Annotated in this window: 47 protein-coding genes, 3 pseudogenes and 1 riboswitch (1 of these 51 cut by a window edge); of the genes and pseudogenes, 25 read left to right on the forward strand and 25 right to left on the reverse strand. The window is 64.9% G+C overall.

All coding sequences use genetic code 11. The features are described 5' to 3' along the window. Positions 1 to 200: 200 nt before the first annotated feature. The 4 genes from EH240_RS27175 (at position 201) to serA (ending at position 5124) form a co-directional block, all read left to right on the forward strand. Positions 201 to 1019, forward strand: coding sequence for an outer membrane protein (locus EH240_RS27175; RefSeq protein WP_125004390.1), 819 nt, complete (start codon positions 201 to 203; stop codon positions 1017 to 1019). Between the two features lie 201 nt (positions 1020 to 1220). After that, a complete protein-coding gene (locus tag EH240_RS27180; RefSeq protein WP_125004392.1) occupies positions 1221 to 2090 on the forward strand; it encodes an outer membrane protein in 870 nt (289 codons plus the stop codon). Positions 2091 to 2283: 193 nt separating this feature from the next. Continuing rightward, a complete protein-coding gene (locus tag EH240_RS27185) occupies positions 2284 to 3459 on the forward strand; it encodes a phosphoserine transaminase (RefSeq protein WP_125004394.1) in 1176 nt (391 codons plus the stop codon). Positions 3460 to 3522: 63 nt separating this feature from the next. Beyond that, on the forward strand, positions 3523 to 5124 hold the full coding sequence (gene serA, locus EH240_RS27190; RefSeq protein WP_125004396.1) for a phosphoglycerate dehydrogenase: 1602 nt from the start codon (positions 3523 to 3525) through the stop codon (positions 5122 to 5124). Between the two features lie 204 nt (positions 5125 to 5328). Here serA and EH240_RS27195 read toward each other — a convergent pair whose 3' ends face one another. Next, complete coding sequence (locus EH240_RS27195; RefSeq protein WP_245436407.1) at positions 5329 to 6192, reverse strand: DMT family transporter; 864 nt, start codon at positions 6190 to 6192, stop codon at positions 5329 to 5331. Between the two features lie 274 nt (positions 6193 to 6466). Here EH240_RS27195 and EH240_RS27200 point away from each other — a divergent pair, with 274 nt between their 5' ends. After that, on the forward strand, positions 6467 to 7765 hold the full coding sequence (locus tag EH240_RS27200; RefSeq protein WP_125004398.1) for an adenylosuccinate synthase: 1299 nt from the start codon (positions 6467 to 6469) through the stop codon (positions 7763 to 7765). Positions 7766 to 7833: 68 nt separating this feature from the next. Further along, positions 7834 to 9606 carry a hypothetical protein gene (locus tag EH240_RS27205; protein WP_125004400.1) on the forward strand — a complete coding sequence of 591 codons (1773 nt, stop codon included), beginning with the start codon at positions 7834 to 7836 and terminating at the stop codon, positions 9604 to 9606. Positions 9607 to 9879: 273 nt separating this feature from the next. Here the strand turns inward: EH240_RS27205 and EH240_RS27215 are convergent, their stop codons facing one another. Genes EH240_RS27215 through EH240_RS27225 form a run of 3 tightly spaced genes read right to left on the reverse strand, consistent with a single transcriptional unit; the run spans position 9880 to position 12645 of the window. Continuing rightward, a complete protein-coding gene (locus EH240_RS27215) occupies positions 9880 to 10122 on the reverse strand; it encodes a type II toxin-antitoxin system CcdA family antitoxin (protein ID WP_125004402.1) in 243 nt (80 codons plus the stop codon). 53 nt (positions 10123 to 10175) lie between these two features. Beyond that, a complete protein-coding gene (locus tag EH240_RS27220) occupies positions 10176 to 11996 on the reverse strand; it encodes an ABC-F family ATP-binding cassette domain-containing protein (protein WP_125004404.1) in 1821 nt (606 codons plus the stop codon). Between the two features lies 1 nt (position 11997). Further along, positions 11998 to 12645, reverse strand: coding sequence for a thiamine diphosphokinase (locus tag EH240_RS27225; protein WP_125004406.1), 648 nt, complete (start codon positions 12643 to 12645; stop codon positions 11998 to 12000). A 100-nt stretch (positions 12646 to 12745) separates the two neighbouring features. Further along, positions 12746 to 12860: riboswitch (TPP riboswitch) on the forward strand. Positions 12861 to 12902: 42 nt separating this feature from the next. Between EH240_RS27225 and thiB the strand changes: the two genes are divergently transcribed. The 4 genes from thiB (at position 12903) to EH240_RS27250 (ending at position 18181) form a co-directional block, all read left to right on the forward strand. Beyond that, on the forward strand, positions 12903 to 13913 hold the full coding sequence (thiB, locus tag EH240_RS27230) for a thiamine ABC transporter substrate binding subunit (protein ID WP_125004408.1): 1011 nt from the start codon (positions 12903 to 12905) through the stop codon (positions 13911 to 13913). A gap of 237 nt (positions 13914 to 14150) precedes the next feature. Beyond that, entirely contained in the window at positions 14151 to 15773 is a 1623-nt protein-coding gene (thiP, locus tag EH240_RS27240) for a thiamine/thiamine pyrophosphate ABC transporter permease (RefSeq protein ID WP_125004412.1), read from the forward strand. Continuing rightward, a complete protein-coding gene (gene thiQ / locus EH240_RS27245) occupies positions 15770 to 16558 on the forward strand; it encodes a thiamine ABC transporter ATP-binding protein (RefSeq protein WP_125004414.1) in 789 nt (262 codons plus the stop codon). The genes thiP and thiQ overlap by 4 nt, the downstream gene beginning before the upstream one ends. Positions 16559 to 16738: 180 nt before the next feature. Continuing rightward, positions 16739 to 18181, forward strand: coding sequence for a M48 family metalloprotease (locus tag EH240_RS27250; protein ID WP_125004416.1), 1443 nt, complete (start codon positions 16739 to 16741; stop codon positions 18179 to 18181). A gap of 87 nt (positions 18182 to 18268) precedes the next feature. Here EH240_RS27250 and EH240_RS27255 read toward each other — a convergent pair whose 3' ends face one another. Both EH240_RS27255 and EH240_RS27260 read right to left on the reverse strand, forming a co-directional pair. Beyond that, complete coding sequence (locus EH240_RS27255; RefSeq protein WP_206075327.1) at positions 18269 to 20692, reverse strand: caspase family protein; 2424 nt, start codon at positions 20690 to 20692, stop codon at positions 18269 to 18271. 144 nt (positions 20693 to 20836) lie between these two features. Continuing rightward, positions 20837 to 21700 carry an RNA polymerase factor sigma-32 gene (locus EH240_RS27260; protein WP_125004417.1) on the reverse strand — a complete coding sequence of 288 codons (864 nt, stop codon included), beginning with the start codon at positions 21698 to 21700 and terminating at the stop codon, positions 20837 to 20839. Positions 21701 to 22005: 305 nt separating this feature from the next. Between EH240_RS27260 and EH240_RS27265 the strand changes: the two genes are divergently transcribed. The 3 genes from EH240_RS27265 (at position 22006) to EH240_RS27275 (ending at position 24347) form a co-directional block, all read left to right on the forward strand. Next, the gene (locus tag EH240_RS27265) at positions 22006 to 22779 is read left to right on the forward strand and encodes an amino acid ABC transporter substrate-binding protein (protein ID WP_125004419.1); all 774 of its coding nucleotides are present in this window, start codon (positions 22006 to 22008) and stop codon (positions 22777 to 22779) included. A 114-nt stretch (positions 22780 to 22893) separates the two neighbouring features. Further along, on the forward strand, positions 22894 to 23574 hold the full coding sequence (locus EH240_RS27270; RefSeq protein ID WP_125004421.1) for an amino acid ABC transporter permease: 681 nt from the start codon (positions 22894 to 22896) through the stop codon (positions 23572 to 23574). After that, complete coding sequence (locus EH240_RS27275; protein ID WP_125004423.1) at positions 23571 to 24347, forward strand: amino acid ABC transporter ATP-binding protein; 777 nt, start codon at positions 23571 to 23573, stop codon at positions 24345 to 24347. The genes EH240_RS27270 and EH240_RS27275 overlap by 4 nt, the downstream gene beginning before the upstream one ends. A gap of 180 nt (positions 24348 to 24527) precedes the next feature. Here EH240_RS27275 and EH240_RS27280 read toward each other — a convergent pair whose 3' ends face one another. The 7 genes from EH240_RS27280 to EH240_RS27310 form a co-directional block, all read right to left on the reverse strand. Then, on the reverse strand, positions 24528 to 25109 hold the full coding sequence (locus tag EH240_RS27280; RefSeq protein WP_040974338.1) for a CarD family transcriptional regulator: 582 nt from the start codon (positions 25107 to 25109) through the stop codon (positions 24528 to 24530). 378 nt (positions 25110 to 25487) lie between these two features. Beyond that, entirely contained in the window at positions 25488 to 25826 is a 339-nt protein-coding gene (gene fdxA / locus EH240_RS27285; RefSeq protein WP_125004425.1) for a ferredoxin FdxA, read from the reverse strand. A 251-nt stretch (positions 25827 to 26077) separates the two neighbouring features. After that, complete coding sequence (locus EH240_RS27290; RefSeq protein ID WP_125004427.1) at positions 26078 to 26464, reverse strand: RNA-binding S4 domain-containing protein; 387 nt, start codon at positions 26462 to 26464, stop codon at positions 26078 to 26080. Positions 26465 to 26479: 15 nt separating this feature from the next. Further along, on the reverse strand, positions 26480 to 29851 hold the full coding sequence (locus EH240_RS27295; protein WP_125004429.1) for a helicase-related protein: 3372 nt from the start codon (positions 29849 to 29851) through the stop codon (positions 26480 to 26482). Positions 29852 to 29964: 113 nt separating this feature from the next. Beyond that, entirely contained in the window at positions 29965 to 30276 is a 312-nt protein-coding gene (locus tag EH240_RS27300; RefSeq protein ID WP_125004431.1) for a hypothetical protein, read from the reverse strand. A 302-nt stretch (positions 30277 to 30578) separates the two neighbouring features. Beyond that, complete coding sequence (gene phbB / locus EH240_RS27305) at positions 30579 to 31304, reverse strand: acetoacetyl-CoA reductase (protein WP_125004433.1); 726 nt, start codon at positions 31302 to 31304, stop codon at positions 30579 to 30581. Between the two features lie 128 nt (positions 31305 to 31432). After that, on the reverse strand, positions 31433 to 32620 hold the full coding sequence (locus EH240_RS27310) for an acetyl-CoA C-acetyltransferase (protein WP_125004435.1): 1188 nt from the start codon (positions 32618 to 32620) through the stop codon (positions 31433 to 31435). Between the two features lie 305 nt (positions 32621 to 32925). Between EH240_RS27310 and phaR the strand changes: the two genes are divergently transcribed. Continuing rightward, positions 32926 to 33519, forward strand: a complete 594-nt coding sequence (gene phaR, locus EH240_RS27315) for a polyhydroxyalkanoate synthesis repressor PhaR (RefSeq protein ID WP_125004436.1) — start codon at positions 32926 to 32928, stop codon at positions 33517 to 33519. Positions 33520 to 33765: 246 nt separating this feature from the next. Here phaR and EH240_RS27320 read toward each other — a convergent pair whose 3' ends face one another. Further along, a complete protein-coding gene (locus EH240_RS27320) occupies positions 33766 to 34911 on the reverse strand; it encodes a citrate/2-methylcitrate synthase (protein WP_125004488.1) in 1146 nt (381 codons plus the stop codon). A 90-nt stretch (positions 34912 to 35001) separates the two neighbouring features. Here EH240_RS27320 and EH240_RS27325 point away from each other — a divergent pair, with 90 nt between their 5' ends. The 6 genes from EH240_RS27325 to EH240_RS27350 all read left to right on the forward strand — a co-directional run bounded on the left by EH240_RS27325 (position 35002) and on the right by EH240_RS27350 (position 44113). Then, the gene (locus EH240_RS27325) at positions 35002 to 36087 is read left to right on the forward strand and encodes a citrate synthase/methylcitrate synthase (protein ID WP_125004438.1); all 1086 of its coding nucleotides are present in this window, start codon (positions 35002 to 35004) and stop codon (positions 36085 to 36087) included. A gap of 200 nt (positions 36088 to 36287) precedes the next feature. Then, complete coding sequence (locus EH240_RS27330; RefSeq protein WP_125004490.1) at positions 36288 to 37418, forward strand: patatin-like phospholipase family protein; 1131 nt, start codon at positions 36288 to 36290, stop codon at positions 37416 to 37418. 225 nt (positions 37419 to 37643) lie between these two features. After that, a complete protein-coding gene (locus EH240_RS27335) occupies positions 37644 to 39065 on the forward strand; it encodes a coniferyl aldehyde dehydrogenase (protein WP_125004440.1) in 1422 nt (473 codons plus the stop codon). Positions 39066 to 39433: 368 nt separating this feature from the next. Continuing rightward, the gene (locus tag EH240_RS27340; protein WP_125004442.1) at positions 39434 to 40606 is read left to right on the forward strand and encodes an efflux RND transporter periplasmic adaptor subunit; all 1173 of its coding nucleotides are present in this window, start codon (positions 39434 to 39436) and stop codon (positions 40604 to 40606) included. A 74-nt stretch (positions 40607 to 40680) separates the two neighbouring features. Further along, on the forward strand, positions 40681 to 43854 hold the full coding sequence (locus EH240_RS27345) for an efflux RND transporter permease subunit (RefSeq protein WP_125004444.1): 3174 nt from the start codon (positions 40681 to 40683) through the stop codon (positions 43852 to 43854). Between the two features lie 100 nt (positions 43855 to 43954). Then, a complete protein-coding gene (locus EH240_RS27350) occupies positions 43955 to 44113 on the forward strand; it encodes a DUF3309 family protein (protein ID WP_125004446.1) in 159 nt (52 codons plus the stop codon). Positions 44114 to 44178: 65 nt separating this feature from the next. Here the strand turns inward: EH240_RS27350 and EH240_RS27355 are convergent. Next, positions 44179 to 45119, reverse strand: a pseudogene (locus EH240_RS27355) (SDR family oxidoreductase). Between the two features lie 96 nt (positions 45120 to 45215). Here EH240_RS27355 and EH240_RS27360 point away from each other — a divergent pair. Beyond that, on the forward strand, positions 45216 to 46130 hold the full coding sequence (locus tag EH240_RS27360; protein WP_125004448.1) for a LysR family transcriptional regulator: 915 nt from the start codon (positions 45216 to 45218) through the stop codon (positions 46128 to 46130). On the opposite strand, the gene EH240_RS27365 is transcribed toward EH240_RS27360, so the two are convergent. The 3 genes from EH240_RS27365 to EH240_RS27375 form a co-directional block, all read right to left on the reverse strand. Beyond that, complete coding sequence (locus EH240_RS27365; protein WP_125004450.1) at positions 46088 to 47269, reverse strand: MFS transporter; 1182 nt, start codon at positions 47267 to 47269, stop codon at positions 46088 to 46090. The genes EH240_RS27360 and EH240_RS27365 overlap by 43 nt on opposite strands. A 372-nt stretch (positions 47270 to 47641) precedes the next feature. Continuing rightward, positions 47642 to 47950, reverse strand: a complete 309-nt coding sequence (locus EH240_RS27370) for a DUF1244 domain-containing protein (protein WP_125004452.1) — start codon at positions 47948 to 47950, stop codon at positions 47642 to 47644. A 30-nt stretch (positions 47951 to 47980) separates the two neighbouring features. Then, positions 47981 to 48778: an N-formylglutamate amidohydrolase gene (locus EH240_RS27375; protein ID WP_125004454.1), complete on the reverse strand. Its 798-nt coding sequence runs from the start codon at positions 48776 to 48778 to the stop codon at positions 47981 to 47983. A gap of 244 nt (positions 48779 to 49022) precedes the next feature. Here EH240_RS27375 and EH240_RS27380 point away from each other — a divergent pair, with 244 nt between their 5' ends. Together EH240_RS27380 and pyk are read left to right on the forward strand one after the other, a co-directional pair. Continuing rightward, entirely contained in the window at positions 49023 to 49511 is a 489-nt protein-coding gene (locus EH240_RS27380; RefSeq protein ID WP_125004456.1) for a DUF1036 domain-containing protein, read from the forward strand. Next, positions 49508 to 50935: a pyruvate kinase gene (pyk, locus tag EH240_RS27385; RefSeq protein WP_125004458.1), complete on the forward strand. Its 1428-nt coding sequence runs from the start codon at positions 49508 to 49510 to the stop codon at positions 50933 to 50935. The genes EH240_RS27380 and pyk overlap by 4 nt, the downstream gene beginning before the upstream one ends. A 70-nt stretch (positions 50936 to 51005) precedes the next feature. Here the strand turns inward: pyk and EH240_RS27390 are convergent, their stop codons facing one another. The 3 genes from EH240_RS27390 to ykgO form a co-directional block, all read right to left on the reverse strand. Then, positions 51006 to 52073: an alpha/beta fold hydrolase gene (locus EH240_RS27390; RefSeq protein WP_125004460.1), complete on the reverse strand. Its 1068-nt coding sequence runs from the start codon at positions 52071 to 52073 to the stop codon at positions 51006 to 51008. A gap of 201 nt (positions 52074 to 52274) precedes the next feature. Continuing rightward, positions 52275 to 52895, reverse strand: a complete 621-nt coding sequence (locus EH240_RS27395) for a tetratricopeptide repeat protein (RefSeq protein ID WP_125004462.1) — start codon at positions 52893 to 52895, stop codon at positions 52275 to 52277. A 167-nt stretch (positions 52896 to 53062) separates the two neighbouring features. Continuing rightward, positions 53063 to 53188: a type B 50S ribosomal protein L36 gene (ykgO, locus tag EH240_RS27400; RefSeq protein WP_125004464.1), complete on the reverse strand. Its 126-nt coding sequence runs from the start codon at positions 53186 to 53188 to the stop codon at positions 53063 to 53065. Positions 53189 to 53430: 242 nt separating this feature from the next. Here ykgO and EH240_RS27405 point away from each other — a divergent pair, with 242 nt between their 5' ends. Next, positions 53431 to 53844 carry a lysozyme inhibitor LprI family protein gene (locus tag EH240_RS27405; protein WP_125004466.1) on the forward strand — a complete coding sequence of 138 codons (414 nt, stop codon included), beginning with the start codon at positions 53431 to 53433 and terminating at the stop codon, positions 53842 to 53844. Between the two features lie 8 nt (positions 53845 to 53852). On the opposite strand, the gene EH240_RS27410 is transcribed toward EH240_RS27405, so the two are convergent. From EH240_RS27410 to EH240_RS27420, 3 genes and pseudogenes are all read right to left on the reverse strand, one after another. Next, a complete protein-coding gene (locus EH240_RS27410) occupies positions 53853 to 54929 on the reverse strand; it encodes a 5-(carboxyamino)imidazole ribonucleotide synthase (RefSeq protein WP_125004468.1) in 1077 nt (358 codons plus the stop codon). After that, positions 54926 to 55423, reverse strand: a complete 498-nt coding sequence (gene purE / locus EH240_RS27415; protein WP_125004470.1) for a 5-(carboxyamino)imidazole ribonucleotide mutase — start codon at positions 55421 to 55423, stop codon at positions 54926 to 54928. Before purE ends, EH240_RS27410 begins: the two co-directional genes overlap by 4 nt. 99 nt (positions 55424 to 55522) lie before the next feature. Next, positions 55523 to 56229: pseudogene (locus EH240_RS27420) on the reverse strand (SDR family NAD(P)-dependent oxidoreductase). Positions 56230 to 56287: 58 nt separating this feature from the next. Here EH240_RS27420 and EH240_RS39245 point away from each other — a divergent pair. Next, positions 56288 to 57232 (forward strand): annotated as a pseudogene (locus EH240_RS39245) (LysR family transcriptional regulator). Here the strand turns inward: EH240_RS39245 and EH240_RS27430 are convergent. After that, a protein-coding gene (locus tag EH240_RS27430; RefSeq protein ID WP_125004472.1) for an aminotransferase class V-fold PLP-dependent enzyme crosses the window boundary here: on the reverse strand, positions 57152 to 57469 show its end. It continues 888 nt past the right edge of the window; 318 of the gene's 1206 nt are visible here — the last part of the coding sequence; its start codon lies off the right edge, out of view; the stop codon is at positions 57152 to 57154. The pseudogene EH240_RS39245 and the gene EH240_RS27430 sit on opposite strands and share 81 nt — an antisense overlap.

Raw genomic sequence — 57469 nt, forward strand, 5'->3', positions numbered from 1 at the left:
CCACGATTTTCGGCAAAATCAAACGCAAAACTAGAGCAGAATCCTAAATTGAATCAAAGCCTTCCGAGTTCTTCACGGACGACTGTATAGATTCGTGGTTAATCGGTACGGTTAAACGGCCTTTAACCTTTGCAATTCATTATCCACGCCGAGGTTCAACTTCGGGCGGTGTCGTCCCGAGGCTTCTTAGGGGTGACAGCATGTTCAATACAGCAAGAATGGCATTGTTTGCCGCGCTGTTCGCGGGAGTGGCCGGACCGGCCCTTGCCGCCGACTTCGCGGAACCACAACCGATCGAGGAAGCTCCGCCGCCGATCGTCGAGGCGCAGCCGGTCGACGTCGGTGGCTGGTATATCCGCGGCGACATCGACTACCACAAGTCTACCTTGCGCGGCATCGACTACATTGTTTATGGCCCACCGCCCGGCACCAACGATTTCGATTTCGGCAAGCTTAAGGGCGGCTTCTCGCTCGGCGGCGGTGTCGGCTACAAGGTCAACGATTACTTCCGCACCGACCTGACCGCCGACTACTGGTTCAAGTCGGACTTCAACGGCCAGACCTCGGATCTGACCACGGTGTCGACCGAAGTGTCGAGGATGAGCGCCCTGTTGCTGCTCGCCAATGCCTATGTCGATATAGGCACCTATCACGGCATCACGCCTTACGTCGGCGCCGGCATCGGCGGTGCGCACATCAAGTGGGACACGGTCCACGATCCGAACACCACCGAGACCAATCCCGGCTCATCCAACTGGCGCTTCGCCTACGCGCTCATGGCCGGCGCTTCCTACTGCTTAACGGATAGGCTCATCCTCGACGCAGGCTACCGCTACACCCATATCCAGGGCGGGCGCATGTTCGAGTTCGATACGACCAGCTCGGGGCCGGGCTTCGACCACGGTATCAACACCCATGAGGTGCGTGGCGGTCTGCGCTATCAGTTCGGCGGCAACAACGGGTGCGCCGCGCCGGTGGTTGCCTATCAGCCGGAGCCGGAACCGATCTACACGAAGTAATCGCTTCGATGTTCCTGAAACTTGCCAACCGCCCGGCGTCAGCCGGGCGGTTTTCGTTTGTGCGCTGCCGGTAAAATCTCATCGGAATCAATTCGGTAACCGCCTGTTATCCTTAACCGGCACTTAACCACTATGGTTAACAATGCTCTTGAAAACGGCGCTCGCGTTCGCGACTGGCGCCAACTTCAGGAGCCGGGGACCATGACATCAAAATCGCGTATCGCACTGGCGCTCGCCGCAATCGTGCTGATGCCGGCGACACAGGCGGTGTCGGCCGACTACGATCCGCCGATCTATGTCGATCAGGCGCCGGACTATCAGCCGGTCGAGGTCGGCTCCGGCTGGTACCTGCGCGGCGATGTCGGCTACGCTTTCAGCCATCCGTTCGAACATCAGATCGCGAACAGCGGATCATCCACCTTCAACAACAACAGCAGCCTGTTCACCGGCAGCGTCGGCATGGGTTATCATGTAAACGACTACTTGCGCGTCGAACTGAACGGCGGCATCCTGCCAACCAATAAGTTCAGCGATAATGCCGTCGTGCCCGATGGTTGCGCGGGCACCACGAATGTTGCCCTCCCCGACGGCAGTGGCGGTTTCATCATCTCGCCGGTCGCCGCGACCGCCGATTGCGTGGCCTCAAACTTCGGTACAAACAAGGGCTACAGCCTGATGGCCAACGGCTATGTCGACCTTGGCACTTATGTCGGGTTGACGCCTTATATCGGCGGCGGCATTGGCGTGGCCTACAACAAGTTTTTCAGAACCCTGGGGGAGCGGGACTGCATCGATGTTCCGTCCAACTCGTCTGGTGTCGGGGGCTTCGCTTGTAATGATCCGGCTGGCTACAAGGGTTCGGAGGACTCCGAAGCCAAGTTCAACCTAGCCTACTCCATCGGCGCAGGGTTTTCTTATCAGGTGACCAAAAATGTCTCCGTCGACCTCGGCTACGAGTATTTCTCGGTCCCAAGCGGCAAATATGTCGCCTATGACAATGGCGCCTTCAATATTCACAAGGGCATCGACTATCAGACGGTCAAGCTCGGGCTGCGCTACGATCTCTGGTGAGCAACGAAAGTCCGGGAATGCCGACGGCGGATCCACGATCCGCCGTTTCGTCTTGCGCCAGGCAGCGGGCGTAAGGCGAATATCCCGCCAGCGACAAAAACTTTGCTCTTGACGCCGGAAGGCTGAAAGCATATCGCCGTCCGTGGGCCACCCCTCCCCAACGAGGGGCCACTATCTGGAAGGATAGACCACGATGACGACGCTTACCAGGCCCGGACTCCGTCCGGCAAACCCCAATTTCTCCTCAGGTCCCTGCGCAAAACGCCCCGGCTGGTCGGTCGAGGCGCTGAAAGCTGCCGCGCTAGGACGCTCCCATCGCGCCAAGATCGGCAAGAGCAAGCTCGAGCAGGCAATCGAGCTGACGCGCGAAGTCCTCAAGGTTCCCGCCGACTACCGCATCGGCATCGTGCCGGCGTCCGACACCGGCGCGGTGGAGATGGCGTTGTGGTCGCTGCTCGGCGAGCGCGGCGTCGACATGGTCGCCTGGGAAAGTTTTGGTTCCGGCTGGGTGACCGATGTCGTCAAGCAGCTCAAGCTCGCCGACGTGCGCAAGCTCGAGGCTGGCTACGGCGAATTGCCGGACTTGACTGAGATCGATTTCGACCGCGACGTGGTCTTCACCTGGAACGGCACGACCTCCGGCGTGCGCGTGCCGAACGGCGATTTCATCCCGGCCGATCGCAAAGGCCTGACCATTTGCGACGCCACCTCGGCCGCCTTCGCGCAACCGCTCGACTTCGAAAAACTCGATGTCGTGACCTTCTCCTGGCAAAAAGTGCTGGGCGGCGAGGGCGCGCACGGCATGCTGATCCTCAGCCCTCGCGCCGTCGAGCGGCTGGAGACCTACAAGCCGGCCTGGCCGCTGCCGAAGATTTTTCGCCTGACCTCCGGCGGCAAGCTGATCGAAGGCATCTTCAAGGGCGAGACCATCAACACGCCGTCGATGCTGTGCGTCGAGGACTATCTCGACGCGCTTCAATGGGCAAAGTCGATCGGCGGCCTGGCAGCGCTGATTGCCCTCGCCGACGCCAATGCCGCGGTGCTCGACCGGTTCGTGGACGAGTCGCCTTGGCTTGGCCATCTGGCCGTCAATCCGGCGACACGCTCGAACACCTCCGTGTGCCTCTCCTTCACGGACGGCCAAGTCGCGGCGCTCGATACCGACGGTCAGGCGGTTTTCGCCAAGGGCATGGTCTCGGCGCTCGAGAAGGAAGGCGTCGCCTACGACATCGGCGCCTATCGCGATGCGCCACCCGGCCTTCGCATCTGGTGCGGCGCAACCGTCGAGACCTCCGATCTCGAAGCGCTGCTGCCCTGGCTCGACTGGGCCTTCGCCACGCAGAAGGCGTCGCTCAAAGCAGCGGCCTGAGTTCCATGGCGGCCAGTGGGCCACCATTTCCCGACACATTCAATTCCCATCAAGGAGGCCGCCATGGCGCCCCGCGTTCTCGTCTCGGATAAACTTTCAACCACCGCCGTGCAGATCTTCAAGAATCACGGCATCGAGGTCGACTACTTGCCCGATCTCGGCAAGGATAAGGAAAAGCTGCTCGAAGTGATCGGTCAGTATGACGGCCTTGCCATCCGCTCGGCGACCAAGGTCACCGAGAAGCTGATCAATGCCGCAACCAGGCTCAAGGTCGTCGGCCGCGCCGGCATCGGCGTCGACAATGTCGACATCCCCGCGGCAAGCCGCAGCGGCATCATCGTGATGAACACGCCCTTCGGCAATTCGATCACCACGGCCGAGCACGCCGTCGCGATGATCTTCGCGCTAGCTCGCCAGATTCCGGAAGCCAACGCCTCCACGCATGCCGGCAGGTGGGAGAAGAACCGCTTCATGGGCATCGAGATCACCGGCAAGACGCTGGGTGTCATCGGCTGCGGCAATATCGGCTCCATCGTCGCGACACGCGGCGTCGGCCTCAAGATGCATGTCGTGGCCTTCGATCCGTTCCTGTCGGACAGCCGCGCCGAAGAGCTCGGCGTCGAGAAAGTCGAGCTCGACGAGCTGTTCGCGCGCGCCGACTTCATCACCTTGCATACGCCGCTGACCGACAAGACGCGCAACATCATCGACGCGGCAGCGATCGCCAAGATGAAGGACGGCGTGCGCATCATCAATTGCGCGCGCGGCGGGCTGGTCGTCGAAGCCGACCTGGTGGCGGCGCTGAAGAGCGGCAAGGTGGCCGGCGCAGGCGTCGATGTTTTCGAGGTCGAACCGGCGGAGAACAACCCGCTGTTCGGCATGGAGAATGTCGTGGCCACCCCGCATCTCGGCGCCTCGACAACGGAGGCGCAGGAGAATGTCGCCCTGCAAGTCGCCGAGCAGATGTCGGACTATCTCATCAAGGGCGCGGTCTCGAACGCCATCAACATGCCTTCGATCACCGCCGAGGAAGCGCCGCGGCTAAAACCCTTCGTCAAGCTCGCCGAGGTGCTCGGCGCCTTTGTCGGCCAGGTCACCGAGGATCCGATCAAGGAGGTCGAGATCCTTTTCGACGGCTCGACCGCGGCGATGAACACGCGGGCGCTGGTCAGCGCCACGCTCGCCGGCCTCATCCGGCCGCAAGTCTCCGACGTCAACATGGTGTCGGCGCCCATCATGGTGAAGGAGCGCGGCATCATCGTCGCCGAGGTCAAGCGCGACAAGTCTGGCGTGTTCGACGGCTATATCAAGCTGACCGTCAAGACCGAGCACATGACGCGCTCGATCGCCGGCACCTGCTTCTCCGACCACAAGCCGCGCTTCATCCAGATCAAGGGCATCAACCTCGACGCCGAGGTCGGCCAGCACATGCTCTACACGACCAATGCCGATGCGCCCGGCATCATCGGCCTGCTCGGCACCGTCTGCGGCGAGAACGGCGTCAACATCGCCAACTTCCAGCTCGGCCGCAACCGGCCGGGCGGCGATGCCATTGCGCTGCTCTATCTCGACGCGCCGTTCCCGGAAAGCGTGCTGGATCAGCTGCGGGCGCACAAATCGATCGACTCGGCCAAGCGGCTCCACTTCGACGTCGGCGCCGCCTGAGACATTTCGAAAAGGCATGCAGAGGCGCGGGGCCGGTTCCGCGCCTTCGTCATCCTGGGGTCTGCGCCGCGTCGCTTCGCTCCTTGCTGCGCCCCGGGATGACGAAGTGAGAGGCGCTTCGGCCATTCACCAAGGCATGCGATCCGCTAACGGAAGCACTATCCCACCTGTGGCAAGCAGGTTAGCCCAAGGCGTTCCGACAACTCAGCGCCTTTGGCCGCTCGCTGTAGCCTGAACCGTGGCGGTCGTCTTTATACCGCTGTATTCGGCGAGCGCGATGCCTCCGAGCACCAGCGCGAGCGCCAGACCCTGATAGAATTGGAACTGCTCGCCGACGATCAGCACCGAGAGCAGCGTGCCGAAGATCGGCACCAGGTTGATGAACAGCCCGGCGCGGTTGGCGCCGATCAGCTCATTGCCCCTGATGTAGAAAATCTGCGAGACGACGGATGCGCCGAGCGCGGTATAGAACGCGACCGCCCATCCTCGCGCGTCCGGGACGATGACGCGGCCGGCCGCTACTTCCCAGACAAAGAAGGGCAACGAGGTCAAAAGCGCGGCGAGCGACGGAGCCAGCATGAGGCTTTGCCGGCGGATGGCCGGCTTCAGGCGCAGCCCCACCGAATAGAGGCTGTAGCAGAGAACCGCGACCAGCATGATGGCGTCGCCGAAATTGAGATCGAGCTTCAGCAGCTGGCTAAGATCGCCATGGCTCGCGGTGAGGGCGACGCCGACGACGGTCAGCGCGACGCCGACAATCTGCAGGCGGTGCACGTGCAGCCGGAACAGTGCGAAATTGGCAAGAATGATGACGATCGGTATGGCGGCCTGCTCGATCGAGACATTGATGGCGGTCGTGTAGTTCAGCGCCGTGTAGAAGATGACGTTGAAGATCGTGAAGCCGCAGGCGCCCAGGCCGGCAATCAGCAGCCAGTGCCGGCGCAATTCAGGCCAGTCCTCGCGAAACGCCCGCCAGCCGACGGGCAGCATGATAAGCACCGCCAGCACCCAGCGCAGGAAAACCAGCGTCATTGGCGATACATGGCCGACCGCTAGCTTGCCGGCCACGGAATTGCCGCCCTATAGCAGCATGGTGGAAAGAAGGAACAAATAGGCAGCTCGATGCATCGCTCAATCCGGGGCGGGAGGCGCGTTCGAAGATAGAAGCCGGCCTATGGCGACAGCCGGGCCAAGTAAATGATGCGAAAGCCGGAATTCGTTGTGCCTAGATTGTTGCGCCTTGGGTGGTTTCGGCGGCAAAGAAGGGTCGCATCGGCCTGCACATGAGGTTATAGAGGCTGTCGTTTCAAGCCGCCTGGGCGGCATCTCAAGGGAAAAGAACATGGCCAATGTGGTGGTCGTCGGCTCACAGTGGGGCGACGAAGGCAAGGGCAAGATCGTCGACTGGCTGTCGGAACGTGCCGACGTGGTCGTGCGCTTCCAGGGCGGCCACAACGCAGGTCACACGCTGGTCGTCGACGGCAAGGTCTACAAGCTGTCGCTCCTGCCGTCCGGCGTGGTCAGGCAGGGCAAGCTGTCGATCATCGGCAACGGCGTGGTCTTCGATCCGCATGCCTTCGTCGCGGAAGTCGCGAAGCTCAAGGAGCAGGGCGTGGACGTGACGCCCGAGCGCCTGAAAATCGCCGAAAACACCGCGCTTATCCTGTCGCTGCACCGGGAGCTGGACGGGTTCCGCGAAGACGCCGCCTCGAATTCCGGAACCAAGATTGGCACGACCCGCCGCGGCATCGGCCCCGCCTACGAGGACAAGGTGGGCCGGCGCGCCGTCCGGGTCATGGATTTGGCGGATTTGGAAACACTTCCCCTGAAGGTCGACAGGCTGCTCACGCACCACAATGCGCTGCGCCGCGGGCTCGGCCATGCCGAGGCGACGCATGAGGCGATCATGCAGGAGCTGACCTCGGTAGCCGGCGAGATCCTGCCTTACATGGACCGCGTCTGGAAGGTGCTCGACGACAAGCGGCGCGCCGGCGAGCGTATCCTGTTCGAGGGCGCGCAAGGCACGCTGCTCGACATCGACCACGGCACCTACCCCTTCGTCACCTCGTCCAACACGGTGGCAGGCCAGGCGGCCGCCGGCTCCGGCACCGGCCCCGGCGCCATCGGCTATGTGCTCGGCATCACCAAGGCCTATACTACGCGCGTCGGCGAAGGCCCGTTCCCGACCGAGCAGAAGAACGAGATCGGCGAGTTCCTCGGCACGCGCGGCCACGAATTCGGCGTCGTCACCGGCCGCAAGCGCCGCTGCGGCTGGTTCGACGCCGTGCTGGTGCGCCAGGCGGTAGCCGTCAACGGCATCAAGGGCATCGCGCTCACCAAGCTCGACGTGCTCGATGGACTGGACGAGATCAAGGTCTGTACCGGCTATCGCCTCGACGGCGAACTGATCGACTATCTGCCGGCCAGCCAGGGCGCCCAGGCGCGCGTCGAGCCGGTCTATGAGACGCTCGAAGGCTGGAAGGGGACGACGGCCGGCGCCAGGAGCTGGAACGATCTGCCGGCGCAAGCCGTCAAATATGTCCGCCACATTGAGGAGCTGATCGGCGCCCCGGTTGCGCTGCTTTCCACCAGCCCGGAACGGGACGACACAATACTTGTGACCGACCCGTTTCAAGACTAGTTTCACAGCCCTTCCCGGCGCTACGACTGATTTGCGGGCCCGGGGAAAGAATGCAGGTCGACTGACGCATGGCGGATTTCGTTAGTGTTCTGAAAAAGCAGCTTGACAAGCACGGCGAGCCCTCGTCCGAGCTGCGCAAGCGGATCTACGAGAATGCTCGTGAGATGCTGGCGAAGAAACTCGCGGAATATTCCCCGCCGCTTTCCGCCGACGTCATCAGCAAGCAGAAACGTTCGCTTGAAGATGCCGTTGTCAGCGTCGAGCGGGAATACACCAAGCCTGCTCCGGCGCCCAAGCTGGCTCCAGCAGAAGATCCGCTGGCGGAGCTGGAGCACATCTTCTCGTCGATCGACCGCAACAAGAACCAGCCAAGCCACGTCCGGCAGCCGCCGGTGACGAAGCCCGAGCCTGCCAAGCCCGAGCCTTTCAAGCCGGCGCCCGCACCGGTCAAGACTGAACCGAGCTGGCAAAGCGCATCAAAGGCAGAACCAAGCTGGCAAAGCGCAGCGAAGCCGGAGCCGAGCTGGCAGAAGACGCCTCCGGCACCACCGCCGATGCCCTCGCCGCGCGAGGAGGACGTCGGCCTGCCCGGCATGAATGCCGCCGAGCCGGAAGACGGCAGCGATGTCTTCGCCAATGACGAGCAGCCGGCCGACACCTTCCAGCGGCTGCGGCCGCCGCCGCGCAAACGCAGCTATGGCGGCTTGATCGCCGCCGTCGTCGTACTGCTGGTGCTGGCCGGCGGCGGTTACGGCATCTGGCTGAACAAGGATGCGTTCGGCTCCATGCTCGGCTTGACAGGCGGCGGCAGCAAGACGGTCTCGACCGAGCCCCTGGTCAAGCCTGTTCCGGTAAAACCAGCGACCGAGACGGCAGCCGCGCCGCCCGCTGGGGGCGCAGCGGGCGCCAACGAGCCGAACGAAACCGTCAAGTTCACCCAGCGCCTGACCCCTGAAGGCAAGGAGATCGATCCCGGCCCGGCCGGCGGGCAGAGCACCATTGGCGAAGGCGAATCCGTTGCCGCGCTGACCACGCCGCCGCCGGCTCAGCCTGCAACGACGACACCGCCCGCCCCCGCCGGCACGCCACCGGCCGCGCAAACTCCTAGCGCGACCCCGCCCGCCGCTGGAGCAACGCCGCCGGCGCCTGCCGGTGCCGCCGCCAATTCGACCGCGCCTGCTACCGGGACCACGCCTCCCGTCGCAGGGACCACGCCGCCTGCGGCTGGCGCGACGCCGCCCGCGTCCGGGACCACGCCCGCGCCGGCGACGGCGGAGGCAACCGTGCCGGTCGGCCAGAAGGCGATCTTCTATGAGGAGCGCACCAGCACGCAGCAGGGCACCGCAGAACCCGGCAGCATCGTCTGGTCACTGGTGCAGGAATCGCCTGGGGGCGACCTGCCGCCGGAGCCGGCGATCCGCGCCGAGGCGACGATACCCGGCAAGGACATCCAGCTGCGCATGACCATCCGGCGCAACACCGACCAGACGCTGCCGGCCAGCCACATCATCGAGATGATCTTCCTGACGCCGGAAGGGTTTGACGGCGGCGGCGTCGACAACATCCTGCGCATCGCCATGAAGAGCTCGGAACAGGACGCCGGCAGCCCGCTGATCGGCATCCCGGCCAAGATCGCCGACGGCTTCTTCCTGGTCGCGCTCAACGACACCAAGGCCGACGAGGACGCCAATCTGACGCTGCTGCGGGGACAGGACTGGATCGATGTACCGGTGGTCTACAAGACCGGACGGCGGGCGCTTCTCACCATGGAAAAGGGCATCCCCGGTGAGAAGGTCTTTGACGAGGCGCTGAAGGCTTGGGCGACGAAGACGTCGGGGTAATACCGCCAGGCTTTGACGTGTCTCCTGAACGCGGCAATCGGCTTCGGGACGGCTTTAGCCCTTGTGTTCCAGCATCGGTGCTGCCCCTCACCTGCCTGCCGGCATCCTCTCCCCGTATAGTGACGGGGAGAGGGGCGCTCTCATCGACGATTTCGCCAATCACCAATGTTGCAAGATGGTCGCTAGACCAATTCCCTTCTCCCCGTTCTACGGGGAGAAGGTGCGGGCAGGCGGATGAGGGGCAGCGCCGACGCTGACATCGATCGCGTCTGGCTAGAATAACCGATATTTAGCCAAGGGTAGCCCGTACTGCCTGACGTAGCCGTTACAGCTTTCAATGGCGTCCTTGTTCTCTTCTTGCCATTGACGGGTCTTTTCGGCAGCAATCGCATTCGCGATGCCTGTCTCGGCGGCGCGAGAAATGTCGATGCTCAACGCCTCGGCATCTTCGACCAATTGCCGGTCAATGGAAATTTTGAGTGTTTTTCGTGAAGATCGGGCAACGGATTCGGGCATATGAGCGCTCCTGTCCGTGCCCATGGATACGCGCGTGAAGGCGCATCTTCAAGCTACCCCTCCATCTCCTCCCGCAGCAGCTCCAACTCCAGCCACTCTTCTTCGAGCGCGGCCAGCGTGGTGCGCTCCTTGTCGAGCGCGGCGATCGTCTTCTGGAAGGAGACCGGATCGCGCTCGTAGAAGGACGGGTCGGCGATGTTGTTCTCCAGCCTGGAGATCGAGGCCGCGACCGCCTCGATCTTCTTCGGCAGGGATTCCAGCGCGAATTTCTGCTTGAAGGAGAGCTTCTTCGCCGGGCCCTTCGGGACGGCCTGCTCAGCCTTCGGCGCAGCGCTTGCGTCGGCGGCTTCGGCTTTCGGCCTTGCCTTGCGGTCCGCCAGCCTCGAGCCGCCGCGCTGCGCCAGCATGTCGGAATAGCCGCCGGCATATTCGATCCAGCGTCCGCCGCCGTCAGGCGCGATGACGCTGGTGACGGTGCGGTCGAGGAAGTCGCGGTCGTGGCTGACCAGGATGACGGTTCCGGCAAAGCCGGCGACGAGCTCCTGCAGCAGCTCCAGCGTCTCCATGTCGAGATCGTTGGTCGGCTCGTCGAGCACCAGGAGGTTGGCGGGGCGCGCCAGCACGCGGGCAAGCAGCAGGCGCGCCCGCTCGCCGCCCGAAAGCTCGCGCACCGGCGTGCGCGCCTGCTCCGGCTTGAACAGAAAATCCTTCATGTAGGAGACGACGTGGCGCTGCTCGCCATTGACGACGAGGTTCTCGCCGCGCCCGTCGGTCAGGTAGTGCGCCAGCGTCTCCTGCGGGTCGACGGCCTCGCGCTTCTGGTCGAGCGTCGCGATCTCCAGATTGACGCCGAGCCGCACAGGGCCGGCATCCGGCGCCAGCTCGCCGGTCAGCATCTTGAGGAGCGTCGTCTTGCCGGCGCCGTTCGGCCCGACCAGGCCGACACGGTCGCCACGCTGGATGCGGGTCGAAAAACCTTTGACCACGGTCAGATCGCCGAAACTCTTCTCGATAGCCTTGGCCTCGATCACCAGCTTGCCGGATTCGGCGGCGTCGCTCGCCACCATCGTCGCCGCGCCCTCGGCGCCGCGATGGCTGCGATGGCGCTGGCGCATGGCCTGGAGCTCGCCGAGGCGGCGCATGTTGCGCTTGCGCCTGGCGGTCACGCCATAGCGCAGCCAGTGCTCCTCGCGCACGATCTGGCGGCCGAGCTTGTGCTGCTCGCGCTCTTCCTCTTCCAGCACCTGGTCGCGCCATTCCTCGAAATGTGCGAAACCCTTGTCCAGCCGCCGCGTCTGGCCGCGGTCAAGCCAGACCGTGGCGCGCGAGACGCGTTCGAGAAAGCGGCGGTCGTGCGAGATCAGGATCACGGCGGAAGAGGTGCGGGCAAGCTCCTCTTCCAGCCATTCGATGACCGACAGGTCGAGATGGTTGGTCGGCTCGTCGAGCAGCAGGATGTCGGGCTCCGGCGCCATGGCGCGGGCAAGCGTGGCGCGGCGCGCTTCACCGCCGGAAAGGTCGTCGGGGCGTTCCTCGCCGGTAAGGCCGAGATGCTCCATCAGATAGGTGGCGCGATGCGGGTCGTCGGCTGGCCCAAGGCCCGCCTCGACATAGGCGCGCACGCTGGCGAAGCCATCCATGTCCGGCATCTGCGGCAGGTAGCGAACCGTCGCCGAAGGCTGGCGGAAGACCTCGCCGTCCTGCGGCTCGATCAGCCCGGCGGCGATCTTGAGCAGCGTCGACTTGCCGGAACCGTTGCGGCCGACAAGCGCGGTCTTCTCGCCGGCGGAGGCGCTGAGTGCTGCGCCATCGAGCAGCGGCGTGCCGCCGAAGGTCAGTTTTATGCCGTCAAGGTTGAGAAGAGGCGGAGCCATGTCAGCTTTCGGGAAGAGGATAGGGGTGGGCGAGCAACAGCGCCCGGCCACGCTCCAGCGCGATCTCGAGCCGGCCCTTGACCTCGTTTGATATGGTGAGCGAGGAGCCGAACGCCACCTCGACGCGGTCTAGCGGCCACTTGGCGCCGGAGACCGTCAGGCCGGCGAGATCGGAGAAGCCAAGCACCGAGAACAGCGTGCCGTCGGCGTAGTCGAAGTCGGCTTTTTTGCCGGGCAGGACGGGCACGCCTTCCTGCGCGCCGCTGGTCAGCAGCACCGTGGTTCCCGCATCGGCCAGCCGCACGCTTAGAGCCAGGTGCAGGAAGGCATGGTCGGCGCGCTTGCCGCCGAAGGCGCCGGCCAGCACCAGCTTGGTGGCGCCGCGCGCGAGCGCCTCCGCGATGGCGAGTTCGCCATCGGTCATGTCCTTTTCGGCCGGAAAGATCTTTTGGGGCACGGCGGCAAGATCCTCCGGCAGGTTCGGCGGCACGGAGTCGAAGTCGCCGACCCAAAGTTCCGGCATGAGGCCAAGCATGCGGGCATGGCCGATGCCGGCGTCGGCGGCGATGACGCGGGAGCCTTCGATCTGGCGATCGAGCCGAGGCGTACGGACGAGGTCGCCGCCAAGCAGGATGGTGAATGTGCCCATGGGCGTCGCCTTACCAGCCCGGCCCGTGAAACGGAAGCCGTGGCCGGGATGCCCGGCAAACTTCCGCTTGCGCAGTGCTGCGGCCCGCCCTATGTCTCGAAACGCTCTAACGGGGTGCCGGACGCTGACTTCGCGAACCGGCTGAGAGGCAACAAAGCCAACCCGCTGAACCTGATCCGGTTTGTACCGGCGGAGGGATTAGACGTTTCGGACCATCCGACGCCTCAATTCCTTTAACGCGAACGAAGGAGGCGCCGATGCGCTCATTATTGTCCCAGCTTGTTCTCGCAACGGGTCTTGTCTCGCTTCTGGCAGGCGTTGGGCCTGCCGAGGCGAAGGACAAGCTCACCGTCTATACCTATGAAAGCTTTACCGCCGACTGGGGTCCGGGACCCGCGGTGAAGAAAGAGTTCGAGGCCGAATGCGGCTGCGATCTCGAATTTGTCTCGGTGGCCGACGGCGTGGCATTGCTCAACCGCGTCAAGCTGGAGGGCGTCGGCACCAAGGCCGATGTCGTGCTCGGCCTCGACACCAACCTGACCGCCGACGCCAAGGCGAGCGGCCTGTTCGCGCCGCATGGCGCCATTGCCGATTTGAATGTGCCCGGCGGTTGGAAGGACGACACTTTCGTTCCCTTCGACTATGGCTATTTCGCCGTCGTCTACGACACCGAGAAGCTGAAGAGCCCACCGAAAAGCCTGAAGGAGCTGGTCGAGGGCAGCGGCGCCGACAAGATCGTCATCCAGGATCCGCGCACCTCGACGCCGGGCCTTGGCCTGCTCTTGTGGGTGAAGTCGGTCTATGGCGACAAGGCGCCGGAAGCCTGGGCCAAGTTGAAGTCCAAGGTTCTGACCGTGACGCCGGGCTGGAGCGAGGCCTACGGCCTGTTCACCAAGGGCGAGGCGCCGATGGTGCTGTCCTACACCACCTCGCCGGCCTACCACATGGTGGCCGAGAACACCGCACGCTACCAGGCGGCGTCATTCGAGGAGGGCGAGTATCTGCAGATCGAGGTCGCCGGCATCACCAAAACCGGCGCCAAGAACCCGCTGGCGGAAAAATTCATCGCTTTCATGAGCGGGCCGAAGTTCCAGGACGTCATCCCCGAGACCAACTGGATGTTCCCGGCCGGCAAGACCGACAAGCCGCTCAACCCGGCCTTCGACAGACTGGTGAAGCCGACCAAGACCTTGCTGTTCAGTCCGGAGGAGGTCGCGGCCAACCGCAAGGCCTGGGTGGATGAGTGGTTGGCGGCGATGAGCAAGTAGCCGGCTTTGATAACTGTCGACCACCCCCCTCTGGCCTGCCGGCCATCTCCACCGCAAGGGGGGAGATCGGCTGTTTCGCCGCCTCGCTCATTTCTGTCACAGTGGAGATTGGCGAAGGCAGCGGAGCGCCTAATCTCCCCCCTTGCGGGGGAGATGGCCGGCAGGCCAGAGGGGGGTGGGCGGGAACTCGGCATTCGTCAGCCATTTGAAACCCATTGCTGTATTGAGTGACGCGGGATGCGCACGCGTCAATCCAATGACTCCCGCACCACCGCCGGCATCGTCGCCCTCGTGGCAGTCGCCTTGCTCATAGGCGGCGCCTTCGCCGGGCTTGTCCTCGAAGGCGCGCGCGATCCATCCGGCGCTCTTGCCGCCTTCGACGGCTATCTCCTGCGCGTCGCCCGCTTCACGCTCTGGCAGGCGCTGCTGTCGACATTGCTGTCGGTCGCGCCGGCGCTGCTGGTGGCACGCGCGCTGTCCAGGCATCCGGGCTTTCCCGGGCGTCGCCTGATCCTGCAGCTCTTCACCGTGCCGCTGGCGCTGCCGGCCATCGTTGCCGCCCTTGGCGTGTTGGCGCTCTACGGCCATGCCGGCTATTTCGCCCACGTGCTCGGCAAGCTCGGCGGCGGGGAGTGGTCGGGCATATATGGCCTCTCCGGTATCCTCATCGCGCATGTCTTCTTCAACCTGCCTTTGGCCACGCGCCTGTTCCTGGAGGCGCTCGGCACGGTGCCGGCCGACCAATGGCGGCTGGCGAGCCAGCTCGGCATAGGCGCCCGGCCGGCCTTCCGGCTGATCGAGTGGCCGGCGTTGCGCTCCGCCTTGCCGGGCGTCGCAGGGCTGGTGTTCATGCTTTGCATCACCTCCTTCACCATCGTGCTGACGCTGGGCGGCGGACCGGCGGCGACGACGCTGGAGGTCGCGATCTACCATTCGCTGCGCTTCGATTTCGATCCGGCCCGGGCGGTGGTGCTGACGCTGCTGCAGATCGGCCTGACCTTTGTCGTGGTCACCGCGCTGACGCGGCTCGGCGCCAACACGGTCGGCGACGCCAATCTGCCGGTGGCGCCGCGCCGCTATCTTTCGGCCGGCAAGGTCGAGGCCGTTCTGAACGCCGGCCTGATCGTGCTTGCCCTGCTGTTCGTCGCCGGGCCGATGGTGGCAATCGTGTTGGCCGGGCGGGAGGCTGATCTTGGGCGGCTGGCCGGCGAGGACGCCGTGCGCCGCGCGACGCTCACCAGCGCCGGGCTCGCCTTCCTCTCGGCGCTGCTTGCCGTGGCGCTGTCGCTATCGCTCATCGCGGCCCGGCGGGCGCTGGCCCTGCGCCGGCGCGCGGGCAGCGCCATGTCGCTGCTCGAGCATGCCACCGACACCGGCGCCGGTTTCGTGCTGGTCGTGCCGCCGATCGTGGTCGGCGCCGGCTGGTTCCTGGCATTGCGCAACGTGACGGATGTGTTCGCCGTCGCGCCCGTCATGGTCGTCGCCGTCAATGCGGTGATGGCGATGCCTTTCGCCATCCGCGCCGTTCGCCCGGCCTACGACGCGGCAAGCGAGCGCCACGAACGGCTTTGCCTGGCGCTCGGCATTTCCGGCTGGAACCGGCTGCGCCTGGTCGACTGGCCGTCGCTTAGGCGGCCTTTAGCCACCGGCTTTGCCTTCGCCATGGCGCTGTCGCTCGGCGATCTCGGCGTGATCGCGCTGTTCGGCAGCGATTCGGTGCAGACCTTGCCCTACCTTCTGCTCGCGCGCATGGGCAGCTACCGCACCGCCGACGCCGCTGGGCTCGCCTTGCTGCTCGGCCTTGTCTGCCTGATACTGGTGGTCGCCGCCGACTGGATGGGCCGGGAAGCAAAGGCATGACAACGACGAGCGACGGCATCGGGGCACAGGAGGCGCTGGCCCTCACGCTGGACGGCGTTTCGTTCAGCTACGGCGAGGCGGCGTTCCGCTTCGATGCCGGGTTCGCCGCCGGCAGGATCACCGCCATCATGGGGCCGAGCGGGTCAGGCAAGTCGACACTGCTCAGCCTGATCGCCGGCTTCGAAACGCCCGACGCGGGCAAGGTGCTGATCGGCGGGATCGATGTCGGCGACGCCGCGCCTTCCGCGCGGCCGGTGTCGATGGTGTTCCAGGAAAACAATCTGTTCGCCCACCTCTCCGTGGAGGGCAATGTCGGACTCGGCCGCACGCCATCGCTCAGGCTTACGTCTGCCGATCGCCACGCGGTTGCGGAAGCGCTGGCGCGCGTCGGCCTTGCCGGCAAGGAGCAGCGGCTTCCGCGCGAGCTTTCCGGCGGCGAGCGGCAACGCGTCGCGCTGGCGAGGGTGCTTCTGCGCGACCGACCGGTGCTTCTGCTCGACGAGCCCTTCGCCTCGCTCGGTCCGGCGCTGCGCGACGACATGCTCGACCTTGTGGCCGGCATCCATGCCGAGCGGCACATGACCGTGCTTTTCGTGACGCACCACCCACAGGACGCGCGCCGCATCGGCCAGGAGATCGTGTTTGTGGACGAGGGCAGGGTCGCGGCAACGGGGTCGGCAGCCGATTTCTTCGACCGCTCTGGACCGGACGCCTTCCGGCGCTATATCGGCGATCGAGGCGGCAGCGTTGCCGGATCACAACATATTGCCCGGAAGCCGACATAATTTTCGGCCAAACCGGCGGCGGGTGATCCGGCGTTTGCTTGCCTTGTCCGGGGGAGTGTGGCTAGGTCCGGCCATACCGGTCCGGAGTAGCTGTGATTTGCCGAAAGACTTCGAAAGGAAGCCGATCTGACGACCGGCATCGAGAGAGTGTGGACGAGGCCGCTGGCGCGATTTTTCGCGATGGCCGGCTTTGCCGTGGCGCTGGCGAGCTGCCAGATGCTCACGCCGCCGGACGTGCAGGAGTCCGGCTTCCAGCCCTCGGACAAGCCGATCACGGTCGACAATGTCGTCGCCAACGCCAGGCTCGCCGAGATGGCGAAAGCGCAGCATCCGCGGATTCTCGCCACCTACGGCGGCGAATATTCCGATCCGAAGCTCGAACGCATGGTGGCCAAGGTCGTCGGCAACCTGACGGTGGTGTCGGCCAACCCGACGCAGACCTATCGCATCACCATCCTCAATTCGCCCAACGTCAACGCCTTCGCGCTGCCCGGCGGCTATCTCTACGTCACGCGCGGGCTGCTCGCGCTGGCCAATGATTCCTCGGAACTCGCGGCCGTCATCGCGCATGAGATGGGCCATGTCACCGCCAATCACGGCCTGCAGCGACAGCAGCTCGAGGCCGAGGAGGGCCTGGCGACCAAGGTCGTCTCCGACGTGCTCGGCGACAGCCCGACCGCCAAGGCCGCGCTCATCCGCGGCAAGCTGAAGCTTGCGCAGTTCTCGCGCAACCAGGAACTTCAGGCCGACGCCATCGGCATCAAGTCGATCGGCGAGGCCGGCTACGATCCCTATGCCGCCGGCCGCTTCCTGCAATCGATGTCGGCCTATACAGATTTCCGCTCGGTCAGCGGCGCCACCGATGCCAGCCTCGACTTCCTGGCCACGCACCCCAACACACCGCAGCGCATCGATCTGGCGCAGCGGCTGGCCCGTAACTTCGGGCCGCCGGGCGTCGGCACGCGCGACCGCGATGCCTTCCTCGCCGGCATAGACGGCCTGCTTTACGGCGACACGCCGGAAGAGGGCTATGTGCGCGGCCAGACCTTCCTGCATCCAGGCCTCGGCGTCTCGTTCTCGGTGCCGGACGGCTTCGTCATCGACAATTCGGCGGCGGCCGTGACCGCGACCGGGCCTGGCGACATCGCCATCCGCTTCGACGGCGTGGCGATCGACAAGTCGGTGTCGCTGGCCGACTACATCCGCAGCGGCTGGGTCGCCGGACTGGACGGTGCCAGCGTGCGCCAGGAGACGATCAACGGCAACGAGGCGGCGACGGCGCATGCCAGCGCGCAAGGGTGGCAATTCGATATCGCGGTGATCCGCGCCGGCGGGCAGGTCTACCGGCTGCTGACCGCCGCACCTTCGGCCAGCACGGCGCTGGAGCCGGTCGCGCGCTCGGTCAGCGGTTCCTTCCGCACGCTGAGCGCAGCCGAGAAGGCGGCGCTCAAGCCCCTGCATATCCGGGTGGTCACCGTCCAGGCCGGCCAGAACATGGGCACGCTTGCCGCCCAGATGGTCGGTGTCGACCGCAAGCTCGACCTGTTCCGGGTGCTCAACGCCATGTCGCCCGGCGCGACCGTGTCGGCCGGCGACAAGGTCAAGATCGTCACCGACAAATAGGGCAGGCGCCCCGTGTTCAGGCGGCTTCCGCCAGGAAACGGCTCGGCACTGTCTATTCGGTTGGCCCCGCGCACGCCAGCGCTGCTGCTATCCGTCAGAGCCGAGGCTGACGCCGTCAAAGCCGCCGGTGCTGCCGGTGTCAGTGGTGCCAGTGCTACCACCGTCAGTGGTGCCAGTGCTACCACCGTCAGTCGTGCCGGTGCTACCACCGTCAGCGGCGCCGGTGCTGCCGCCGTCAGTGCCGCCGCTGTCAGAGCCGCCGCCGCTGCCGCCGCGGGGCTCTGGATGATCACCGCTATTGCCGCGCCAGGGCGCCGGTCCGGTATCGTTCTGTACTGGCTTGACCGGTGTCTCGACGACCTTTGGCGTGGGTATGCGGACCACCTTTATCTTCGTGATTATTTTCCGCACGACCTTGGGCTTGCACACTGCGACAGTTAAGGCGCTGCGCGCGGGAAGGCCGAGAATGCTCATCGAATACATTTCCTGCCGTTCGATCCCGGCTCTGAGGAAAGCCAAGGCCCGGTCGGGATCGGCCGGCACACCATTGCGGCCTTCCTTGAAGATAACCGCGAGATCGTTGATGGCATTCACATGCCCCATCGCCGCTGCCTTCAGCAGCAGGTCCAACCCCTTGGCGGTATCGCGCTGGACGCCGAGACCATTGAACAAGGCGCGTCCCCAAGCAGCCATGGCGTAGGGGTCGCCTCTGTCGGACGCTTGCGAATAGAGGCCGTTCGCTTTCGTGGGATCCGTGCCTGTTCCGGAAGCGATGTTGCCGAGCTCGAAGACAGCCCGGACATGCCCTTTGTCGGCAGCATCCTGAATGGCCTTCCCGGCCTCGTCGATCTTGCCGGACGCCAGCAGCGCCCGCCCGAGCTCGTAGTGGAAGCGCGCGACGTCCGGGTAGGCCCTCACCGCCGCCTCGCAGGCCTCCACCGCCCCGCCGCCGATCTCATTCGTCAGCCGGCCGGGGGCGACGCCTTGCAGGTCGAGCGGTTCGCCCGCGGCCTGGTCGCAGGGGTCGACACTTGGCGACAGCTTCATCGTCGCCGGCTTGGACAAGTTACCGGAACGGATTTCGAAGCCGACCTCGACGGGAGCTGCCGAGCCGATCTGCGGCTCGTAGCGCAAATCGTTGATCTCCTCGGCCATCAGGCTCGATTGAGGCGACAGGATGCGATCCGGGAGCGACAGCGTTCCGGTTGCCGGATAGCTCGCGAGCTTAAGGCCGACGTCGGGGTCCTTGGTTGGGAAATCCAGCTTCAACGGCACCGGCCCGACGCCGACAGGGATGCTGACGTCACGGTTCTCGATCGCCTCGACGGCGCCGGTGACGTGGAGGCCGCGCTCTAACACTTCCTGCTTCTGCTCGGCCTTGAGCGAGGCCATGATCTGCTTGCCCTCGGCGCCCTCGCCGTTCTTGACCCGCAACAACAGGATGCCTTGGGATTCGCCGCCCCAATCGTTACGGGTAATGTAGGCCAGCGTGTCCACTTGCTCCGGCGCGCCAACCAGCTTGGGCGCGTCCATCTTCAGGCGCGGCAGATCCTTGCCCTGTATCGCCTTGCCAGTCGCAACCGGCTTGCCGTCCAGCATCAGGCGTCCGAACGCCGGCGCCTTCTCGATGCTGACAGTCACTGCGGCGCCATCGACATCCACCGGTTCCGGCAGGCCCAGCGCGACGGGGCCGACGCCTGACGGCACGACTTTCTCCAGCACCGGCGGCAGTGCTGGGCGATTGGCGCGGCGCATCAGCACCACCTCGTCGATCAGCGAGGAGTTCTCCCAAGGAACCTGCTTGCCGTCGGTGGCTTTAACCACGTCGCGGCGAACGGCAGCCATGACCGTGCGGATTTCCTGGTTCGGTGCCAGCGCGCGGCGGGAAAAGGCGGATGAAAACGGGCTAAGTTTGCCCGTGCCGTCATAGGCGATCGCACCAGGCCCAGTGGCGAAGGCAATGAGCGTGTTTTGCGAGCTTTTCACCTCAGCGAGCCCTGTGCCACTGGCAGTGATCAGCTGGTCCCTGAGCCAGTAGTCCTTGCGCGGAAACGGATTGTTGCGGCAGGCATCGAGGATGATCACCTGGATCTTCGATTTCGAGCGCAATTGCTGCAGCACATCGTCGAGCTTGATCGCCTGGACTTCGATGTCCGCGGCATCCTTGAGCGACGCATCGACCGGGATCAGAAAATTTTCGCCGCCGATCTGCAAGCCGTGGCCGGAATAATAGACGACAGCCAAATCGGCGCCGTCCGCCGCGGCGAGATAGTTGCGGAACCGCTCCTCGAACTGAAGCTTGGTGACGTCCTTGGCGACGAACACCTGGAAACCAGCCAGACGGAACGTCTTCGAGACATCCTCGGCCTCCGTGTCCGGATTCCTGAGAGCCGGAATGTTTCGGTATTCGGAATTGCCGATCACAAGGGCAACCCTGCCATCGGCGTGAGCTTCGAACGCCGTGAAGCACACGAGGATCAAGGCTGCAAGAAGCACGCGGCATCGCAGCATGGCTAATCCTCCCTGCTATGATCTTGTGACTTCAATAGACCCTTTGCCGCGCACGGGGTCTGTTAACGAATTCACAATCCGCAGATAGGGAGAGAAGGAAAGCGCCGCGATGGCTTTTATTGTTTAATCAGTATTGTATTTCCTTCAGGCGGCTTCCGCGAGGAATTCGGGGTTCTGCTTGACCAGGGCCACCTTCAGCTTTTCCATGGCGCGCGCTTCGATCTGGCGAACGCGTTCCTTGGAGATGCCGAGCGCCTCGCCTAGCGATTCAAGGGTGGCGCCGTCGTCGCTCAGCCGGCGCTCCTCGATGATCCGGAGCTCGCGGGCATTGAGCGCGCCGAGCGCGCTCTTCAGCCAGACCGCGCGGCGCTCGACGTCGATCGTTTCGCCGACGACCTCGTCGGGGAGCGGATCCTCCGAGACCAGGAAATCCATCCGCTCGGCGGCGCCGTTCTCGTCGGCAAGCGGGGTGTTGAGGGAGCTGTCGGGGGCCGAAAGACGCGAATCCATCATCGCCACATCGGCTTCCGGCACGCCGAGCGCAGCCGAGACCTCGCGGTAGAGCGAGGCATTGGAGATCGGCTCGGCGCCGTTGGCGAGCCGCGCGCGCAATCTTCTCAGATTGAAGAATAGCGCCTTCTGCGCCGAACTGGTGCCGCCGCGCACGATCGACCAGTTGCGCAGGATGTAGTCCTGCATCGAGGCGCGGATCCACCACGTGGCGTAGGTCGAGAAGCGCACCTCGCGGGCGGGCTCGAAGCGGGCCGCGGCTTCCAGCAGGCCGACATGGCCTTCCTGGATCAGGTCGCCGAGCGGCAGGCCGTAGTGGCGGAATTTCGAAGCCATGGAGATCACCAGCCGCATATGGGCGACGGTGATCAGGTGGAGCGCGTCCTGGTCGTTCTTTTCTCTCCAGCGTATGGCCAGGAGATGTTCCTCGTCGCGCTCGAGATAGGGGGCCTTCATTGCCGCCCGGACCAGTGTCCGTCCTGCCACATCCTCGATCATGCCGGCTCCTCTTGGAGATCGTTGCGCTGACGACGGTTGAAAAGACGCTGCCGCGCCCTACAACAGCCTGCAACGTGTCAGGCGCATGGATGGTTCCGTTGCGGCGGAGGCGCTTATGCAGCGCGCCAGCACGGTCCTGTTATCGATCCGGGACGTCTGCCTGCCGTGATCTGCATTGATTTTGAGGATCAGATTTCTGGCTGAGCCAATTTTTGAAATCTGGTTCCTTATTTCGCGAACATCTATCTGTCAGTTTGCGGCTCTCACAACGCGCCGGGCACCGGTCAAAACGGGATCACAGAAAAATGAAATGGCTCAAATCGCTCCTCGTCGCCGGAACGCTGCAGGTTCTGGCAGTCACCGCCGGTCACGCCGGCGCCAATCTGGACCAGATCAAGCAGGCAGGCATCATAAAGGTCGGCACGGAGGGCACCTACGCACCTTTCACCTATCATGACGAAACCGGCGCGCTGGTCGGCTTCGACGTCGAGATCGCCAAGGCCATCGCCGAGAAGATCGGCGTGAAGGTCGAGTTCCTCGAAGGCAAGTGGGACGGGCTGATCGCCGGCCTCGACGCCAACCGCTACGACGCCGTCATCAACGAGGTCGGCATCACCGACGCGCGCAAGGCCAAGTATGACTTCTCCGATCCCTACATCGCCTCCAAGGCGGTGCTGATCGTGCGCGGCGACGACACCGAGATAAAGACCTTCGCCGATCTCAAGGGCAAGAAGGCGGCGCAGTCGCTGACCTCCAATTTCGGCAAGCTCGCCGAGAAGAACGGCGCCGAGCTGGTCGGCACCGACGGCTTCGACCAGTCGATCCAGCTGCTGCTCACCGGCCGCGCCGACGCCACCATCAACGACAGCCTGTCCTTCCTCGACTTCAAGAAGCACAAGCCCGACGCCAATGTGAAGATCGCCGCGCAGGAAGAGAACGCCGACTATTCCGGCGTCATCGTGCGCAAGGGCGATCCGGAACTGGTCGCGGTGATCAACAAGGCGCTGGCCGACATCAAGACCGACGGCATCTACAAGAAGATCGCCGACACCTATTTCGGCCGGGACGTCTCGCAGTAAGGCGCAGCTTGGTCCTTTTTGATACCGGCGGGCCGTCTTTGACGGCCCGCCGGTTTTTGCATGATAGTCGTTCGGCCAGAGATGGCCGCAGCATCCGGAAAGGAGAAGGGCTCAGTGCCGCACTGGTTGCAATTGATGCTGGAGTCGCTGCCGACGCTGTTGTGGGCGGCGCTGATCTTCACCGTGCCGCTGACGCTGCTGTCCTTCGCTCTCGGGCTTATAGCCGGGCTGGTGACGGCGCTGATCAGGCTGTTCGGCCCGAAGCCGCTGGCCGCCGTCGCCCGTTTCTATGTCTGGATCTTCCGCGGCACGCCGCTCCTGGTGCAGCTGTTCCTGATCTTCTACGGCCTGCCGTCGGTGGGCGTCCTGCTCGATGCCTTTCCCGCCGCGCTGATTGGCTTCACGCTCAACATCGGCGCCTACACGTCGGAGATCATCCGCGCCGTCATCGGCTCGGTGCCGAAAGGCCAGTGGGAGGCCTCCTACTCGATCGGCATGACCTGGAGCCAGGCGATGCGGCGCACGATCCTCCCACAAGCAGGCCGCGTCGCAGTGCCGCCGCTCTCCAATACCTTCATCTCGCTGGTCAAGGACACCTCGCTCGCGGCGGCGATAACGGTGCCGGAAATGTTCCAGGCCGCGCAGCGCGTCGTCGCCACCACCTATGAGCCGCTGATCCTCTATGTCGAGGCGGCGGCGCTCTACCTGGCGATGAGCTCGGTGCTGTCGGCGCTGCAGGCGCGGCTGGAGGTGCGGCTTAACCGCTATGGCGGCTTCCTGGAGGCCAATCCATGATCGGCCTCACCGACATCGAGAAGCGCTTCGGCGACAACCTTGTGCTGAGGGGCGTCAGCGTCAGCATCGACGAAGGCAGCGTCACCGCGCTTGTCGGCCCTTCGGGCGGCGGAAAGAGCACGCTTTTGCGTTGCATCAACCTCTTGGAGATCCCGACTTCGGGCACTTTGCGCATCGGCGATGAGACGCTTGCGTTCCGGCCGGGCGGCAAGGTGCCGGCAATGGACATCCAGCGGGTGCGCCTGCAGACCGGCATGGTGTTCCAGAACTTCCAGCTCTTTCCGCATCGCACCGCGATCGAGAATGTCATGGAGGGGCTGGTCACGGTGCTGAAATGGCCGCAGCCGAGGGCACGCGAGCGGGCGATGGCGCTGCTAGAAAAGGTCGGCATGGCGCACAAGGCCGACGCCTGGCCGGCAACGTTGTCCGGCGGCCAGCAGCAGCGCGTGGCAATAGCGCGCGCGCTGGCGCCGTCGCCGCGCGTGCTGCTTTGTGACGAGCCGACCTCGGCACTCGACCCGGAACTGGCGCAGGAAGTGGTCGACGTGCTGGGCCAGCTGGCCCGCGAGGGCACGACCATGGTGATGGCCACGCACGATCTGAGGCTCGCCTCCAAGATCGCGCAGGAGGTGGTGTTCCTCGATGCCGGTGTCGTCGTCGAGAAAGGTCCGGCCTCGGTCGTGTTCGACAGGCCAGAGCGCGAGCGGACCAAGCGCTTCATCGCCTCGCTGCGGCAGGAGGAGGCGCAGAAGGAAACCGGCGACGGACCGTAATCCCGACGTCAGGTTTTAAAGCGCGTCGCGCTGAAACGGTTTCAGGCGACGCGCTTTAGGTCTTTGTTTTTTATGCATGTCGTTTTCGCAAAACCGCTGCACACTTTTGCGCGGCATGCATTAGAAACGAAAAAACCCGGCGCAAGGCCGGGTTTTCCTGAATTCGTTAGCGGGAAAAGCTCAGGCAGCTTCTTCCTGCTCGGCTTCCTCGTTGTCGGCCTTGGCGCCACGCTTCGGGCCCTTGTTGAGGTTGACCTCGATAAGACGCACCGCCTCGGTCTCCGACATGCGGTTGACGGCGGCGATCTCGCGGGCCATGCGGTCGAGCGCGGCTTCATAGAGCTGGCGCTCGGAATAGGACTGCTCCGGCTGGTTGTCGGCGCGGTAGAGGTCGCGCACGACTTCCGAGATCGAGATCAGGTCGCCGGAATTGATCTTGGCGTCATATTCCTGCGCGCGACGCGACCACATGGTGCGCTTGATGCGGGCGCGGCCCTGCACGACCTTCAGCGCGCGGTCAACATAGTCCTCTTCCGACAGCTTGCGCATGCCGATCGAGGTCGCCTTGGCGACCGGCACCTTCAGACGCATCTTGTCCTTCTGAAAGTCGATGACGAACAGCTCCAGCTTGTGACCGGCAACTTCCTGCTCGTCGATGGCCACGATCTGGCCGACGCCATGCGCCGGATAGACGATGAACTCACCGGTCTTGAACCCGTGACGGGCCGCGGTGGACTTCTTCTGCGGGGTGATCGTTGCCATTACGCCCTGAACTCCTTAGTTGTAGCGCCGGCATGGCGGCGCCGGCTGAACTCGTGCGATCGGCAGAAGCCGACCTTTAGCCGCACAAACAAGTGAACCCACCGGGATAAGCCGGGACCGGCAAATCGCACGAATGCGACCCGCCTGCCCCAGATCACTCTGGTCCCGGATTTGAAAAGCTCACCTTTCAGTGATTTGGGGCGTTAGCGCCATAAATCGACGTTGTGTCACCGGCATGTTTAGTTCGTGTAACACAAAAAGTCGGAAGAATCAAGGTTTTGCTGCGTTCGCTAACGCCGCATGCCATCGCTGCCTGTCAAGACAGTTGTTGTATCGGTCGCGTTACCCAGCGTCATGTCGACGAGGTCGGCCCTTGCATCAATCGCCTTCGCCGGGTTCGGGCGAGAAATATTTCTCGAACTTTCCAGCCTCACCGTCGAAGGTCTTGGCGTCCGCCGGCGGCTCTTTCTTGGCGGTGATGTTGGGCCATTTCTCGGCGTATTCGGAGTTGACCTGCAACCATTTGTCGAGGCCCGGCTCGGTATCCGGCTTGATCGCGTCGGCCGGGCATTCCGGCTCGCAGACGCCGCAGTCGATGCACTCGTCGGGATGGATGACGAGCATGTTCTCGCCTTCGTAGAAGCAGTCGACTGGACAGACCTCGATGCAGTCCATGTATTTGCATTTTATGCAATTGTCGGTCACGACATAGGTCATCGCAGGCTCCGGGACGTCCCGATTTATTAGAGCGACGTGCGTCCTTTCGGACGCACAAAGTACGCTCTAACACGTTGAATCTGCGCATCGTGCTTTCCGAAAAGCGAGTCCGATTTTCGCGCCGATGCGGCAGCCTTTTCAGGTGAGGTAACGCCTTTGCCCGCCGCATGCAAGGGCGGGGCTTGCGGCCATGGCCGGCGTCGGGAAATGGAATTCCAGCCCTTTGCCGCCTGAGGTCCCGTTGGACCTGTTCAGTCGTCGCCGAGCAGCCGATCGGTTTGCCGGCGCTCGCGCTTGGTCGGGCGGCCACTGCCGGTCTCGCGCAGCGCCGGAATGGCGTCGGGAACCGTCTCGCCCCTCGGTGCCGGCGGCGGCGACATGTCCTCATAGAGCGTGCGCGCCTCTTCGGCCGGGCCGCGCCGGGTTCCTGCCCCAAGCACCTTCCAGACCAGGATGCGCCGCTCGAGCGTGATGGTCAGAACGTCGCCGGCCTTGACCAGATCGGAGGCCTGCGCTGCTTTGTCGCGATTGATGCGGACGCGTCCGGCAACCACGAGTTTTGCCGCCAGCGACCGCGATTTCACCGCGCGCGAGAAGAACAGCCATTTGTCGATGCGCTGGCGCCCTTCTCCAACCATCGCAACCGGCCGAGGCTACTTCTTCAGCTGGTCGCGCAAGGCGGCGAGCTTGGCGAAGGGCGAATCCGGGTCGAAGCGCTGCGGGCGCTCCTCGCGCGGCTTGCCCTGGAAGGCCGGCTTGTCGGCGGAGGCGTTGCCCTTGCCGTCCTGCCTGTTGCCTTTCCAGTCCGGGCGGCCCTCGCGGCGGTCGGGGCGCTCGCCCTGCGGCCTGCCTTCACGGCGTTCGCCGCCTTCGCGTTCCGGTCTCGGCTTGAACTTCGAGCGATCGAAGCGCGGCTTGCCGGCGCCGTCGCGCTGGTCGCGGCGGCCTTCATGGGCGGGCCGATCGCCGGCCTGGCTGCCCTCGGCGACTGCCTGGCCTTCGGGTGCCACCTGGCCGTTGCGGGGACGATTGTCGCGGCGGTTGTCATGGTGGCGGTGGCGCGGGCGCTGATGGTCGAAACGGGCCTGCCGCCACAAAAGGATCGGCTTCGGCTCTTCCTGCTCGGCGGGCGGTTCGCCAGCGTTACCCTCCCCCTCGTGGGGAGAGTCGGCGCGCAGCGCCGGGGCGGGGGACGCGTCGGCGCTGTTAGCATTACCTGCATCGTCGGCGCCGTCACCCGCGTCGCTTCGCGCCGCGACCTCCCCCATCGAGGGGGAGGTGGGCGCTTCGGCGATTCCTTGCGTCGTGGAGGCAGCTTCCGCCTCGGTGGCAGGCTCCGCAGCCTCGCCGGCAGCGGGTTCGATCGCGTTTTCGGCCGTAGCGTCCGCCGCCTCACGCGCTTCGGCTACGGTCTCCGAGCTCTCGGCAGACGCTTCGGCGGCAGCTTCAGCTGCCGGCACCTCGGCCGCCTGCGCAGCGCGCGCGGCCTCTTCCGCAGCGAGCTTCGCGGCGGCGGCTTCGCGGGCGGCATTGTCCAGCGCGTCGAGCTTGGCCTTCACCTCGGCGGTCGGCTTCGGCTCGGAGCGATAGCCCAGGCCTTTGAGGATCTCTTCCATGTCGTCGGCGGTGGCGCCGAGGATCGACATCATCGGCGGCGTCACCATGAAGGCGTGGCCGTCATAGGCGCCGTCGGGGCGCTGGCCGAGGCCGGGCTTCCAGTTGGTCGCCGGACGGATGAAGTCGGCCAGCCGTTCCAGGATGTCGACGCGCACGGCGCGACGACCGAGATTGCGGTAGCCGGCGAGCTTGTAGAAGGTCTTGTCGAAGGCCGGGTCGATGACCACCGAGGTGCGGCCCGACGCCAGCGCATGCACCACGTCGCCGAAGCCGGGCTTGTCCTTGCCGTCGTTCTGCAGCGCCCAGAGGAGCGTGACCAGCCCGGCCGGCGCCGGCTTGATCAGCGCCGGCACGAAGACGTGGTAGGCGCCGAAGCGCACGCCCAGCCGGCGCAGCGCGGCGCGGCCTTCCTGGTCGAGCGACTTCATTTCGTCGGCGATGTCGCGGCGGTTGATGAGGCCGAAATGCTCGACGAGCTGGAAGGCGATGCCGCGGGCGATGCCGGCCAGCTGCTCGGCATTCTTCAAATCGACCAGCGGCTTCAGCAGCGATTCGATCTGGAAATTGACGAAACGCTCGGCGCGCGCCGCGACCTTGTCGCGGGCGGGCCCGGTGAGCTGCTCGTCGGCAAGCAGCACAAGGCGCGGCTTCAGCGCTTCGTCGCCGGCAACCAGCGTGCCGATCGGCGCGCCGATCCAGCGCAATATGCCGTCCGAGCCCAATGCCAGATCGCCGTTGGCGCAGGCGGCGAAGCGCTCGGCACGCGCCTCGAACTCCGTGCTGAGCGCCTTCTGGGCAGCGGTGCGCACCGCCTTGGCGTCCTCGCCGCCGGCGCTCTGGTCGGCGGTGAAGCGGAACCCCTGCAGCTCGCCGACGTGATGGCCTTCGACGAGGACGGTTCCGGTTGGGCTGATTTCGGCTTCAGGCATAGTATTTTCTCTAAGGCGCCGCATGAGGACGGAAGTCCTGCGGTCTACGAAGCGTTTCGTCAACCGCTCATGCAGCGCATCCGACAATCTGTCTTCGATTTCGCGCGTCTTTTCCTGCCAGTGTAGCTGATCGGCCAGCCAGCCCGGCCGATTGGAGACGAAGGTCCAGGTGCGGATCTGGGCGATCCGGTGCGACAGCGTGTCGATATCGCCGTCCGTCGTGTCGGCCCGCCGCACCTGCTCGGCCATGTAATTCCCATCGACATGGCCATGGCGTGCAAGGTCCATGTAGATCGAGGCGATAAGGTCGGCATGCTGAGCCGGCGCGATCTTGCGGTAGTCGGGCAGCGCGCAGGCTTCCCAAAGCAGCGCCACGCGCTCCCTGCCGGTGGCGAGCGCCCTGATGTCCGCGTCGCGCGACAGGTGTTCCAGCGCCTGGGCATCGACCGCCGGCAAGGCCCGGGTCAGCCCTTCGACCGGCGCGTTGGTCTCGATCGAACGCTTCAACGCGTCCAGGCTGGTGAAATCGAAATCGGCGGTGCGCCACTGCAGCACCTTCACGGGGTCGAAATCGTGCCCCTCGATCTTCTTGACCAGATCCTCGTCGAACGGATCGACCTGGCCTGTCACACCGAACGTGCCGTCACGCAGGTGGCGGCCGGCACGGCCGGCGATCTGGCCGAGCTCGGCTGCGGTCAGGTTGCGGTACTGGTAGCCGTCGAACTTGCGGTTCTGGGCGAAGGCGACGTGCTCGAGGTCGAGGTTCAGCCCCATGCCGATGGCGTCGGTGGCGACCAGATAGTCGACATCGCCCGACTGGAACAGCGCCACCTGGGCGTTGCGGGTGCGGGGACTGAGCGCGCCGAGAACGACGGCAGCACCTCCCTGCTGGCGGCGGATCAGCTCGGCAATCGCATAGACCTCGTCGGCGGAGAAGGCGACGATCGCCGTGCGCCGCGGCAGGCGGGTGAGCTTCTTCGAGCCGGCATAGGCAAGGTGCGACAGCCGCGGCCGCGTCACCACCGAGACGCCCTTCAGCAGGCGCTGCAGGATGCCGTGCATGGTGGCGGCGCCCAGAAGCAGCGTCTCCTGGCGGCCGCGCAGATGCAGGATGCGGTCGGTGAAGATGTGGCCGCGTTCGAAGTCGCCGGCAAGCTGCACCTCGTCGATGGCGACAAACGCCGCATCGGTCTCGTGCGGCATCGCCTCGACGGTGCAGACAGAATATTTCGCGCTCGCCGGAACGATCTTCTCTTCGCCGGTGACCAGCGCCACCTTGTGGGCGCCGACCTTCTCGCAGACGCGGGTATAGACCTCTCGGGCAAGCAGCCTCAGCGGCAGGCCGATGACGCCGGTTTCGTGCGCCACCATGCGCTCGATGGCGAGATGGGTCTTGCCGGTGTTGGTGGGGCCGAGCACGGCCGTCACGTCGCGGCCCGAAAGGATCAGCGGCTGGGTGTGTTTCGGCTGGATGTTCATCGGCTCGGAAATAAGGCTTTCTGCCGCTTGTTGTCGGGAACGCGACGGGGCCGCCGCGTGTGACAGGCGACACATAAGGATTTCAGACGCGAAGCGAAAGCGGAATGTTCCCATCAAGAGATGGCGCGACGACAGGCAAGGTCAAATCCGCCGTCGATTAACGGATGGAACGAGTCTGGAACGAATCGGCGACGAATCACTGACTCGTTCTGATTCAGGTTTTGTTCACGGCTATATGTGGATTTTTTGACGATGAGTCTCACCACATGCTGAATCCGGGAACTGGCCCGTTTCATGCTTGGCCAGGCAAGCTCCGAGGCGCCGTTAACCTTTGCCGGTGAACGATCGTCTCCTGCTCGAGCGTAGCCGCCAAGATTATGAAATGGTTGATCTTTCCTAACCGCCGTTAATCTTTTCGGCGGCATTTCCGGCTCTCGGCGTTAACTTTTCGGCCAAAGCCGGAACGAATCGGCGACGAATCAGCGCTCGACGCGTTTTCCCGGTTTGTTCACCCCTAGATATGGTGTTGTCCACAGCTTGCGCACCGATAACTCACAGCTTGTGAACCGGATTTCCCACAAGGCGCGCGGAGACCGTTAACCTTTGCGTGCCGAATTGAGGCAGGCGCGATGCAGCCGGCTTAGAGACGCAGACGAAAAAACAGGCGGCCCGGTTTGCTCCGGACCGCCTGCCATCGATGTCGCCAGACTTCAGGCGAAATAAGATCTCAGGTGAAATATTGGCCGCCATTGGCGCTGATCGTCGAGCCGGTGATGAAGCCGGCCTCGTCCGACGCCAGGAAGACGACGCAGCGCGCCACCTCTTCCGGCTCGCCGAGACGGCCGACCGGAATCTGCGGGATGATGCGCTCGGCGAGCACCTTCTCGTCGATCGCCTTGACCATCTCGGTGGCGATGTAGCCGGGGCAGATGACGTTGACAGTGATGCCGGCGCGGGCGCCTTCCTGGGCTAGCGCCTTCGAGAAGCCGATGTCGCCGGCCTTGGCGGCGGAGTAGTTGACCTGGCCGGCCTGGCCCTTCTGGCCGTTGATCGAGGAGATGGTGATGACGCGGCCGAACTTGCGGTCGCGCATGCCGCTCCACAGCGGATGCGTCATGTTGAAGACGCCGGAGAGGTTGGTGTCGACGACCTCCTTCCACTGCTCGCGGGTCATCTTGTGGAACATGGCGTCGCGGGTGATGCCGGCATTGTTGACCAGCACCGAGACCGGGCCGAGATCGGCCTCGACCTGCTTGATGCCGGCGGCGCAGGCGTCATAGTCGGCGACCGACCATTTGTAGACGGGAATGCTAGTCTCGGCCTTGAATTTTGCGGCCGCTTCGTCGTTGCCGGCATAGTTCGCGGCGACCGAATAACCGGCCTTCTTCAGGGCGACCGATATCGCCGCGCCGATGCCGCGCGATCCACCGGTGACGATTGCGACTTTGGTCATGCTGTTCTCCTCCCTTTGGTCGGAGGAGCGAGTAGGGAGTAGCGAGTAGCGAGTAGGAATCTAATGTCCCCTCGCGCGAACGCCATTCTTCCCTATTCGCTACTCCCTATTCGCTATTCGCTATTCGCTCAGTTCAACGCTTCCACGCACATCGCCACGCCCATGCCGCCGCCGATGCAAAGCGTCGCAATCCCCTTCCTGGCGCCGCGGCGGCGCATCTCATAGACCAGCGTGTTGAGAACGCGGGCGCCGGAGGCGCCGATCGGATGGCCGATGGCGATGGCGCCGCCATTGACGTTGACGATCGAGGGATCCCAGCCCATGCCCTTGTTGACGGCGCAGGCCTGCGCGGCGAAGGCCTCGTTGGCCTCGACGAGATCGAGATCCTTGACCGACCAGCCGGCCTTCTCCAGCGCCCTCTTCGAGGCCGGGATCGGGCCGGTGCCCATGATCGCCGGATCGACACCGGCGGTCGCCCAGGAGGCGATGCGGACCAGCGGGGTGATGCCGCGCCTGGCAGCCTCGGCCTCGGTCATCAGCAGCGCGCCGGCGGCGCCGTCATTGAGGCCTGAAGCATTGGCGGCGGTGACGGTGCCGTCCTTGTCGAAAGCCGGCTTCAGCTTGGTCATGGCATCCAGCGTCGCGCCGTGACGGATATACTCGTCCTGGTCGACGATGGTGTCGCCCTTCCTGCCCTTGATGGTGACGGCGACGATCTCGTCCTTGAACTTGCCGGCTTTCTGCGCCGCTTCGGCCTTGTTCTGGGAGGCGAGCGCGAACTCGTCCTGGTCGTCGCGGGTGATCTGGAACTGCCGGGCGACGTTCTCGGCGGTGTTGCCCATGTGGTAGCCGTTGAAGGCATCCCACAGGCCATCCTTGATCATGGTGTCGATCATCTTGTAGTCGCCCATCTTGACGCCGGCGCGCAGGTGCTGGGCGTGCGGCGACAGCGACATCGATTCCTGGCCACCGGCGACGATCACCCTGGCGTCGCCGGTGGCGATCTGCTGCATGCCGAGCGCGATGGCCCGTAAGCCCGAGCCGCAAACCTGGTTGAGGCCCCAGGCGGTCGTCTCCTTGGGCAGGCCGGCATTGATGGAAGCCTGGCGGGCCGGGTTCTGGCCTTGAGCGGCGGTCAGCACCTGGCCGAGGATGACTTCGTCCACCTCTCCCGCCTCGACGCCGGCGCGCGCAAGCAATTCCTTGATGACCACGGCGCCGAGTTCATGCGCCGGCGTGGCGGCGAAACTACCATTGAAGGAGCCGACCGCTGTGCGGGCGGCGCTGGCGACGACGATTGAGTTGGAAGCGGCCATTTTCTTCTCCAGACTTCGAGGTGTCGTGTTTTCGGCTATCGTTGAGGGCTTTTCTTGCCCGTTCAAGCACCTGAGTCAAACCGGAAATGGGCATGGCCGCCATGCGCGGCAAGCAGGTCGGGCGCTTATCGTGACAGCGCAGCCGTCGCCATGCAGCACAATTTGCTCCGCCCATTCCGCATTAAATGATGCCGCACTGCACAAACCACTTGGAATTGTGAGGCTTTTGCGCATATCCTCGACAAATGGCGCAATCGTTACCGGCCGCTTACTCTGAACGCGCCGGTATCCTGGGGAGGATACGGATGGCCGCAAAAGACGACCCAATCGTCATCAAGAAATATGCCAACCGCCGGCTCTACAACACCGGCACCAGCACCTATGTGACGCTCGAGGATCTGGCCGACATGGTCAAGAAGGGCGAGGAGTTCACGGTGCAGGACGCCAAGACCGGCGATGACATCACGCATCCGGTGCTGACCCAGATCATCTTCGAGCTGGAGAACAAGGACGGGCAGAACATGCTGCCGATCCCGTTCCTGCGCCAGCTGATCGCCTTCTACGGCGACCAGATGCAGATGATCGTGCCGAGCTTCCTCGAACAGTCGATGATCGCCTTCTCCAAGGAGCAGGAGCGCTTCCGCGAGCAGCTCAAAGGCGCCTTCGGCAAGACGCCGATCGACATGATGAAGACGCCGATCAAGGCGCTGGAGGAGCAGACGCGGCGGAACGTCGAGATGTTCCAGAACGCCATGCGCATGTTCACGCCGTTCCCGCCGGCCGGCTCCAATTCCACGGCGCCCGCCGAGCCGCCGAAGAAGGACGAGAAATCCGACGACCTGCAGGAACTCAAAGCGCAGATCGCCGCCATGCAGCGCAAGCTCGACACCATGTCGTGACGGGCTTGTGTGGCGCTAGCAAACGTTTGAGATTAGCCGAAAAGGCCAATCCCTTCGTCATCCTCGGGCTTGACCCGAGGATCAATGCCGTAACCGACGCCGTAAGGCGCACCGGCGCAGAATTCTGAACGGTAACAACGCCTTAATGGAACGGCATGGATCCTAGGGTCTGCGCGCGTCGCTCCCCTCCTTGCTTCGCCCTAGGATTGACGACTTCAGACGCGTTCCGGCTAATCTTAGAAGCCATCATCCCATCCCGACCGGTCCGTCATAACGGGCGCGGGGCCTAATCGGCCTGTTGCTCGTCACCTGCTCGACGGCATGCGCCGTCCAGCCGACGCTGCGGCCGAGCGCGAACAGGCGGAAGGGCGCATCGGCGGGCAGCCGCAGGTTCAGCGTCAGCGCGGCAAGCGCGAAATCGACATTCGGATGCATGCCGGTCGCGGCAAGGACGGCGTCGCGCAGACGCAGGAGTCCGTCATCGATATCGAGGTCGGGCAGCAGAGCCCCGGCCCGCGGATCGCCTTCGGGATAGAGCGGGTGACCGAAGGCGGGCAGGGGGCGGTCGTGGGCCAGCCAGCGCGCGACCGCCTCGTCCGGACCCATCCGCTCGGCATCCTCGACCAGCGCGATCACCGCGGCGCCGGCGCCGCCATGGCGCGGGCCAGTAAGGGTGGCGAGGCCGGCAAGCAGGCAGGCCGCAATCGGCGAGCCGGTCGATGCCGCGACACGGGCCGCGAAGGCCGAGGCGTTGAGCTCATGATCGGCCATCAGCACCAGCGCCCTGCGGATGAGATCGGCGCCGGCGGCTTCGACCGACCAGCCGCGCGCCAGCCTTTCATGCACCGGCTCCGCCCCGGGGCTGGCGCCGAAGGATGTCGCCAAGACGCTTGTGGCGCTGGCGCCGTCCTGCTGCAGCATGGCCGGCCTGCGGCCGAGCGAGGGCCGGCCCGCCGCCGCAAGCGCCGATAGTCTTGCGAAGGCTGTTGGAGTGCCGCTCTCCCGAACGGTCGAAGGGGTCAGCGAGGCGAAGGACACCGGGGTGCCGGATGCCCAAAGCAGACCTGCCGTCTCCTCCAGCGTTGCCGTCGCCGCAAGCGCCACGGCATCCTTGGCGCGATAGACGAGGCGGCCATGCAGCACCTTCGAGATGGCGGTGGTGATCGCAGGCTCGCCCCAGGCAATGGCGCTTTCGGCGATCGCCTGGGGGCTGCGCCCGCGCGCCCGGCGGGTGGCGAGCGCCGCAATGTCGTCGGCGCGATACTGGCTGCGGCGCGGGTCGGCCCCGTCCGGCCGCATGCCGATGCGACCGCGGCTGACATAGGCATAGAGCGTCTGCGGCCGGACGTTGAGCCGCGCCAGGGCTTCCTCCCGCGTCAGCCATTCCGTCATTTGCAGCCGTACATTGATTATGTTGATCAAGATTGATGCATTGATTGCGCAGCATTAATTTCGTTGCGCAAAAGGTCAAGGAGACAAGTCATGGCAAACGGGCTCGATGATGTTGTGGCGGCGGATACGGTGCTTTCCGATGTCGATGGGGCGGGCGGACATCTCACCATCCGAGGCTACTCATTGACGGAACTCGCCGGCCATTGGCGCTACGGCCAGGTGGTCCGCTTGTTGTTCGACGGTTTTTTCGACGAGCTTCCCGGCGACAGCGAGCTGGAAAAAGCCATCGGCAATGCGCGAGCCGATGTCTTCGACCGGCTGCAGCCAATGCTTGCCCAACTCGCGCCGCTCGATATCTACAGCGCCATGCGCGCCGGCATGGCCTTGCTGCCGGATGGCGACGGGCTCGCCGACGCGTTGAGGCTGGTCGCGGCGCCGGCGGTGCTGACGCCGGCCCTGCTGCGGCTCGGGCGCGGCGAGAAGCCCATCGCGCCGGACGCTCGCGCCGATCATGCCGCCGATATGCTGCGGATGCTCTCCGGCACCTCATCGCCGGCGCTTGCCAAGGCGCTCGACACTTATCTGGTGACGGTCTGCGACCACGGGCTCAACGCCTCGACCTTCGCGACACGCGTTGTGGCGTCGACGCATGCAGGGCTCACCTCGGCGATCCTGGCCGGGCTCGGCGCGCTGAAAGGTCCGCTGCATGGCGGCGCGCCTGGGCCGGTGATCGAGATGCTCGACGCGATCGAGGCCAGCGGCAACGCCGCCGCCTGGCTGCGCGCCGAGATCGCCCGCGGCGAGCGCATCATGGGCTTCGGCCATCGCATCTACCGCGTGCGCGATCCGCGCGCCGACGTCCTGAAGGCGGTCGTGGGGCGACTTGGTTCTCGTAAAGTGACCGGAAGCCGGCTGGGCTTTGCCGAAACTGTAGAGCAGGCGGCGCTCGATGTGCTCAAGGCCGCCAAGCCGCAGCGCTCGATCCAGACCAATGTCGAATTCTATACCGCGCTGCTGCTCGAGGCCGCCGGCTTCCCAAAGGAAGCGTTCTCCAACGTCTTTGCCGCCGGCCGCGTCGCCGGCTGGATCGCGCATGCACGCGAGCAGCAGGCGACCGGGCGCCTGATCCGGCCGCAGTCGCGTTACGTCGGGCCGGTGCCCGATCTCGTCGCCTGACATTACGACAAGGCACTGATGCAATCTCTCCGCTCGGCGGGCGGAGAGTTTTTCATAACCGTAAATTCAACAGATCACGCGACAGTGTTCGTGTTCTTGCCTTGGTTCGCCCTTATATGCTGCACTGCAACATAAGCTGATTGGCAGCTGCTTCGCCCTATGACGTAGGGGCAGGCCGGCGCATCGAGACAAGGAACGCCATGGCGAAGAACGGCAAGGCGGACGAAAAGAAGAAGATCAACATCGCGCTCCAGGGCGGCGGCTCGCACGGCGCCTTCTCCTGGGGCGTGCTCGACCGCCTGCTCGAGGACGGGCGGCTGGAGATCGCGGCCGTATCCGGCACCAGTGCCGGAGCCATGAACGCGGTGGCGCTGGCCGACGGGTTCGTGCGCGGCGGTGTCGAAGGCGCGCGCAAGAAGCTCGACGATTTTTGGCGCGCCGTGGCCTCGAAGGGCCGCTTCAGCCCGGTGCAGCGCATGCCGTGGGACGTCGTGTGGGGCAACTGGTCGATCGAGAACACGCCCGGCTATCTCTTCTTCGACACCATGTCGCGGGTGTTTTCGCCCTATGTCGCCAACCCGCTCGGCCTCAACCCGCTGCGCGACGTGGTCGAGAAGGAGATCGACTTCCGCAACGTGCGCGCCTGCAGGTCGATGGAGCTGTTCATCTCGGCGACCAATGTCGAGACCGGGCAGCTGCGCGTCTTCTCCGACGGCGAGATTGACCTTGACACGGTGATGGCGTCGGCCTGCCTGCCGCAATTGTTCCGCGCCGTCGAGATCAAGGGCGTGCCCTACTGGGACGGCGGCTATGGCGGCAACCCGGCGCTCTATCCGTTTTTCAAGACGGCGGCGACCGAGGACGTGCTGCTGGTGCAGATCAACCCGGTGGTGCGCGAGGGCACGCCGAAGAGCGCCAACGAGATCCAGAACCGCATCGACGAGATCACCTTCAACGCCGGGCTTTTGCGCGAATTCCGCTCGATCGCCTTCGTCAAGGAGCTGATCGCCGCCGGCCGGCTGCCGCATGGCGAATACCGCGACATCCGCATGCACCGGATCGACGCCGACGAGGCGTTCAAGGACCTCTCGGCCTCGTCCAAGGTCAATGCCGAGTGGGCCTTCCTCGCCTATCTGCGCGACCTCGGCCGGAATGCCGCCAGCGACTGGCTGGAGGAGAATTACGACGCGGTCGGCAGCCAAGCGACGCTCGACCTGTCGGGCGAACTCGACGACGGCTTCAAGCCGGTGCGCGGGCCCGCGCCCGGGCGACGGGTCAAGGAATTCCTTGCAGCGCGTATCAAGCCGGAGTCGGCGCGCCGGCGAGCCTAAAACAGGTCGCGTGAAAAGGATTCACGCGACCTGCTTTAGGTCTTTGATTTTAAGCATGTCTTTGTCCCGAAACCGCTGCACACTTTCGGGAGACATGCTTTAGATTGCCTTCAGGCCCTCGCGCACGTTCAGTCCGCGGCGAAGCTTACCTAGCGGAACCGCGGAGGTGCTGGATTCGTCCCCACCCGGCGATGTAGCTTACCTCGACGTAAACGGGAGGTCGCGATGCTGCAGGCCGGACAGAACGCTCTCGGGGTCAGGTTTGAAGCGCAGTGCAGGGCCTTCGAGAAGGAGCCCTTTCCCGGCCTCGATCTGCGCAAGGACCGGCTGAAGCGGCTGCTGGCGCTGACCGAAAAACATGAGGCCGAGATCTGCGCGGCGATCGACAGCGATTTCAGTGGACGGGCGGCGCAGGAAACGCGGCTTGCGGAACTGTTCGTCGTTCGCGCCGGCATCAGGCATGCGCTCTCCCATCTGCGGGGCTGGATGTGCGAGCGCCGCGTCGCCACCAGCCTGCCGTTCCTGCCGGGGCGCAACCGCTTGCTGCCCCAGCCGCTCGGCGTCGTCGGCATCGTGTCGCCATGGAATTATCCGTTCCAGCTCGCCATCGCGCCGGCGACCGCCGCGCTCGCCGCCGGCAACCGCGTGCTGCTCAAGCCGTCCGAGCTGACGCCGGCGTTCTCGGACCTGCTTGCCCGGTTGGTGGAAGAGCATTTTTCTCCCGACGAGATGAGCGTGGCGGTCGGCGACGCCGAGGTCGGCAAGGCATTCGTGTCGCTGCCATTCGATCATCTGCTGTTCACCGGCTCGACCGCCGTCGGTCGCCAGGTGGCACTGGCGGCGGCCGCCAATCTGACCCCGGTCACGCTCGAGCTCGGCGGCAAGTCCCCGGCAATCTTCGATGCGTCCTGCGATCTCGATGCCGCGGTCTCGAGTGTCGCCTACGGCAAGCTCTTGAACGCGGGCCAGACTTGCATCGCGCCGGACTATCTGATGGTCCCGCAAGGGCAGGGCGCGGCGATCGCCGCAAAACTCGCCGCCGCGATGGCGCGGCTCTATCCGCGCCTGCGCGACAATCCCGACTACACGGCGATCGTCAGCGAACGGCACCATCGGCGCCTCAGCGACATGATCGCCGAGGCGCGGGAAAGCGCCGCCGATGTCACCGAGGTCAACCCGGCAAACGAAAAGCTTGGCGTGAGCGACCGCAAGATGGCGCCCGTGCTTGTCAGGAATGCCGGCGAAACCCTGCGGCTGATGCGCGAGGAGATTTTTGGGCCGGTGCTGCCGATCCTCGAATACGGCACGGTCGACGACGCGATCGAGCATGTGAACCGGGGCGAGCGGCCGCTCGCCCTCTACTGGTTCGGCAAGGACAGCGCCAATCGCCAAAGAGTGATGCGGGAGACCATGGCCGGCGGCGTGACTGTCAATGACTGCATGATGCATTTGGTGCAGGAGAGGCAGCCATTCGGCGGCGTCGGCGAGAGCGGCATGGGCGCCTATCACGGCGAATGGGGTTTTCGCACCTTCAGCAAGGAAAAGCCGATCTTCGTCCAGTCCAGGCTGAGCGCCGGCAGTCTGCTCAGACCGCCCTATGGCAGGACATTCGAGCGGCTGTTCCGCTTGCTGAACCTGATCACTTGACGGGATTTATTTTCGGAGTGGGCGCGTCCTCTGCATTGTCGCGTACCAATGCGGCAAGTCATCGCGCGAAAAAATTCCGCATCATACTGACGCCTGCTGCCATCGAATGTTGGCTATGGCGAAAAATCTGACCGGACCGGGCAAACCCAGGCAGTTGAGCATCGAAAAAGCAGAAAAAGCCTGCTCGCCATGGCTGTAGGCGCAATGATGCTGCAATTTTTCTCACTATATTGCGCCGCAACTTTGAGGTAGAAGCGCGCTTCGCCGATCACGGCAAATTGAATACGGCTTTGCGCGCACCCATATCGGCCGCGCGCCCGGGGATCGAAAGCGCCGACCTCGCCAGGCCTGCAACGGAAAAAATGACGATGCCGAAAATCAGGTTTCACAAGCTTGCAGCCATTGCTGTGCTCATCGGGTTCGCTGCCTGGATGGCAACGGGCGAGTTCTCGTCCGTGGGCAGCGCCGCCAATCACCAGAAGGCAGGAGAAGCAGGCAAAGCCACGCAATCCGGGGCCGACAAGCCAAAGACGGCAGACGCCGAGCCGAAGGCAGCGCCGCGCACCGTCGCGGTGGTGACGCCGCCGCGCAAGACCTATGCGCGCGCCATCCGCATTTCCGGGCTGACCGAAGCCGACAAGCGCGCCATGCTCGCCACCCGCGTCGCCGGCGTCATCGACAAGCTGCCGGTCAAGCAGGGCCAGCACGTCAAGACCGGCGACCTGGTGCTGATGCTTGCCGCCGAGGAGAAGATCTCCAACGTCGACAATGCCAGGCAGCTGCTGGTGCAGCGCAAGGCCGAGCTTGAGGCCGCCGAGCGGCTGGCCAAGACCGGCAACCTGCCCAAGCTGCAGCTCGACACCGCGCGCTCGAACCTGACGGCGGCGCAGTCGATGCTGGAGACGGCGCAGGCGGAACTCGACCGCAACGAAGTGAAGGCGCCGTTCGACGGCGTCATCGACCGCGTGCCGGTCGAGCTCGGCAGCTCGGTGATGCAGGGCGGCGAGGTCGCCACCATCCTCAAGCTCGATCCGGTGATCGCGCGCGGCGAGATCAGCGAGCGCGACCTGCGCTACATCAAGATCGGCGACGAGGCCAATGTGCGCCTGGTCAACGACCAGAAGGTCACCGGCACGGTGCGCTATATCAGCCGCGATGCCTCCTCGCAGACCCGCACCTTCCGTGTCGAGGTGGCGATTCCCAATGCGGACGGCTCCATCCCCGCCGGCATGACGGCCGAGATCACGCTCAGCGCCGAGCCGACCGATGCGGTCATGCTGCCGCGCTCGGTGGTGACGCTGGGCGACAAGGGCGACCTCGGCATCCGCGCCGTCGGCGCGGACGACAAGGTGGCGTTCTTCCCGATCGATCTGGTCGACGACACGCCGCATGGCCTGGTGCTGGGCGGCATCCCGCAGGACGCGCGCATCATCGTCGCCGGCCAGGAGCTGGTGAAGGAAGGCGATCTGGTGAAGCCCGTCGAGGCCGACCAGGCGACCATCAACAAGCTGATCAGCGAAGCCGCCGCCGGCACGCAGTAGCGCGGCCGCCGGCGCCGGGTCGCCCGGCGCCGCTGCCAATGTCGCGGCTTCCGGGGAAACAGCAGGCATAAGTCATGGACATCGTCAGACTCGCCATCCACAACGCCCGCCTCACAATATCGGCGCTGATGTTCCTGCTCGTCGCGGGCTGGGTCGCCTATCAGTCGACGCCGAAGGAAGCGGAACCGGACGTTCCGATTCCGATGATGTATGTCAGCCTGATCTACCAGGGCATCTCGCCGGAGGACTCCGAACGGCTGCTGCTCAGGCCGATGGAAAGCAAGCTCAAGAGCCTCAAGGGGCTCAAGGAGATGCGCTCGGCCGCCTTCCAGGGCGGCGGCTACGTGCTGGTCGAATTCCAGCCGCAGACAAATCTGGCCACCGCGCTGCAGGATACGCGCAGCAAGGTGCAGGACGCCAAGGCCGATCTGCCGCAGGCCGCCGAAGAGCCGACCGTCAGCGAAGTCAACGTTTCCGAGTTCCCGGTTCTCGTCGTGACGCTTTCCGGCGACGTGCCGGAGCGCGTGCTGACGTCGGCGGCGCGCGAATTGCGCGACCGCATCGAAGAGGTGCCGGGCGTGCTGGAAGGCTCGCTGCAGGGCGCGCGCGACGATCTGGTCGAAGTCGTCATCGACCCGGTGAAGCTCTCTTCCTACGGGCTGCAGCTCGACCAGGTGATCCAGGGCGTCGGCGCCTCCAACAGCCTGGTCGCGGCCGGCAATCTCGAAGGCTCCGAGGGCAAATACGCGGTCAAGGTGCCGTCGCTGATCGAGACGCCGGAGGATGTCGCCAGCCTGCCGGTCGTCGCCACACCCAACGCCGTGGTGCAGGCCAAGGATGTCGCCACGGTACGCTCGACCTTCAAGGACGCCGAGACGGTGACCCGCCTTGACGGCAAGCCGGCGATCGCCATCGAGGTGAAGAAGCGCATCGGCGCCAACCTGATCGACACGCTGAACCATGTCAGGGAAGTGTCGGACAACTTCATCAAGTCGATGCCGGAGGGCATGCACGTCACCTACACGCAGGACAAGTCGGTCTTCGTCAACCAGTTGCTCGGCGACCTGCAGAACCATGTGATGATCGCCGTCATCCTGGTGTTCATCGTCATCCTCTATGCGCTGTCGGGCCGCGCCTCGCTGCTGATCGGCCTCGCCATCCCGTCATCCTTCCTGATCGGCATCCTGCTGCTTGCCATGATGGGCTACACGATCAACATGATCGTGCTGTTCAGCCTGATCCTGGCGGTCGGCATGCTGGTCGACGACGCCATCATCGTCACCGAATTCGCGGAGCGGCGCATGAGCGAGGGCATGCCGAAGGCGGACGCCTTCGCTTTAGCCGCCAAGCGCATGGCGGGCCCGGTGATCGCGGCGACGATGACGCGCATCGCCGCGTTTTCGCCGCTGTTGTTCTGGCCCGGCATCATCGGCGACTTCATGAAATACATGCCGATCACGCTGATCGTGACGCTGTCGGCCTCGATGCTCTACGCGCTGGTCTTCGCGCCGACGCTGGGCGCCCTCTTCGCCAAGGCGCCGGCGCATCATGAGGACGACAATCGCGACGGCTGGTACATGGCCTTGGTCAAGCAGGCGGTGCGCTTCCCGATCACCGTCATACTGCTCACCGTCGGCCTGCTGGTCGGCGTTGGCTTCGCCTATTCGAAATACGGCGCCGGCGTCGAGTTCTTCCCGAATGTCGAGCCGGACTACGGCCTGCTCTACGTGCATGCCCGCGGCAACCTTTCATTGGCCGAAATGGACGCGGCCACGAAGACGGCGGAAAACCGGCTGCTCGGCTGGCCGGGCGTAAAGTCGGTCTATACGCGCGTCGGCAAGACGCAAGGCGGCGGCCAGGACATTCCGGAAGACGTGGTCGGCGTGATCCAGTACGAATTCGTCGACTGGCGCGAGCGCAAGTCCGCCAACCAGATCCTCAGCGATCTACGCGGCGTCATGGCCGGCATCCCCGGCGTCGATATCGAGGTGCGCGTGCCGGAGGCCGGTCCGCCGACCGGAAAGCCGATCCAGATCAGGCTTTCGGCGGCCGACCCGGCCGGGCTCGACGACAAGGCGCGCGCGGTGGCGGCGCGGATCGCCAAGATCCCCAACGTCATCGACATTTCGGACGGCCTGCCGCCACCGGGCGTCGACTGGGCGCTCGATGTCGACCGCGCCAAGGCCGCGCAATACGGCATCAGCCCGACATCGGTGGGCACGGTGGTGCAACTGGTGACGAACGGCCTCAAGCTGTCGGAATACCGGCCGGCCGGCGCCGACGACGCCGTCGACATCCGCCTGCGCCTGCCGGAAGACCGGCGCACGCTGTCGACGCTCGACGAGCTCAGGGTGCAGACCTCGCAAGGGTCGGTGCCGATCTCGAACTTCGTCGTCAGGAAGCCCGAGCCGACGGTCGGCATCCTCAACCGCATCGACGGCGCTCGCACCGTTGTCGTCCAGGCCAATGTCAGCGCCGGCGCACAGGTGGCGGCGGTGCAGGCGGAAGTCACCAAGGCGGTCGCCGACATGGATCTCGGCAGCGGCATCCGCTGGAAGCTCGCCGGCTCCAACGAGGACAGCGCGGAAGCCAGCGCCTTCCTCGGCAAGGCCTTCGGCGCCGCGATCTTCCTGATCTTCCTGGTGCTGCTTGCGCAGTTCAACAAGTTCACCAGCGTGTGGCTTGTGCTGTCCTGCGTGGTCATGGCGACGATCGGCGTGTTCCTGGGGCTGCTTCTGACAGGCGAGGCCTTCGGCATCGTGATGTCGGGCATCGGCGTCATCGCGCTCGCCGGCGTGGTGGTGAACAACAACATCGTGCTCATCGACACCTACGACCGGTTGCGCGAGGAGGGCTGGGACAAGATGGACGCGGTGCTGCAGACCTGCCGCGAACGCGCCCGGCCGGTCGTGCTGACGGCAGTCTCGGCCATCCTCGGCGTGCTGCCGATCGCCTTCGGCCTCGGCCTCGAGATCTTCCATCACGAGACGACGATCAACGCGCCGTCGACGCAATGGTGGATTTCGCTGTCCTCGGCGATCGTCTTCGGCCTGTCCTTCGCCACCTTGCTGACGCTGGTGGTGACGCCCTCGATGCTGATGGTGTTCACCCGCGCCAAGGTGAAGCCCGGCGCGCGCCGCCACTGGTTGAGCCGCGTGTTCCGTCGCGGCAAGGGCAAGGTATCGACTGAAGAGCCGACGCCCGATACCGCCGAACCGGAGATCGCCTTCCCGAAAGCCGCGGAATAGCGCCGGCTTCAACCAGCAAGGTAAGGCCGCCTTGGGGGAACAACCAGGCGGCCTTGCGCATTGTTGATCATGAGGGCATCTCAAGGCGGAGGGCTTCCTCATGACGCTCAGCACCATTCTCGTCATCATTCTGATCCTCATCCTGATCGGCGCCGTGCCGGCCTGGCCGCATTCGCGGTCCTGGGGCTATGGTCCCTCGGGGATCGTCGGCGTCATCCTGGTGGTGCTGCTGATCTTGTTGCTGATGGGCAGGATCTGACCCAAGACGATTTACGGCCGACCTTTTTTGAGACCTCGGCCGTTTCCATCGTCACGTCCCGGCAATCACGCGGCCTGCTGCGAGGCGTTCGCGGCGGCAATGTTGATATTCTGCATGGCCTCCTTCACCGCCCGATCGAGCGGCGTGTGCGGTATTTCGCCAATGACCTTTTCGAGCCGCGCCGAGACCAGACGATGCGCCTGGAAACGGAGGTAGGACATGGAGACGATCTCGCGCCACATGGCCACGAACGGGCCGCCGGCGCGCAGCACCCACCAGGGCATGAAGCTGAGCTTCAGCTTGCGCCCCAACGCCTTCTCGGCCGAGGCCTTGATCTCGAGGTCGGTGACGGCATGGCCCGGGAAGTTCAGCGCCTCGTAGAAGCCTAGCTTGCCCAGATTGCGCGCCAGCCCGACGAAGCCGACGGCGAAGTCCGGCAGGTAAGCCCATTCGTGCACGAGGTCGGCCGGGCCGGGCGCGGTGTAGACGCCCGTCTCCATCTTGGCGGCGACGACGAGGTCGAACCAGGAACCGCTGCCGGTGCCGCCGAAGAAGTCGCCGGCCCTCAACAGAATGGTGCGCACGCGGCCGGCAGCTCTTCCATGGCGCAGCGGATGCGGCCCTTGTCGGTGGTCGGATGGAACGGCGTCTCCTCGGTGATCACCTCAGGCATCGGCGAGCCGTAATTATAGACGGTGCCGGGGAAGAGATGCAGCGCGCCGTTCGCGCGGCAGGCTGCCATGACGTTCTCGGCCATCGGCAGGCATTTGCCCCAGTCGGTGTAGATCGGGTTCAGGCCGTTGAAGATGATGTCGACCCCTTCCGTCGCACGGATCAGCGACTGGCGGTCCAGCGCGTCGCCGGCGACCGCCGTGGCGACCTTCAGCTCGGCCGGCACCTTGCCGGTGCGGGTGACGGTGCGGACGTCGAAACCGGCGTCGATGAAGGCCTTGGCGACCACGCGGCCGAGCCGGCCATTGGCGCCCAGAATTGCGATCTTGGTCATTTGTCGTCTCCGTTGCTTGCGTTTGCCCACCCAATTTGGCCTCTCCGTAAACGAATGGAAATTGACTTGTGTTGGCGATCTGATAGTCAAAAATGAATGAAGGAATTCGACTGGAACCTGATCAAGAGCTTCGTCTCGGTGGCCGAGACCGGCAGCCTGTCGGCTGCGGCGCGCAGGCTGGCGGCCAGCCAGCCGACGCTCGGCCGCCATATCGCCGAGCTGGAGCAGGCGTTGGGCGTCACACTGTTCCGGCGTGGGCGGCGCGGCTATGAGCTGACGGAAGCGGGCAGCACGCTTTATGAGCGCGGAAAGGCAGTCAGCGAGCAGGCCAATGCCTTTTCGCTTCTGGCGCTCGGCTCGGTCGAGGCCATCGAGGGTACGGTGCGCATCGCCGCCAGCGAAGTGGTCGCGGCCTGCGTGCTTCCAGAAATGACGGCGCGCCTTGGCGAGGAGGAACCGGGCTTCGAGGTCGAGATCGTCGCCTCGAACCAGGTCGAGAACCTGCTGCGCCGCGACGCCGACATCGCCATCCGCATGGTCAGGCCGGCGCAGAACGAGCTGGTGGCGCGCAAGGTCACCGACATCGCGCTCTGCATATGTGCTGCAAAATCTTATCTCGACCGGGGCGGTCGCCCGAGTCGGCCGAGCGACCTTGCCGACCACCCTTTGGTTGGTTTCGACCGCAGCGACGAGATCATTCGTGGTTTCACCGCCTTCGGCATTCCGGTCAGTCGAAGCAACTTCCGGTTCAGAACCGACAACCAGATCGTGCTGTGGGAAGCGGTGCGGGCCGGCAACGGCATCGGTATCGGCCAGGAGCCGCTCGCCGATCGCGATCCTCAACTGGAGAAGCTTTTGCCGGAGGTTCCCTTGCCCGTGCTACCGGTATGGCTTGCGATGCATCGCGACGTGCGCACCAGCATGCGCATCCGCCGCGTGGCGGATTTCCTGCATGAGGAATTGAAGCGCTATTCCGCCGGCGCCGGCTCGGCACCGAATTCGGCGCGCTGAGCAAGGCCGGCCATCAAAAGAACGATGACCAGCAGGCCGGAGAGCGCGATGAAGATCGGGCCGAAGCTGGAATGCTCGGCGACGAAGCCAATTGCCGAGGGCGCCACCAGGATGCCGGAATAGCCCATGGTGGTGACCACGCTCATGCCAGTGCCCGAGGACATGCCTTCCTGGTTGCCACCGGCCGAGAACAGGATCGGCACCATATTGGCGATGCCGAAGCCGCAGAAGGCGAAAGCGGCGATCGCGAGCCAGGGGGAGGGCGAGAGGCCCGCAACCAGCATGCCGGCGGCGGCAACAAGCGCCGAGCCGCGCAGCGTCGCCACCGCGCCGAAGCGGTTGCGCACGCCGTCACCCAGGAAGCGCATCAGCGCCATCACGCCGGAGAAAGCGGCATAGGCGAGGCCGGCAACGGCAAGGTCGGCGCCGAGCTCCTGGTTGAGGTAGAGAGCCGCCCAGTCGAGCACCGCGCCCTCGGAGACCATAGTGAGCAGCGCCATCAGGCCGACCAGGTAGACCACCGTGTGCCGGGGCAGCGCGAATTTCTGATGCCCGGCGGTCTGCGGCTTGCCCTCCGCGACGAGGTAGCTGACGGCGAAGGCGATGACCGCGAAAGCGATTGCCGTCACCACGATCGCATGCGCGAGGTATCCGTAATTCTGGATAGAATAGCCGCCAAGCGCGCCGCCGGCGAAGCCGCCGAGACTCCAGAAGCCATGCGAGGACGACATGATCGCGCGGGAGAGCCTTCTTTCCACAACAACGGCATTGGAATTCATGGCGACGTCCATGCCGCCGATTGAGCCGCCGAAGATGAGCATGGCAATGGCCGCGAGCGGCACGTTGGGCGCCAGCGCCACCACCAGCAGGCCGAAGCTGCCGCAGAGGCCGAACCAGCGCAGCACGGTGCGCGAGCCGTGTCTGGAAATGAGATGGCCGCACCAGGTCATCGCCAGCACCGCGCCGACACCGAACAAAAGGATCAGCAGGCCCAGCGTGAATTTCGAGATGTCCAGCCGGGTGAGGAACACCGGGATCTGCGGCGCCCAACTGCCGGTGAGGAAGCCGTTGGCAAGGAAAATGCCGGCAACGGCCCAGCGGCCGCGGATCGCGGCTTGCATTGTGGTTTGCGCGCTCATTGTCTGAAGTCCGCTACGCCGATCGTTTTGCGCGGCAAATTAGATCGATTCAATCAGCAGTCAAGAACCGCCTTGTGGAAGCGCTTGGACCGAGAGGCGAGCGACCTGTGAGGAACAGACCCGCTTTAGAGATTCACGGAGACACCCCTCCTATCGTCATCCAAAGGCGGAGCAAGGAGCGAAGCGACGCGGCGCAGACCCGAGGATCCATGCCGTGACTTCGAGGTGTCGCAGCGGTGCAGAATTCTTCTCTGTTGCACCTCCCGGCCGATGTAACGGCATGGATTCTAGGGTCTCCGCGTCGTCGCCGCTGCGCGACTGCTTCGCCCTAGAATGACGAAGCCGCAGGGCCGGCCACATAAGGCAGTTCGCTCAGTGCTCCTTCGGCCGCTTCGCCTCGAACTCGGCCTTCTTGGCATCCGACGCTTCGGTCTGGTTGAGCGCCTGCCACTCGGCATAGGGCATGCCGTAGATGATCTCGCGCGACTCTTCCTTGGAGAGCCTGACGCCATCGGCCTCGGCGGCCTCGCGATACCAATTCGACAGGCAGTTGCGGCAGAAGCCGACGAGGTTCATCAGGTCGATGTTCTGGACGTCGCCGCGCTCGCGCAGATGCTCGACCAGCCGGCGGAAGGCGGCAGCCTCGAAATCGCGTTTCTGTTCGTCGCTGAGTTCGGTCATTGCATGGAGCTCCGTGGGGCTCGGGGCCCGTCACACTGGTCCGGTGCGCGAGCCGAACATCTTCACCTCGTGTATATCGGCACGGCGGTCGATGGCGTCAACGATCGGGGCCAGCCGCTCCACCCACGCCAAAGCGCCGGCGCGGTCGGCGATCAGGTCCTGACGGATCTCGAGCAGCGCATGGGCATAGCCGTTGACGATGGCGTGGCGGAACATGGTGTCACCGCGCAGCGCGCCGTCATAGGGCTCGTTGTCGCCGACGACGAGCGCCTTGTCCTCGGCCAGCATGTCGATCAGCGGCCGCGCCACGCGGTCGTCGCGGTCCCACAGGATGCCGACATGCCAGGGGCGGATGAAGCCTTGCATCGTCGGGGTGAAGGAATGCACCGAGAAGATGAACGGCGCTTTCCCCGAGGCGTGGGCCACTGAAGAAATCATCGCGCCGACGGCGTCGTGGTAGGGCCGGTAGAAGCGGTCGAGCCGTTTCTCCCGCTCCTCGGCGGCCATAGGATAGTTTCCAGGCACGATGGTGCCGTCATAGAGCTGGCGGATCAGCGTCGGGTCATCCTCGCCCCGGTTCGGGTCGATCAAAAGCCGCGAGAAGCCGGCAAGCAAGGCCGGCGCATCGAGCGCCGCCGCCAGCTCGCGCGTGACCGTCTCGACGCCGATGTCATACGCTATGTGGCGCTCGAATTCCGCCGCAGGCAGGCCGAGGCTGCCATAATCTTCCGGCAGGTCGCGGCGGGCGTGATCGGCCAGAAGCACGATGCCTTTCTTGCGGTCGCCCTCGACGATGTCGAAGGGTGCGAAAGCTGTGGATCGGGTCATCGGCTGAAAATGGTCTGTTCGCTGGCGTCCGGGCGGGATGGTATCGTCATTCCACGAAGAGGACTGAGGCGCAATGCCGTTGTTTGGCCACGGTTTCTGCAAAAAATCCCGGACGGAACGACAACTCGTGCACCGGGGCCTTCTAAATCGATTGGAATTGAACAAAACGGCGCGTTGACATGCGCCCGGAGTTTGCTGAAAAGGGCTTCGAGAGATGCAGATGTGGTTTGCGAAGGGATTTAGGATGGGTTTCGCCGGCAGGCTGCGCAAGCGCCTGACCCTGCCGCTCCTGATCTTTGGCGCAGGGCTCAGCTCAATCGCCGCGACCTCGCCCGCCCGCGCCGACTTCCGCGTCTGCAACGCGACGCAAAATCTGGTCGGCGTCGGCATCGGCTATCGCGCCAAGGCCGGCTGGATCACCGAAGGCTGGTGGCATATCGAAGGGTCGACCTGCAAAACGCTGATCGAGGGTCCGCTGTCATCGAGGTTTTACTATCTTTATGCAGAAGACGCCGAGCGCGGCGGGCGTTGGGATGGCCCGATCAACATGTGCGTGGCCGAGAAAGAGTTCAAGATCGCCGGCGTGAATGATTGCGTCGCCCGGGGCTTCCAGCGCGCCGGATTTCAGGAATATGACACGGGCGAGCAGGCAAGCTGGATGGTCCAGCTGACCGACGAGCCCGCAACGGGCGGCGCGCCAGCGACCGCCGCTCCGGGAACAAACAGTCAATGAGACGTAACCGCAAGGTCAAGATCCTCGCCACCATCGGTCCGGCTTCCTCGTCCGAGGAGATGCTGAAGAAGCTTTTCGAGGCTGGGGCCGATGTCTTCCGCATCAACATGAGCCATACCGACCACGAGCTGATGCGCACGCTCGTCGGCCGCATCCGCGCCGTCGAGGCCGCCGTCGGCCGGCCGATCGGCATCCTCGCCGACCTGCAGGGGCCGAAGCTCAGGGTCGGCAAGTTCGCCAACGGCAAGGAAGCGCTGACCGCGGGACAGACCTTCACGCTCGACGACAACCCGGAACCCGGCACATCGAAGCGGGTCTACCTGCCTCATCCGGAAATCCTGAGCTCGGTCGAGCCCGGTCACCGTCTTTTGATCGACGACGGCAAGCTGGAGCTCAAGGCTGTCAAGAGCGACGGCAAGTCGATCACCTGCACGGTCGTCGCCGGCACCACCATTTCCGACAAGAAGGGCGTCAGCCTGCCCGACACCGACCTGCCCGTCGGCGCGCTGACCGAGAAGGATCGCAGCGACCTCGACGCGGTGCTGGCGGCAAGCGTCGATTGGGTGGCGCTGTCCTTCGTGCAGCGGCCGGAGGATCTCGCCGAGGCCCGCAAGATCGCGCGCGGCCGGGCCCTGATCATGGCCAAGATCGAGAAGCCGCAGGCGGTCGCTCGCCTGGCCGAGATCATCGAGCTTTCCGACGCGCTGATGGTCGCCCGCGGCGATCTCGGTGTCGAAATGCCGCTGGAGGCGGTGCCCGGCATCCAGAAACAGATCACGCGCGCCGCGCGCCGCGCCGGCAAGCCGGTGGTGGTCGCGACGCAGATGCTGGAGTCGATGATCACAGCACCCGTGCCGACCCGCGCCGAGGTCTCCGACGTGTCGATCGCCGTCTTCGAGGGCGCGGACGCGATCATGCTTTCGGCCGAATCCGCCGCCGGCGCCTATCCGGTCGAGGCGGTCGCCATGATGAACCGCATCGCCACCAAGGTGGAAACCGACCCGACCTATGCCGGCATCATCAATGCGCAGCGCTCCGAGCCGGAGGCGACAGGGGCGGACGCGATCTCGCTCGCCGCACGCGAGATCGCCGAGACGCTGAAATTGTCGGCGATCATCACCTACACCGCCTCCGGCACCACCGGCCTGCGCGCCGCGCGCGAGCGCCCGCAGGTGCCGATCGTGGCGCTGTCGCCGATCGTCAACACGGCGCGGCGGCTGTCGCTGTTGTGGGGCACGCATTGCGTGGTCTCGGAGGACGCCACCGACCTCGACGACATGGTCGACCGCGCCTGCCGCATCGCGCTCGATGAAGGTTTCGGCAAGCCCGGCGATCGGGTGATCATCACCGCCGGCGTGCCGCTGCGGACGCCAGGCTCGACCAACATGCTGCGCATTGCGTATGTCGGGTCGGAGACGCACTGAGGGTATGCCGAGATTCAGGTGAGGCCGGCCTGACCTGAATTTCAGCCCACCCTAAGGTGCGTTTTTGAACTCATCCCGGCGCCAGCTCAGCATCCGGCACTTTGAGCTCGGGACATCTGCCGGCGCCTTGCGTGTCGCCAACGATGCGGCTCTCCACGGTCCTTGCGAGCGCCTGCAGATCGACCGGCGCGCCGGCGACCTTCTCGATGGCTCCGACGACGAGGTCGGGCGCGACCCAGTCGGGCTTGTGGCCGAGATTGCGGACCCAAATGAGTTCGGCGCCGGGAATGTCGCGCTCCAGCCCCACGGAATGGATGGTAGCGTAGACCACCTTGTCGCGGTCGCCTGAGATGGCCACTGTCGGCGCCTTGATCTCGCGATAGCCGGGCGAGGCATCGCGCACATAGTCGTAGAGCTGAGCTACATCGATGGCATTGGCGCGAAAGGCACGCGGCCTCAGCACCAGCGGGATCGAGGCGTTGCCCACATAGCCGTCCGGCACTTTGTTCGGCGAGAAGACGCAAGCCGTCGGGTCGCCGATCTGCAGCATGCCGGTGGGATAGGCCAGTGTCTCGGAAAACAGCCGCCCGACGATGGGAGCGGCCGTCAGCTTGTAATACCAGGCGGTCGCGCCGCCTGGCCAGGGATGGCTGACGGGCGCCAGGAAGACGAGGCCGCGCGTCTTATCGGGATGCCGGCGGGCAAAGGCGGCGGTGATCGCGCCGCCGAAGGAATGGCCGACGATGACGGCTTTCTCGATGCCGACGCGGTCCATCAGCGCGGCGATCGTATCCGCCTGCGCTGCCAGTGTTTCGTTGTTGCCCGGTCCGCGTTCCGACCAGCCGAAGCCCGGCCGGTCGAGGAACAGCATTTCGGCACGGCCTTCGAGCAAGGGCTTCAGCGGCAGCATCTGATCCCTGAGGTTGGCGCTGGCGCCATGGATGAAGACGACCGGCGGCAGATCGGCCTGTTCGGATGCTGGGATATGGACGTAGTGGATACGGGCGCCGGCGATGTCGGCGAATTCGCCGACCGGCGGGTTGCGGCGCTCGATCAGCCAAGCTCCGGCGCGGGTGACGCCGGCGAGGGCAAAGACGAGCGCGATGAGGAAATAGAGCGCGGCGCAGATGAGGTTCATGCGGATGAATACGGAAGCGGAGGGAACTTAGTTTAGGGCAGTAGGGCAGTAGGGCAGTAGGGCAGTAGGGCAGTAGGGCAGTAGGGCAGTAGGGCAGTAGGGCAGTAGGGCAGTAGGGCAGTAGGGCAGTAGGGCAGTAGGGCAGTAGGGCAGGTGTTTCCCAGCCAATCTCTACCCTACCGCCTTACTCCCTTAAAGGAATCAAATGCCTTCGCCGGCGAGTTCTTCCGACAGCGTCGAGACCTGGTCCTGGGCGCTGCGCATCATCGGATAGATGGCGAGCACCTTTTGCCAGGCTTCCAGCGCCGACTGCTTGTGGCCGGTCTCGGCCATGATCTGCGCCAGGCCGGAGAGCGCGCCGAAATGGCGCGGTTCGAGATGCAGCGTGTGGTCGATGTCCGACATCGACTTTCCATAATTCTTCATCAGGAAATGCACGGTGGCGCGGCGGTTCCAGCCTTCGGCATAATCGGGCTGCAAGGTCACCACCTGGTCGAGGAAATCGAGCGCGACGTCGAATTTCTGGTCTTCCGTCGCCTTCTGCACCCATTGCATCATCAGGTCGATCGAGGCGCTGCCCGACTGGTTCCACTCGTTCCAGATGCGGCCGGCGATGCGTTCGGCGGCCTTTTCATTGCGCTCGCGTCTGAGATCGGCAAAGAGCTGGTCGAGGCGCCCCTGCCTGGTCGAGGCGACCGGCGGCTGCGTGATGGCCGGCGGCGGCGTGGCGGCAGGCGGCCGCGTGACCTGGTCCTCGGCCGATGCAGGCGAGGCAGCGCAGGCGAGGAGGATGGCGGCGAAAGAAGCAAAAAGAATCCGCATCGCCGGAATCTAACGCCGGACGGCGGATCGTCAAAATGATTTTAGCGTGAGAGGGCCGGCGGACCGGCAATCGACATCAGCGCGGCGCGGCCTCTTTGTTTTTACGCATATCGTTCTCCCAAAACCGCTACGCGCTTTTGGGCAACATGCATCAAGCCGCGCAAGGCTCAGCCCTGGCGCGCCTTGTAGCGCGGGGCGGTCTTGTTGATGATGTAGACGCGTCCCTTGCGGCGAACCAGCCGGTTGTCGCGGTGACGCGCCTTGAGCGCCTTGAGCGAATTCTTGATCTTCATGGTCTAGCCTGTTCGGTCGGGGCCCGGTCCCGGGCCGAATTTTAAAGGCGCGCCCAGAAAAGCGCGCCTTTGAACTTGCGTGGCTCATAAACGAGGAGCCTCGCCCGTGTCAACCGCAAGCGCGCAACTCGGATGCCGCAACTGGCGCGCTCATCAAATATTCGCCATCCGGATCGCGCCGCATTGCGCGACTCGGGAGCGGCTGGAATGCTGGGCCGACGCAAAGCGATTGGAGATCCAGCATGCGCCGCCTCTTCTTGTCAGCCTGCATCGCCCTTCTGGCAACCGCCCCGGCTGCCTGGGCGCAGGAATGCGACCGCAGCGACGACAGCCAGTCGATGATGACCATTTGCGCCGATACCGGCTATCAGGCCGCCGATGCCAAGCTCAACGCCTACAAGGACCTCGTGGGCAGCAATGATGAGAAGGCCAACAAGCTGCTGCAGACGGCGCAGCGCGCCTGGATCGCCTTTCGCGATGCCGAATGCGCCTATTCGACCGTCGACAGCGAGGGCGGCTCCATCCATCCGATGGAGGTCTCGGAGTGCCTGACGCAGTTGACCAATGAGCGCACCAAGCAGCTCACCTCCGGCACCAATTGCCAGGAAGGCGATCCGAGCTGCGCCAGCCCGGACGAGGACGAGGATATGCAGTAGTCGCGGAATTAACTGCGACGCCGGATTCGGGTGAAATGGCCCATCTTGCGGCCAGGGCGGGACTCCGACTTGCCGTAGAGATGCAGCATCAGGTCGGGCTCGGCGAGCAGCGCCGGCACGTTCAGCATATCGTTGCCGATCAGGTTTTGCATGACGCAGTCGGAATGCCGGGCCGGCGAGCCAAGCGGCAGCCCGGCGACGGCGCGGATATGCTGATCGAACTGCGAGACGATGCAGGCGGCCTCCGTCCAGTGACCGGAATTGTGGACGCGCGGCGCCAGCTCGTTGGCCAGAAGCGAGCCGTCGGCAAGCACGAAGAACTCGACGCCGACGACGCCGACATAGTCGAGCGCCGCCAGTATCTTGGCGGCCGCCAATTGCGCTGCCGCAGCGGTCTCCGGCCTTATCCCTGCCGGCAGGGTCGAGCTGCGCAGTATGCCGTCGCGATGGACGTTCTCGGCCGGATCGTAAGCGGCGACCGAGCCGTCCTGTCCGCGCGCGGCGATCACCGAAATCTCGCGTTCGAAGTCGACGAGCGATTCGAGGATCAGCGGTACATTGCCCATCGCCTCGCAGGTGCCGGCAAAGCCGCCGGTTTCCATATTGCGGAAGACGCGCTGGCCCTTGCCGTCATAACCCAGGCGCCGCGTCTTCAGCACGCCGCTGCCGCTGAACTTCTTCAGCGCCTCGGTCAGCTGATCGTCATTGTCGACCGGGCAGAATTGGGCCGTGGGAATGCCGACGCCGTTCAGGAAATTCTTCTCGGCCACGCGATCCTGCGCGACTTCGAGCGCGCGCGCCGGCGGATGAACCGGAACGCGCGCGGCCAGCGTCTCCGCCGCCGCAACCGGGACGTTCTCGAACTCGTAGGTGACGACGGCGCTGGCGGCGGCCAGCTCGGCAAGTGCCGCGGGATCGTCATAGGCGGCGACGATCTGCCGGTTGGCGACCTGGGCCGCCGGGCAATCGGCCTGCGGCTCCAGCACGATGGTGCGATAGCCGAGGCGAGCGGCCGCCATCGCCAGCATGCGGCCGAGCTGGCCGCCGCCGATGATGCCGATCGTCGATCCCGGGGCGAGGCTCACGGCGTATCCGCCGGCTCGTTGGCGACCTTGGCGGTCTGGGCGGCGCGCCAAGCGTCGAGCCGGGTGGCGAGTTTTTCATCGCTCAACGCCAGCACCGCGGCGGCCAGAAGCGCCGCGTTGGCGGCGCCCGCCTTGCCGATCGCCAGCGTGCCGACCGGGACGCCGGCCGGCATCTGCACGATGGAGAGCAGCGAATCCTGGCCGGACAGCGCCTTGGATTCGATCGGAACGCCGAAGACGGGCAGCGGCGTCATCGCCGCCGTCATGCCAGGCAGGTGCGCCGCGCCGCCGGCGCCGGCGATGATCACCTTGTAGCCGGCGGCCTTGGCGCCCTTGGCGAATTCATAGAGGCGGTCGGGGGTGCGGTGCGCCGAGACGATCAGCCGCTTGTGCGGGATGCCCAGCACATCCAGCGTTTCCGCCGCCTGGCGCATCGTCGCCCAGTCGGACTGGCTGCCCATGATGATGGCGACGTCGGCACGCTGATCGGTCAAGGTATCGCTCCCCGGCGGCAAAGGCGCGCCTTAGCGGAATTCGCCGGGAGCCGCAAGGATTCGGACGCGTTTGGGCACGATCGATGCTCCCGGCGACGCCTATCGCCAGCCGCCAGAGGCGGCAATGCGCTCGCCGGTCAGCCAGGACGCATCGTCGGAAGCGAGAAAGACCGCGACTCGGGCATTTCCTTCTCGAACTCGCTGCCCACGACGCCAACCCGCTTCAGCCTCTCGGTGTCGACGCCGCCCGGAGCGATGGCGTTGACGCGGATGTTGCGAACCCCGAGCTCCCTGGACATCGACAGCGTGATCGAATCCACCGCGCTCTTGGTTGCGGCATAGATGAGCGAATTGGGTTGCGGGTTCAGGCTGGCGATCGAGCTGATGTTGATGACACTGCCGCCAGCCGGGCCGAAATGTTTCGCCGCTTCCTGGATGGTCAGGATCGTGCCCAGCACATTGGTGTCAAACTGGCGGTGGAACTCGGACTCGGTCACGGCTTCCAGCGGCTCGAACTCGAACACGCCGGCATTGTTGACCAGTATGTCGATGGTGCCGAAGGATGACTTCGCCGCCTCAAACAGACGGCGCACGTCGTCGCCCAGCGAGACGTCGCCCTGGACGGCTATCGCCCGGCCGCCGTTTTCCTTGATCCCGGCAACGATGCGGTCGGCGCCTTCCTTGGAAGTGGCGTAGTTGACGACCACGGCGGCGCCGGCTGCCGCCAGCCCCTTGGCGATGGCGGCGCCTATGCCTTTCGAAGCGCCGGTGACGATAGCGACCTTTTCAGCCAGTCTGCTCGTCAAATCTCTCCTTGTGTCCGTGATGAGTGGTATCTGGTGATGATCGGAAGGCGTATTAGGAGTGCGCACCGTCGATGCCGGTTCGTTTCACGCAGCCAGCCGTCTGCTCGGCTCCAGCCCGTCGGCGGTATCGAAAAGCGTGGCGCGGCTGGAACGGCGGCTGGGCGTACGATTGATCCAGCGCTCGACCCGCCGCCTTGGGCTGACCAGCGAAGGCATCGCCTATTACGAGCGGGTCGCGCCGCTGCTGAGGGCGCTCGACGACGCCGAAGATATCGTCCAGATGGCCGATACGGCGCGGGGTCTGCTGCGCGTCACCGCACCCGTCGAGCTCGGCCGCGGCCTGATCGCCTCATGGGCGCAGCTCTTTCTATCGCAACATGGCGAGCTGAAACTGGAGCTCTGCGTTACCGACCGCCATGCCGACCTGATCCGTGAGGGCTACGACATGGCGGTGCGCATAGGCGACCTGTCCGACACCGGTCTCGTCTCCCGCAAGATCGCCAATCTGGCGATCGTACTGGTCGCCGCGCCCATCTATATCGAGCGGCGGGGCCAGCCGGCCTAGATCGATGCGCTGCAGGACCACGACTTCATCCGCCACCAGATGGCAGGGCGGCCGTATCCCGTCACTTTCGCGGATGGCACGCAGATCGTGCCGAACGGGCGCTTCGACACCGACGACGGTGGCGCCATCCGGCAGGCGGCGCTTGCCGGTGCCGGCATCGCTCATCTGATGCAGTTTGCGGTGCAGGACGATCTCGATGCCGGTCGCCTGGTTCGCATCCTGCCCGGGTGGCGATGCCGACCATGCCGGTCCACATCGTGCATGCGTTCGGGCGGCAGCTGCCGGTCCGGGCCCGCCTGTTCGTCGATTTCCTCGCAGGCCGAATGGCGGCACTGTCGAGGTAGTTGCAGGACGGCGCTAATCCGGCCAGCGCAGCGTGCCAGCCGAATCCTTGCGCGCCGCTTTCATCGCATCCGCCGGTCGTTCCTTCGCCGTTAGCACGGCGCGCAAGCACTCCGCCACAATCTCGGCCTCGCCGGGATGGAGGTTGCAGGGGTCGAGGAAGAAATGGCCGCGCTCGACCTCGTGGTTGCGCACGATGACGGGCGGCGAGCCGGCGGCTAAAGCCGAGGCGAGGCCGGCGGCGGTGAAGCGGCTTTCGGGCCGCACGAAAACCTGCAGGCGATCGAGCGGGTTGGCGGTCGGGTCAGGGATGATCTGCGCGCCGATGCCCGC

This window comes from Mesorhizobium tamadayense, assembly GCF_003863365.1.
Classification (GTDB): Bacteria; Pseudomonadota; Alphaproteobacteria; order Rhizobiales; family Rhizobiaceae; genus Mesorhizobium; species Mesorhizobium tamadayense.

Coding starts and splice junctions, on each gene's coding strand:
- EH240_RS27175 (WP_125004390.1), top strand. CDS start 201: ATGTTCAATACAGCAAGAATGGCATTGTTTGCCGCGCTGTTCGCGGGA.
- EH240_RS27180 (WP_125004392.1), top strand. CDS start 1,221: ATGACATCAAAATCGCGTATCGCACTGGCGCTCGCCGCAATCGTGCTG.
- EH240_RS27185 (WP_125004394.1), top strand. CDS start 2,284: ATGACGACGCTTACCAGGCCCGGACTCCGTCCGGCAAACCCCAATTTC.
- serA (WP_125004396.1), top strand. CDS start 3,523: ATGGCGCCCCGCGTTCTCGTCTCGGATAAACTTTCAACCACCGCCGTG.
- EH240_RS27200 (WP_125004398.1), top strand. CDS start 6,467: ATGGCCAATGTGGTGGTCGTCGGCTCACAGTGGGGCGACGAAGGCAAG.
- EH240_RS27205 (WP_125004400.1), top strand. CDS start 7,834: ATGGCGGATTTCGTTAGTGTTCTGAAAAAGCAGCTTGACAAGCACGGC.
- EH240_RS27215 (WP_125004402.1), bottom strand. CDS start 10,122: ATGCCCGAATCCGTTGCCCGATCTTCACGAAAAACACTCAAAATTTCC.
- EH240_RS27220 (WP_125004404.1), bottom strand. CDS start 11,996: ATGGCTCCGCCTCTTCTCAACCTTGACGGCATAAAACTGACCTTCGGC.
- EH240_RS27225 (WP_125004406.1), bottom strand. CDS start 12,645: ATGGGCACATTCACCATCCTGCTTGGCGGCGACCTCGTCCGTACGCCT.
- thiB (WP_125004408.1), top strand. CDS start 12,903: ATGCGCTCATTATTGTCCCAGCTTGTTCTCGCAACGGGTCTTGTCTCG.
- thiP (WP_125004412.1), top strand. CDS start 14,151: ATGCGCACGCGTCAATCCAATGACTCCCGCACCACCGCCGGCATCGTC.
- thiQ (WP_125004414.1), top strand. CDS start 15,770: ATGACAACGACGAGCGACGGCATCGGGGCACAGGAGGCGCTGGCCCTC.
- EH240_RS27250 (WP_125004416.1), top strand. CDS start 16,739: ATGGCCGGCTTTGCCGTGGCGCTGGCGAGCTGCCAGATGCTCACGCCG.
- EH240_RS27255 (WP_206075327.1), bottom strand. CDS start 20,692: ATGCTGCGATGCCGCGTGCTTCTTGCAGCCTTGATCCTCGTGTGCTTC.
- EH240_RS27260 (WP_125004417.1), bottom strand. CDS start 21,700: ATGATCGAGGATGTGGCAGGACGGACACTGGTCCGGGCGGCAATGAAG.
- EH240_RS27265 (WP_125004419.1), top strand. CDS start 22,006: ATGAAATGGCTCAAATCGCTCCTCGTCGCCGGAACGCTGCAGGTTCTG.
- EH240_RS27275 (WP_125004423.1), top strand. CDS start 23,571: ATGATCGGCCTCACCGACATCGAGAAGCGCTTCGGCGACAACCTTGTG.
- EH240_RS27280 (WP_040974338.1), bottom strand. CDS start 25,109: ATGGCAACGATCACCCCGCAGAAGAAGTCCACCGCGGCCCGTCACGGG.
- fdxA (WP_125004425.1), bottom strand. CDS start 25,826: ATGACCTATGTCGTGACCGACAATTGCATAAAATGCAAATACATGGAC.
- EH240_RS27290 (WP_125004427.1), bottom strand. CDS start 26,464: ATGGTTGGAGAAGGGCGCCAGCGCATCGACAAATGGCTGTTCTTCTCG.
- EH240_RS27295 (WP_125004429.1), bottom strand. CDS start 29,851: ATGAACATCCAGCCGAAACACACCCAGCCGCTGATCCTTTCGGGCCGC.
- EH240_RS27300 (WP_125004431.1), bottom strand. CDS start 30,276: ATGCCGCCGAAAAGATTAACGGCGGTTAGGAAAGATCAACCATTTCAT.
- phbB (WP_125004433.1), bottom strand. CDS start 31,304: ATGACCAAAGTCGCAATCGTCACCGGTGGATCGCGCGGCATCGGCGCG.
- EH240_RS27310 (WP_125004435.1), bottom strand. CDS start 32,620: ATGGCCGCTTCCAACTCAATCGTCGTCGCCAGCGCCGCCCGCACAGCG.
- phaR (WP_125004436.1), top strand. CDS start 32,926: ATGGCCGCAAAAGACGACCCAATCGTCATCAAGAAATATGCCAACCGC.
- EH240_RS27320 (WP_125004488.1), bottom strand. CDS start 34,911: ATGACGGAATGGCTGACGCGGGAGGAAGCCCTGGCGCGGCTCAACGTC.
- EH240_RS27325 (WP_125004438.1), top strand. CDS start 35,002: ATGGCAAACGGGCTCGATGATGTTGTGGCGGCGGATACGGTGCTTTCC.
- EH240_RS27330 (WP_125004490.1), top strand. CDS start 36,288: ATGGCGAAGAACGGCAAGGCGGACGAAAAGAAGAAGATCAACATCGCG.
- EH240_RS27335 (WP_125004440.1), top strand. CDS start 37,644: ATGCTGCAGGCCGGACAGAACGCTCTCGGGGTCAGGTTTGAAGCGCAG.
- EH240_RS27340 (WP_125004442.1), top strand. CDS start 39,434: ATGCCGAAAATCAGGTTTCACAAGCTTGCAGCCATTGCTGTGCTCATC.
- EH240_RS27345 (WP_125004444.1), top strand. CDS start 40,681: ATGGACATCGTCAGACTCGCCATCCACAACGCCCGCCTCACAATATCG.
- EH240_RS27350 (WP_125004446.1), top strand. CDS start 43,955: ATGACGCTCAGCACCATTCTCGTCATCATTCTGATCCTCATCCTGATC.
- EH240_RS27360 (WP_125004448.1), top strand. CDS start 45,216: ATGAAGGAATTCGACTGGAACCTGATCAAGAGCTTCGTCTCGGTGGCC.
- EH240_RS27365 (WP_125004450.1), bottom strand. CDS start 47,269: ATGAGCGCGCAAACCACAATGCAAGCCGCGATCCGCGGCCGCTGGGCC.
- EH240_RS27370 (WP_125004452.1), bottom strand. CDS start 47,950: ATGACCGAACTCAGCGACGAACAGAAACGCGATTTCGAGGCTGCCGCC.
- EH240_RS27375 (WP_125004454.1), bottom strand. CDS start 48,778: ATGACCCGATCCACAGCTTTCGCACCCTTCGACATCGTCGAGGGCGAC.
- EH240_RS27380 (WP_125004456.1), top strand. CDS start 49,023: ATGGGTTTCGCCGGCAGGCTGCGCAAGCGCCTGACCCTGCCGCTCCTG.
- pyk (WP_125004458.1), top strand. CDS start 49,508: ATGAGACGTAACCGCAAGGTCAAGATCCTCGCCACCATCGGTCCGGCT.
- EH240_RS27390 (WP_125004460.1), bottom strand. CDS start 52,073: ATGAACCTCATCTGCGCCGCGCTCTATTTCCTCATCGCGCTCGTCTTT.
- EH240_RS27395 (WP_125004462.1), bottom strand. CDS start 52,895: ATGCGGATTCTTTTTGCTTCTTTCGCCGCCATCCTCCTCGCCTGCGCT.
- ykgO (WP_125004464.1), bottom strand. CDS start 53,188: ATGAAGATCAAGAATTCGCTCAAGGCGCTCAAGGCGCGTCACCGCGAC.
- EH240_RS27405 (WP_125004466.1), top strand. CDS start 53,431: ATGCGCCGCCTCTTCTTGTCAGCCTGCATCGCCCTTCTGGCAACCGCC.